We start from the raw sequence: 47,583 nt of genomic DNA, 5'->3' as shown, positions 1-47,583 counted from the left end.
CCTCTCGCAGATTACAGTGATGTCATTCGGCAGTTTTTCCTTGAAGATGCGCTTGCCATTTTCGTCGATGATTGCCAGATAGCTGTTGGTTGAATGCAGATCAATTCCCGAGTACAGTTTCATTGGGCACCTCCCGATGTTAGAGATTGGTCTCTTTAGCAGCATATCAGGAAGTCTTTGCCTTCTCGTTATGCCGGGAGGGGCCTTTTATATGATTATCAAGTTTGACGAAGATATTATTAAGCACATAAAAGAATCCACTTTGGTAGCGATAGGAAGTGACGCATATTCCTCAAGATATTGGTGCCAGAGAGAAATCCTTTGCGCTAAACAACATCAGCGACCAATCATAGCGGTTGACTGCCTTCAAGAATTTGAAGACAGGGTTTTTCCTGCAGGCTCTAATGTCCCCTGTGTGCATGTTTCGCCGGATACTCCGATTAGCGAGCCTGATATATTACGTATATTAATTGCTACCATTCTTGAAACGATACGCCACCTGCATGCGCAAAAATCACTCGAATACTATCAAAGCCATAATTGGATTGATAATGACTGTGCCCTCATTTCAAGGCCACCCGAAATCCGTCAGGTAATCGACTTAAAAAAAAGTGGGAAACAAAAAATTTGTTACCCTGAACCTTCGCTCTACTCCGAGGAAGCAGACTGGCTTTCTCATTTTGAAGTGGATGCTTTTACGCCCTTGTGGAGCAAGGCTGAAAATGAGACTTTGGGTTGTTGCAGAATAGGTATATCCATCTCTGATAACCCTGCCGGTAATTATTCAGCTCACCACCTACATGCCGATCATCTGAAGAGACTATCCCAAGATCTGGCACGCCACCTTCTTGCGAGAGCAGGAACAATTATTTATGGAGGAGACCTTCGCAAAGATGGATTCACACAATTTATACTTGATGAGGCGATAGCACTAAAGACTCGTCTCAATACCGATAGCATTCATGTTGAGAATCATCTAGCTTGGCCTCTGTATGTATCAGATCCAGAAATTGTTGCTTGGAGAGCTAAGTATAGCGGGATCATAAAAACTATTGAGCATGATATTCCAGATGATATTGCAGAAAACATCGATAAGAGTGTCTTCATAGCTCCCAGTGGAACAGATAACAAATATATCTGGTCCCGTTGCCTTACACGGATGCGAGAGAAATCTATTGAGTCATCTCATGCACGCATATGTGCCGGAGGAAAGCTTGCGGGCTATCACGGAAAGATGCCGGGAGTTCTCGAAGAGATAATTATTTCAATAGAAAAAAATAAACCGATCTTTTTGCTTGGTGCTTTCGGTGGTGTGGTTGGCGAGGTTTGTAAAACAATAACACATAAGGCTATTGCTGAACCGATAACCGAACACTGGCAGATTACAAATAACGCCGGGTATTTTGAGCTTCAGGAAAAAGCCAAAAAAGGAAATCAGGATGCCGGCTACACGAGAATTAAGACTGTTTTAGAAGGCATGTCAGTAGATGATTTGGCACGTTCTTCCGGCCTTAGTTCAGACGATTATCAGCGATTAATGGAGTCCCATTTTGTAGATGAGTGCGTGCATCTTGTTTTGAAAGGGCTAAAAACATTAGCTTCTGCCAGCATGAGCACACAATCGGAGGGGCATGATGAGTAGCTTTCATATAAATGAAAAGCAACTGTCTCAAATCCCGGCATTGCAGCTTTTGATTGGCTTGGGATTTGAATTTTTGACACCGGCTGAAGCCCTGCGCGAAAGGCAGGATCGCACATCAAATGTTTTGCTGGAAAGTATTCTTCGCAACCAGCTCAAAGAGATAAACCGCATTCGTTACAAGGGCAGCGAGTACCTCTTCAGCGAGGAAAATGTTCAATCCGCCATTCAGAAGCTGAAAAACATCAAATACGACGGACTGCTGAAGACCAACGAGGCGATTTACGACCTGATTACGCTTGGAACGGCCATGGAGCAGACCATTGAGGGCGATTCGAAAAGCTTTAACATGAACTATATCGACTGGCCCAAATCTGATAAAAGCCCCGGTCGTAACAAGTTTCATGTAACGGTCGAATACAGTGTTGAACGTTCACGATCAACCGAAACCGCTCGGCCTGATATTGTTCTTTTCGTCAATGGCATTCCGTTTTGTGTGATTGAGTGTAAAGCGCCGCAGGTTGAGGTGGAACAGGCGGTTTCGCAGTCGATCAGAAATCAGAATGACGACTATATCCCGAAGCTCTTTATCTACAGCCAGATGGTGCTGGCTCTGAATAAAAACAGCGCCATGTACGCCACAACGGGGACCGCTGCAAAATTCTGGGGGGTATGGAAAGAGCCTCAGATGGATAACGGTGAGCGCGAGTTTGAAAAATTGGCAGCAGTAGTCAACCAGCCACTTGCCGAGGATGTTGTCGCCAGAATTTCATCTGCCTTTGATGTTAAGCCGGAAGCATTGACCGGCACCAGACTGGTGACCGAACAGGACAAGTCTCTGTTCTCCCTCTGCCGACCGGAAAGGCTTCTGGAACTGGCGTGGAAGTTTACGGTCTTTGATGGGGGGATCAAGAAGATTGCCCGCTATCAGCAGTATTTCGTCATCAAGTCTACCCTGAATCGGGTGAAGCACTTTGACAGCCTCGACTCACGTAAAGGCGGTGTGATCTGGCACACGCAAGGGTCAGGAAAATCCCTGACCATGGTGATGCTCGCAAGAAACCTGGCCTTAGATCCGGAAATATTGAACCCGCGAATTGTTCTTGTGACAGACCGTGACGACTTGGATAAACAGCTGGGGAACACCTTTGCCGCCTGTGGCCTTGAGGCGAATCGGGCTACATCGGGCAGAAACCTGTTGGAGCTTGTCGCTGAAAAGAAATCGGGGATTATCACAACCCTCATTCATAAGTTCGACAAGGCGTATGCGGCAAAGAAATACCAGGATGAATCGCCCGACATTTTCATTCTGGTGGATGAGAGTCACCGTACCCAGTTCGGCTCCTTTTCAGCCAGAATGAGACAGATGTTCCCCCATGCCTGTTATTTGGGGTTTACCGGTACGCCGCTTTTAAAGAAGGAGAAGAACAACTTCACCAAATTCGGTGAACTGGTGGAGCCCCATTATTCCATCACGCAGGCCGTTGAAGACGGCGCGGTGGTTCCGCTTCTGTATGAGGGGCGGCATGTGGAGATGACGCAAAACAGAGAAGCTGTTGATCTGTGGTTTGAGCGGCACACGCAGGGTCTGACCAAGGAGCAGCAGGCGGACCTGAAACGAAAGTATGCGCGAGCGGAAATGCTGAACAAGGCCGATCAGGTCATCTACATGAGAGCCTTTGACATCAGCGAACACTTTCGCGCGGGCTGGCAGGGCACCGGATTCAAGGCCCAGCTGGTGGCCCCGAATAAGGCATCGGCGCTCAAGTACAACGCCCACCTGAACGAGATAGGCATTGTCAGCTCCGAGGTCGTTATCTCACCGCCGGATATGCGTGAAGGCTATGAAGAGACCGATGACGAGACAACGGATGAGGTCGTAAAATTCTGGCAAAAAATGATGAAGCGCTATGGCAGTGAAGAAGAATACACCAAGCAGCTCATCAACCAGTTTAAACACGGTAGTGAACCCGAAATCCTTATTGTCGTTGACAAGCTGCTCACGGGTTTTGACGCCCCGCGCAATGCGGTTCTTTATCTGTGCCGGGTGTTAAGAGAGCACACACTGCTTCAGGCCATTGCCCGGGTCAACCGTCTTCATGAGGGTAAGGAGTTCGGTTTTATCGTCGACTATGCAAGCGTCCTCGGTGAGCTGGACAAAGCGCTTACCATGTACAGCGCATTTGAAGGGTTCGATGAATCCGATCTGGTCGGCACTTTGACTTCCATTAATAGTGAAATCGAAAAACTGCCCACCCGGTATTCCGATCTTTGGGATCTATTCAAAACAGTTAAGCATTCCTACGATGAAGAGGCATATGAAGTGCTGCTTGCCGATGAGAGCTTAAGAGAAGAGTTTTACGGCCGCCTTTCGGAATTCGGGAAAACCCTCGGCATCGCACTCTCTTCCGAGAAATTCCTGACCGAAACCGATGAAAAAACGTTGATCAGATACAAGGCGGACCTCCGGAAGTTCCAGTCACTCAAGGCGTCTGTCAAGCTCCGGTATGCAGAAGCCATTGATTACCGGGATTATGAGCCCAAAATCAAAAAACTGCTGGATACACACATTCAGGCCAGTGAAGTTGTTCAGCTGAATGAGCCGGTCAATATCTTTGACGACAAAATGTTCAATCAGGTCAAAGAGGAACAAGGTGTCTATCAGACCAAGAAAACAACGGCTTCAAAGGCTGATACGATTGCACACGCCACAAAGAAAGTCATCACTGAAAAGATGGATGAAGACCCTGCGTTTTACGAGAAGTTCTCAAAGCTGATCCAGCAGGCGATTGAAGATTTCAGGGCTAAGAGGATATCCGATCTGGATTATTTGAACAAAGTCGTCGATATCCGCAACAAGGTTGTCGGCAAGGTACATGATGACATACCGGATAAGCTTTCCGGGAATGAAGATGCCATGGCCTATTTCGGTGTTTTAAAACCATTTTTGGAAACCGCGAAAGACGCGAAAATCACGAAAGAATTGGAACCACAGAATACACGGAACAACACGGAAGGAGCTCAAAACAATTCAGCACTCAGCACTCATAATTCAGCATTTGCCGAAGAGGCGGCAACCGATGCGGCAATTGCTATTCATGGCATATTGGAAAAACACAAGAAAGTTCACTTCTGGGATGATGAAGACGCTCAGAAACAGGCAGTCAACGAAATTGATGATTACCTCTATGATGAACTCAAGACGGCAAGAGGGATCGAACTGTCGCTTGATCAGATGGATGACATCATCGAGAAGGTGTTGCAGGTGGCAAAACACAGGAGTTACAAATAATGGAGGCGTCAATCCATAACAACCAACTCTCGGTTGTTTACGGCCGGAAGACCATCGATTTCAGTCTGTTGTACTGTGACAGAAAAACGATGGAAATTGCTGTGCATCCTGACAGCACGGTTATTGTCAAGGCACCCGCGCAGTCCGACATCACATTGATCGAAAAGAAAATAATAAAACGGGCTCGTTGGATTCTCAGGCAACTGAATTATTTCAAGCAGTTTAATCCAAAGACGCCTGATCGCTGTTACGTGAACGGCGAGACCCACTTGTACCTCGGCAAGCAATATCGCTTGAAGTTAGCCGAAGGATCGGAAAATTCAGTGAAATTGTCTCGCGGCTTTTTTCATATCACTTGCCGGAGCGAACCGACTCCAACTGCTGCCAGGAAACTTTTAAATCAATGGTATTCGGAAAAGGCACAGGTTCAATTTGTCGAAAGCATGGATCGCTGCTGGCAGAAATTCAAATGTCTGGGTATTGATCAGCCGAGACTATCCATTATGCGAATGCAAAAAAGATGGGGCAGCCTTTCAGATAAAGGCACAGTAACCCTCAATACAGACCTGATAAGAGCGCCTAAAGAGTGTATTGACTATGTTGTTACGCATGAGCTGTGTCACCTGAAATATCATGATCATAGCCCAGAATTTTATAAGCTTCTCGACTCTGTCATCCCGGGCTGGGAAAAGATAAAACACAAATTAGAACTCAGCATGGTTTAGGAGAATTTGGGAATGAGCGAACGATTTTATCTGCTGAAAATACAGCTGCTTGACATCGAGCCATCAATTTGGCGGCGTTTTGTCGTGCCCGCCAGCATCACGCTGGACCGGTTGCACGACGTCATCCAGATTGTCATGGGTTGGACCGACAGCCACCTGCACGAGTTCACCATCAGGAATAAACGCTACACGGAATATCCGGAATCAAAGGAAGACGGGCTGGCATGCGGCAGGTACCGTCTCGGAGATCTGATCAAACAGAAAGGGCGCACTTTCCGCTATCTGTATGATTTCGGAGACAGCTGGGAGCATGAGCTTGTTCTTGAGGAAAGCCGCTATTTCAATCCTGAACTAAGAACTGAATTGGCCTGCCTTGATGGTCAACGAGCCTGTCCACCAGAAGATGTGGGCGGCGTGCCCGGTTACTTTGAATTCTTAAATGCGCTGAAAGACCCGAACCACGAGGAACACGAAAGCTATACGGAATGGTCTGGCGGTAACTTTGACAGCGAGCGATTTGATCCCGAATCGATCAACTGGGAGCTGATGAAATACCTCCGCTGGTCCCGGGACAGGTATCAAAGCTGGGGAGGGATCGAATGAAAAGAATAAGGATAAAGAAATACGAAAGACTCATAAAAAAGAGACGGCCATTGTTCGCTCCTCTGCAGCTGAATATCTGACCTTTGTCGCGGCCAGCGGCTCGGGCGGCGTTGAGGCCGTTTATGCCGATGAGAGCATCTGGTTGACCCAGAAAATGATGGCCACGCTCTACGACGTGAACGTGCGCACGGTGAATGAACACCTGAAAAAATCTTTGCCGATAGCGAGTTGCAGGAAGATTCAGTTATCCGGAATTTCCGGATAACTGTCTCCGACGGCAAGAGCTACAACACCCTGCACTACAAGTTGCCCGCCATCATCGCCGTGGGCTACAAGGTTAACTCCGAACGGGCCGTGCAGTTCCGCAAATGGGCCACCAGTATCATTGAGGAGCACACCATCAAGGCCTACGTGATGGATGATGAGCGCATCAAAAGCGGCGGTTCCATCCTCACTGAACAGTATTTTTAAGAGCAGCTCCATCGCATCCGCGAGATCCGCCTCTCCGAGCGCAAGGTCCACCAGAAGATCACCGACATCAACGCCACGGCCATCGACTACGACGTTACCGCCCAGGCCACCAAGCGCTTTTTCGCCACAGTGCAAAACAAGCTGCACTGGGCCATCCACGGCCAGACGACGGCGGAGGTCGTTGTCAACCGTGCCGACGCCGACAAGCAGCACATGGGGTTGACCACCTGGAAGGACGTGCCACGCGGAAAAATCCAGAAGTTCGACGTCAGCGTGGCCAACAATTACCTGACCGAAGACGAAATGGCGCAGTTAAGCCGACTTGTTGCCGCCTATCTGGATGTCGCCGAGGATATGGCGCTGCGCAAGATTCCTCTGATCATGCAGGATTGGGAATCCCGCCTGAACCGCTTTATCGCGGCCACCGACCGTGAAATCCTGCAAGACGCGGGCAAGGTGACCGCCGAAATTGCCAAGGCCCATGCCGAAAGCGAATACGAAAAATACTGCATCGTGCAAGACCGGTTGTTTGAAAGCGATTTCGACCGGATGGTGAAGCAGATCGAATCAGCCGGAGAGGAAAAACCGAAGGAAGAATTAGCGCCAGGTCGGCGCACCCTCCACCATTAAAAAAAGAAAACCCGTCCACTAACCGCGTCCGGTTATTAGACGGTTTTTATTTTTCTACGTATTGTCAGAGTCTTACGTCGCCTTTAGGGTGTCGGAGTTACCGCCACGATCACTTCCTTTTCGGGAAACTTTTCATCCCCCGCTTCTTCGGCCGCTCAGGGGGCTGGTGGTTTCTTCCTCCTCCAGCTTCGTGAGCGCTTTGGGATAGGGGGCAGGCGAGGGTGAAGACCGTTTTGGGTCAGGTTGATGCACCCTTCCGTCTCCGGTTTCGGCCATTTTCAGAACGCACCGACAATCAGATAGGCGGTATAGCCGACATAGCAGGTCAAGAGGGCGGCGCCTTCGATTCGGTTGATACGTCCATGACCGCGCACTCCCCAGCCGATGACGAAGAGCGCCAGGGTCAGGCTGGCCATGACCAGCATGTCCCGGGAAAAGACCTCGGGGGGGACGCTCATCGGCCGGATTCCTCCGGCGATGCCCACCACCGCCAGGGTGTTGAAGAGGTTGGAACCGAGGATGTTGCCCAGGGCGATATCGTGCTCTCCCTTGCGTGCCGCGATGACCGAAGAGGCCAGCTCCGGCAGCGAGGTGCCGATGGCGACGATGGTCAGGCCGATGATCAGGTCGCTGACCCCGAAGCCATGGGCGATTTCCACCGCCCCCCAGACGAGGAGGCGGGAGCTGGCAATGAGCAGCAGTAGGCCGGCGACGATCCAGAAGAGCGCCCGGTTCATCGGCATCGTCTGTTCGGAGAGTTCCGCTTCCATCTCTTGCCCCAGGGGATCGGTCCTTTTTCGCAAGCCTTGGACAATCGTCCAGGCCATCAACCCGGCGAAGACCCCCAGCAGCACCAAGGCATCGATGCGGGTGAGGCCGCCGTCCCAGATCTGATAACCCGCCAGCAGGGTGACGGCGGTCAAAATCGGCAATTCCTTGCGCAGTACCTGCGAATGTACGGCGATGGGGCTGATCAAGGCGGTGACCCCGAGAATTAGGGCGATATTGGTAATATTTGAGCCATAGGCGTTGCCCAGGGCGATCCCCGGTGTGTTCTGCATCGCCGCAAGGGCGGATACCAGCATCTCCGGCGCCGAGGTGCCGAAACCGACGATCACCATGCCGATCAATAGCGGCGGCATGCCGAAATTCCGGGCGGCTGCGGCGGAACCTTCGACAAAGCGGTCGGCGCTCCAGACGAGCAAAGCCAATCCGAAAAGTACGGCCAGAAAAGCGACGAGCATCATGTTCCCTCCGTGAAGAATGTTTCGATGATTCTACAACGCCCTGTAATTTTCGTTCAGTAAAATTGCGTGAAGGAGGACCGGATCGGTTCGGTTGGACGGGTTTGGTCCTCTTCTATTCAGCCTAAGGCGCGGCTTTTCCCGGCAACAGGGCAGCGCACGGAGGTTGAATGGGACTTTAAAAAATCGATCATCGGGATAGACTGAGACTGTGGTGCCGGTATGGGAATCCGTCTTTTTACAACGGTTAAAGAAGAGGAGGCTTTATGCGCGGTCTGGGGATGGTTCTGGTTGGCGCGATGGTGGTGCTGGGCACGGTGACGTCGGTTTCGGCGCGGCCCTATGTTTCCGGAAGCGCCGGGGTGGTTCTGGCCGATGATGCCGAGTTGCGGGATAATTACGGTGACCGCGCCGATCTTTCCTTTGATGTCGGCGCGGGATTCGCCGGAGCGATCGGCGCCTCGAATGAAAAGGGGCTGCGCGGGGAGGTGGAGTTCGCCTATCGCTACAACGAAATGGACGAATTTAACGCTTCTTGGAGTGGCAGCTACCAGGTTGACGGGGAGGTTTCGACCTTTTCGGTCATGGGGAATCTTTATGTCGATTTCTTCCCCGGGGAAATGATCTGTCCTTTTATGGTCGGCGGCATCGGTTTCGCCAATATCGACGCCGACATCGACTATTACGGCAGCGACAATGACAGCGTTTTCGCCTACCAACTCGGCGGTGGAGTGGCATTTTCAGTGGGGCCGTACACCAAACTCGATCTGCAATACCGCTATTTCGCCACCGAAGATCCTGATTTTGCCGGGATCGAGGCCGACTACGACACCCACAATATCTTTTTCGGTATTCGTCAGAGTTTCTAACCGGCGCGGCACGACCACGAAAAAAGGGCCTGGCAACGAGTGTTGTCGGCCCTTTTTTCGTGCGCCCGGTTCCTGTGGTCTTTGTCGCCGAGCTTTCAGTATTGGACGATCCGCGGGAGCTGTTTGGCTTGGTCGATCCAGTTCTTGACCTGGTTGACCGAGGGAAGCTGGCGCACCCGCGGGCGTTTGTCGTTGGTATCGATGAGCATGCGATGAAGGTTTTTCGGGCTGCGCTGGGCCAGTTCAGGAACCGTATCGACTCCGGCCCCTTCGAGCAGATCGGCGTAATCCTCGCCGATACCGCGAATGCGGAAGAGATCGGCGTTGTTGAGCCAGCGCAGCAGCAACCCTTCGGCAATACCGCTGGCCTTAGCCAGTTCCCGGCGCCCTTCGGGGGTCGCGCCCCGGTCGAGGAGTGTCTGCACCGAATGGATGCCGATGGTCTTGAGCCGCGCGGCGAACTCCTCCCCGATCCCCTCGATTCCCTTGAGACGGGTCATACTTCACCTCCTTGCCGACATCTGGTGGATTATGACTAACATGGTCAGTGATTTTTCTAAACAATAGTTAATTTTTTTGAGAGTGCAAGGGGGGCGCAGATTTTTCCTGCGGACAGACGGGGGAGGGAGGGGCGCGCCGGGAATTTCCGGCGCGCTTTTGTGATCAGACGCCGAGCGTGATGGCGAGTTTGAGAATGACCGGATCGATGGGTCGGCGGCCGCCGGAAAGGACCTGCTCGATATCGGTGAGTTTGATGGCGGCATAGGAGAGGCCGACCATCTTGCCGCCGTCGCCGGCGAGCAGGGCTTCCACCGCCGCCACCCCGAAGCGAGCGGCGAGAGTGCGGTCGAAGGAGGTGGGAGAGCCGCCCCGCTGGTAATGACCGAGGATCATGACCCGGGTCTCGAAGCCGATTTTGTCCTTGATCTGGTCGGCGATCTCCTGGGCTTTTCCGGCGCCCTCGGCGACCATGATGATGGAATTGCTGCGTCCCTCTTCATAGCGCCGGTGCAGGTTTTTGCAGATGTCGTCGATATCATAGGGCGCTTCGGGAATTAGGGCGTATTCGGCGCCGCTGGCGATGGCCGACATGACCGCCAGATAGCCGCAGTTGCGTCCCATGGTTTCGACGACGAAGGTGCGGTCGTGGGAAGAGGCGGTGTCCTTGAGGCAGTCGACGGCGTGGATGATGTTGTTGAGGGCGGTGTCGGCCCCCAAGGACATGTCGGTGAAGGGGATGTCGTTATCGATGGAAGCGGGGATGCCGATGACCCGGATGCCCTGGCGTTGCAGGGCGTGGGCGCCGCGCAGACTGCCGTCGCCGCCGATCACCACCAGCCCGTCGACGCCCAGCCCCTTGAGGTTGTCGGCGGCCAAGTGTTGTCCGGCTTCTTCCATCATCTGTTTACAGCGGGCACTCTGCAGAAAGGTGCCGCCGCGCTGGAGGATGTTGCTTACCGAACGGGTCGTGAGAATTTCGTAGAGGCGATCGATCAGGCCGGTGTAGCCTTTCTGGAAGCCGACGATCTCCACGCCGGCGGCGAGACAGGCGCGGACCACGGCGCGCACGGTGGCGTTCATGCCGGGGCTGTCGCCGCCGCTGGTCAATACTCCGAGACGTTTTTTATTCATGGGTAACTCCGTTGCATCAGGGGGCGGGATGACCGCAACGCGGTAGGTGGAGAGTTTTTACGACGTCCACAAAATAATCTTCGCCGGGACGTTTGTCGACAGCTTTGTTGTCCTTCGGCGTTCTTGACAGGTCGGGTGGGACGAGTAGACTTGACAAGTAAAGCCGCCGATATCCGGTTAGGTGTGGCCGTCGGGTGAAATTTTCGGGACGGCCGGGAAGGTATGAAGATGAACGAAAACTTGCGGCAAAATCCCTTGCAAATCCCTGTTGCCGGAGCCCTCGCCGGTTCCGCTCCTTTGCTGCGGGAACTGGATGAGTTGCGTCGGGAAGTGGGACGGATGCGTCTGGAACTGACCGCCCTCAAGAACTTCATGAAAGTTGCCAATTCCTCTTTCAGCGAGCAATTCCCCCTGCTGATGGAAAAGGCCCAGCGTGACGACGGCGATTCCAACTGAAGGATCCCGTTTTTTTTCCCCATCCCCGGTTGTTCCCCCTCCCGTGCTATTCCTGTTTCTTCCACATTGATTTGGGGCTTTCGCAAATCGTGCCGCTCGGCTATCCTGTCGGCTGGCCGCTGGGAGATTCCCGGTGAATTTTCCCGATCACGAGAAACCGCGAAAGAGAAGGAGTCCCATGCGCTTGAAAGATTGTCTGATACGGGTTTCGGCGACTTTGTTGCTGCTGCTCTCCCTGACGACCCTGGCCGGGGCCGATACCCTGGCCGAAAAGGTTCGCGAGCACACCTTCGCCAACGGTCTCAAACTGCTTCTGGTCGAGCGTCCCGAAGCGCCGACCTTTACCGCCTACATCACGATCGGCGTCGGTTCGGTGTACGAAACGAGCGAAACTCGGGGCGTCGCCCATCTGCTCGAACATATGCTCTTCAAGGGAACGACCACCCTGGGGACGAGCGATTACGCCCAGGAAAAACCCCTACTGGAAGAGATCGAGGAGGTGGGGGCGCGGTTCGACGTCCTGAAGGGGCGTAAGGATGGCGATCCTCAAGAACTGGATACCCTGCGCCGCCGCCTGAACGAGTTGCAGGAGCGGCACAAGGCCTTCGTCGTCAAGGATGAATTTTCCCGCATCTACGCCGAGAACGGCGGCGTCGGCTACAACGCTTTCACCGGCAAGGATCTCACCACCTACCTGGTTTCACTACCTGCCAACAAACTGGAGCTCTGGGCTGCCATCGAGGCGGACCGCATGAAGAATTCGGTACTGCGTGAGTTCTTCACCGAACGCGAGGTCGTTCAGGAAGAGCGGCGGCGGTCCTACGACAGCGATCCCCAGGGCATGCTCTACGAGCATCTGCTCGCGACCGCCTTCACCGTCCATCCCTACCGCAACCCGATCATCGGTTGGCATTCGGACATCGAAAACCTCTCTCTGGCGGAGACCCGCGATTTTCTCCAGCGTTACTATGCGCCGGTGAACACCGTCATGGCCCTGGTCGGCGATCTCGATTTCGACGCGACGGTGGCCATGATCGAGCGCTATTTCGGCGACATTCCCCCGGGAACGCCGGTGCCGTCGGTGACGGCGGTGGAGCCACCGCAGCGGGGGGAAAAACGCGTCGAGGTGGTTTTTGACGCGGAGCCGTCGTTGCTGCTCGGCTACCACAAGCCGACCTTGCCGGAGCGGGAAGACTACGTCTTTGACCTCATCGACCTGATTCTCGGCCAGGGACGCACTTCGCGTCTTTATCAGAGCCTGGTGGTGGAAAAACAACTGGCCGCCGATATTTCCACCTCGGCCGCCCCCGGTTCCCGTTATCCCAATCTTTTCGTGATCTCCGCCACCCCCCGCCATCCCCACACGACGGCGGAAGTGGAAGCGGCAATCTACGCCGAACTCGACCGCCTGGCGAACGAGCCGGTGAGCACGGAGGAACTGATCCGCTCCCGCAATCGGCTGGCCACCGACCGCCTGCGCTATCTCAAGACCAACTCCGGGCTGGCCAGGATGCTGACCTACTACCAGACCGTTGCCGGAAACTGGCGTTATCTGGTCGATTACGACGAGCAGGTGGCGACCATCGGCGCCGACGAGATCATGGCGACGGCCAAGCGCTACCTCAGCCCGGCCAACCGCACCGTTGCCGTGCTGAACAAGGAAGGAGGCCGGCCATGATGTCATTCTTGCGGTGGTTGCTGCCGATCTTGTTGTTTCTCGCAGGCTGCACGCCTCAATCTCCGGTGCGGCCGGACCAGCTCAGCTTCGCCCCTTTAAAATTCGAGGTACCGCGCATCGAACCGGTGACCCTCGCCAACGGCATCCGCCTCTATCTCCACGAGGATCACGAGTTGCCCCTGGTGGAGATCAGCGTCACGACCGGGTCCGGGGGGATCGTCGATCCGCCGGAGAAGACCGGTCTCGCCGATCTGCTGGCGGTACTGCTGCGCACCGGCGGTGCGGGCGACTTCTCGCCGGAGGCGTTCGACCGGGAGTTGGAGCGCATGGCCGCCGACTTTACTGCGGCCGCCGATACCTATACCACGCAACTGGCCCTCTCCCTGCGCCGGGATGATCTGCGCGCCGGGCTGGAGATGCTGCACGATGTTCTCTCCCGGCCCAAATTCGACGCTGGTCGGCTGGAACTGGCGCGCCGCCAGGCCATCGAACTGGTCCGTCGCCAGGACGACGATCCCGGCGCGCTCGCCTCGCGGGAACTGATGCGCGCCCTCTACGGCGAGCATCCTCTGGGTCGTTCGCCGAGTGTCGCCGGTCTGGAATCGATCCGCCGCGAGGATCTGGTCGCGCGCCATCGCCGCGACCTGGCCGAAACCCCGCTCTGGATCGGCATCAGCGGCGACTTTGCGAGTGCCGAGGTCACGCGTTTGATGACGGAAATCTTCGCCGACCGGACCGGCGGGGCGGGGAGCCGGGCGCCGGTGCCGCCGCTGGTGGCGGCCGAGGCTCCGGCGCTGTGGCTGGCGGAGAAGGAGATTCCGCAAAGCACCATCCTCTTGGGCGAGGTCGCCATCGACAAGGACAACCCCGACGTGCCGGCGGTGCGGGTGATGAACTTCATCCTCGGCGGCGGCGGCTTCAATTCCCGGCTGATGCGCGAGGTCCGCTCCAACCGAGGGCTGGCCTATTCGGTCTATTCCTATTACGACATTGGTCGGCGCCTCCCCGGCCCCTTTGTCGCCGGCTGCGAAACCAGAAACGGCGCCACCGCCGAGGTGATCACCCTGATCCGGGGGATCATGACCGACCTGCGCGAAACCCCGGTTACCGACGAGGAGTTGCGGATCGCCAGAGAGAGCCTGATCAACTCTTTCGTCTTCGCCTTCAGCGACAGTCACCAAGTGGTGAACCAGCAGATGCGCCTCGATTATTACGACTACGCGCCGGATTATCTCCAGACCTATCGCGACCGGATTGCCGCCGTCACCGTCGCGGATGTGCAGCGCGTTGCCCGGCTCTATCTGCACCCCGACCGGCAGCAGCTGGTGCTGGTCGGTAATCCCGCCGAGTTCGACGCCGCGCCGGAAAGCCTGGGTCTGCCGGTGAAGAAGCTGGAACGCAAGACCCCTTAGGGAGGGGAGGCGGGGTATGGATTCATCCTTTGCGCTCTTCACGGCCTTTGCCCTGCAACTCTTCATCATCGTCGATCCCATCGCCGGGGTGCCGGTATTTCTCGCCATCACCCCGGACAATACCCGTGCCCAGCGGCGGGTCATGGCTGTTCGCGGCTGTCTTGCGGCCTATGCTATTCTCGTTTTTTTTCTGATCTGCGGACGACTGATGATGGGTTATTTCGCCATTGAAACGGCGGCGGTGCGGATCTGCGGCGGGCTTTTGCTCTTCGTAATCTCTTTGGAGATGCTTTACGGTCGCCCCACCGGGACCGGCACCAGCCGCCGGGAGGAGCGGCTGGCCGAGGCCAAGGCGGATATTTCCATCACGCCGCTGGCCTTCCCCCTGTTGGCGGGGCCGGGGGCCATCGCCACCGGGCTGATCTTCGTTGAGCATGTCCGCACGGCGGCCGATTATCTGGCCCTATTGGCGGCAAGCGCCTTGGTCTTCGTCGCGACCTGTCTGCTGCTGTTGCGCGCCGATGCCTTGCTAAAGCTGATCGGCGCCCTCGGGGCGGCCATCATCACCCGGCTGATGGGTCTGGTGCTGGCCTTTCTCGCCGTGCAGTACGTGCTCGACGGCGTTCGCGGGGCCTTTTAGTTGTTGAGGGTGAAAGACCGTTGTTCTTTTCATCCCCGGCTTTTATGTGGAGGAGGCTATGGAGCAAAACGTTGACGTGATTATCGTTGGTGCCGGTTCCGCCGGGCTGGCGGCGTTGCGTGAGGTGCGCAAACGCACCGATAATTTTCTGTTGATCAATGACGGCCCTTACGGCACCACTTGCGCCCGGGTCGGCTGCATGCCTTCGAAGGCCCTGATCGAAGCGGCCAACGCTTTTGCGCGGCGCAATGATTTCCCTGCTTTCGGCATCTCCGGCGGCGAGTCCCTAGCTGTCGACATCCCGGCGGTGCTGCGCCGGGTACGAAACCTGCGGGATAAATTCGTCGGTGGCGTGCTCAAGGCCACCGAGGATCTCGGCGAGCGCAATCTGCCCGGTCGCGCCCGGTTGCTCGATGGGCAGACCGTTGAGGTCGACGGTCGCCGCTTTCGCGCCAAGCGCATCGTTCTCGCCCCCGGCAGTCGCCCGGTCGTCCCTGAAGCTTGGTGCGCCTTGGGAGACGGGATTCTCACCACCGATAATCTCTTCGATCAGACTGATCTGCCGGGGCGCATGGCGGTCATCGGCCTCGGTGCCATCGGCGTGGAGATGGCCCAGGCCCTCGCCCGCCTCGGCATCACCATCAACGCCTTCGATCTGAGCCCGCGCCTGGCGGGCTTGAGCGACGAGGAAGTGAACGAGAACCTGGTCAAACTGCTGGGCCGGGAATTCGCCATCCATACCGGCGTAGGGGCTGAATTGCGCCGGGTCGAAGGCGGCATCGAAGTCGCCGCCGGCACCGCGCAGGTGGTGGTCGACCGGGTGCTGGTCGCAATGGGGCGGCGCCCCAATATCGACGGCCTCGGCCTGGAGAGCCTCGGTATTCCCTTGGACAAGCGTGGCCAGCCGCAAGTCAATCCTTCGACCCTGCAAGTCGCCGATCTCCCCATCTTCCTCGCCGGGGACGCCAACGGCCAGGCGGCTCTTCTGCACGAGGCGGCGGACGAGGGACATATCGCCGGGATCAACGCCGTGGCCGAATCCATCCACTGTTTCAAGCGCCGTACGCCGCTGGCCGTGGTCTTTTCCGATCCCGAGGTGGCGGCGGTGGGGAAGCGTCTGGCGGAACTCGATCCGGAGACGGTCATCTTCGGCAAGGTTTCCTTTGCCCGCCACGGGCGGGCGCGTACCGCCGAGAAGAACAAAGGCGTACTCCACATCTATGCCGATAAAAAGAGTGGCCGGCTGCTCGGGGCCGAGATGTGCGTTCCCGCCGCCGAGCACATGGCCCATCTGCTGGCCCTGGCCATCGAGCGGGGGCTCAAGGTCATGGATCTGCTGCGCATGCCCTTTTATCATCCGGTCTATGAAGAAGGGCTGCGCAGCGCCCTGCGCGAGCTGGCCGGACAACTGCCCGGTGCCGGCGAGTCCGATCTGGCGAGCTGCGGCGCTTATGCTGTTGAGGCGTTGGATTAAGGGTCAGGCTGAAGACTGAAGACTGAAGACTGAAGGCGGAAGGGATGGAGAGGCTGAGGAATTATCGGCAGCTGGTAGCGCGGGTGGATGAGCTTTGTGCCCGCATCGAAGCGGACTTTCGTGAGCAGATCGTCTGTCGCTTGGGGTGTGACGGCTGTTGTCGCCATCTCTCCCTCTTCCCGGTGGAAGCGGCGGCGCTGGCGGCGGCGCTGGCCGAAGCTCCGGCGGTGTTGGCCGCGGAGATCCGTGACCGGGCTCGCGCAGCGGCGGAGGACGGCCCCTGCCCGCTGCTCAAGGATGGCGCTTGTCGGCTCTATGAAGCGCGTCCCCTGATCTGCCGCACTCACGGCCTGCCCCTGCTCGGCCGCCGTGACGGCGAGCGTTTTATCGATTACTGCCCGTTGAATTTTCAGGGGATGGAGAGCCTTCCCGCTTCGGCGGTCATCAATATGGAAACGTTGAACGCGACCCTGGCGGCGGTCAACCGCCTCTTTATCAAGGAGTCGGGCGACGAGGAAACTCGTGCCGAGGAACGAATCAGTATCGCCCGGGCGTTGCGGAAAAATATCTGAATCATATTATTGTTCAGGTGTTTAAGTCATATTTATTGATGAAATGGATAAGCCTGAAAAAGGCTGTAGATCACTACAGAGCTCGCTGTCCTCTGTGGTGCGGCCTTTTCTGCTTTATTCCCCAGGCCGTTGCCACGGAGGTTGCATGTCGCTGATCGCTGAGGGTCGGAAAAGGCTCCGGACCTTTCTGGAAGAGGATCTCTGGCGTCTGGAGGCGGAGAGTCTTTCCCGCCCTCGCGCCTTGCTGCTGCGTCAGGCGCGGGTGGTGATCGCGGCTTTCCAGGGGTTTTTCGCCGATCGCTGCATGCTGCGTGCTTCGGCGTTGACCTTCACCACCCTCTTGTCCGTCGTTCCCCTGCTGGCCCTGATGTTCGCCCTGCTCAAGGGTTTCGGCGTGCAGAACACCCTTGAACCGCTGATTCTCAACAATCTGGCGCCGGGGACCGAGGATGTCGTTGCCCAGATCCTCCATTACATCGACAACACGAATGTTGCCCGGCTCGGGGTGGTGGGACTCGCCGCTCTGGTGTTGACGGTACTCACCCTCCTTTCCAATATCGAAAAGAGTTTCAATCACATTTGGGGCGTCAACGAAACCCGGCCGCTGCTGCGGCGTTTCTCTGACTATTTCTCCGTCGTTACCATCGGCCCGATTTTCGTGCTGGCAGCCATCTCAATGACCTCTTCGCTGGCCAGCAACGAGCTCATCGCCCATTTGCGGGAGAACAGCTATCTCGGGCCGCTGGTGCCGCTGCTGTTCAAATCGATCCCTTATGTCGGTATGTGGATCACCTTTACCGCCCTTTATATCTTCATGCCCAATACCCGGGTCAACACCACGGCGGCCCTGGTCGGAGGAATTCTCGGGGGGACTCTCTGGCAGTTGGCCCAATGGGGCTATGTTCATTTTCAGGTCGGGGTCGGACGCTACAACGCCATCTACGGTACCATGGCGGCGTTGCCGATCTTCATGGTCTGGCTCTACGTGAGCTGGTTGATCGTGCTGCTCGGGGTCGAAGTCAGTTACGCCTGGCAGAATCTGCGCCGGGCTTCCAGCGATATCCGCGGGCCCGAGGTCAATTTCGCCAGTCGCGAACTGGTTTCCCTGACGGCCATGCTGGTTATCGCAGAGAACTTCTATCGCGGTGAAAAACCCTGGGATCTGGTGCGGATTGCCGCCCATATCAACCTCCCCCCGCGTCTGGCCCAAGACGTTCTCGGACATCTGGAAGGCCTCGGTTTCCTCAGCGAAGTGCGCGACGGCAAGGCCGGTGTTCCGGCTTATCAGCCGGGACAGGCGCTGGATACCCTGACGGTACACGATCTGCTTCAGGGATTGAAGGCGGACGGCGCCCGTTATGCCCGCCTGCGTGCGACGCCGGAACGGGAACTGGTGCGGGAGATCGAAGAGACTCTCGCGGCGGCCGGACGGGAAGCTCTGAACGGCCTGACTCTGCGCGATCTGGTCGGCAGGTTGCAAATACGGCGGGAAGGGGGAGAGGTTCAGCCTTTCGGGGAGAAACGGGCGAGGGAAAGCTTGCCATCCGCGAAGACCGCATAAGAATACTGGTCGATCCAGTCGCCAAGGGCGATCATGACGTTGCCGTCAAAATCGCGACGCGCCGGGGCATGAAAATGACCGGTAACGACCGCTTGGCAGCCGGCGGCGAAATGCCGGCGGGCGTGCTCTTCGAGAAGATGCAGAGGGGGTTCGCGGTGTAAGGAGGGGGTGTGGGAACGGCGGCTCAGAGCTCCGGCCCTGCGGGCGATGGCCCAGGCCCAATCCGGCGGAAGGATGGTGGCGAGGGCGCGCAGGGGGCGGCTGCGTAAAATGCGGCGCAGCAAACGGTAGCCCCGATCGGCGGGGTCGATCAGGTCGCCGTGGCTGATATGGATTTTTTGGCCGTCGAGCTCGATGACGCCGCCGTCGGGGAGGATGTCGCAGCCTAAGGTTTCGGCGAAGTAGGGGCCGAGATGGAAGTCATGGTTGCCTTCCACGTAGACGATGCGGGTTCCCGCTTCCCGCAGCTCGCGCAGGGCTTCGAGCAGCGGCACATAGGCGGAAAAGACGCACCAGCGGTAGCCGATCCAGAATTCGAAGATGTCGCCGAGCAGTACCAGGGTGCGTGTTTCACCCCGCTGGGTGCGGAGAAAGTCCAGCAGCCGCCGGTAGTTGGCGTCTTCGGGAGCGAGCAGATGGGCGTCGGCGATGAACAGGTCTCTCATGGCGGGCACTATAGTGGGGCTCACCGGTAAAGTCAACTGACGGAAGGGGAAGGAGTTTTCATGAAGAGATGGGGGCTACTTCTGGGGTTGTTGCTGCTGGGGGGCTGTGCCTTCGTCAAGGTGCCTCTTTCCGAGCCGATGGGCTCGGCACGCGAGCAGGTGGTGGAAGGGAGTGGCCGGGCCAAGCTGGCGATGGTCGACATCAGCGGTCTGATCTCCCTGGCGCCGGTGGGGCTGGAGCGTTTCTCCAAGGAACCGCCCCTGATCCCCCGGCTCAAGGAAGAGTTGCGCCTGGCGTTGAAAGATCCCGCTGTGGTTGGGCTGCTGGTGCGCATCGACAGTGGTGGCGGCTCGGTGACGGCGAGCGATATCCTCTACCATGAACTGAAACGCTTCGGCGAGCAAAAGGGGGTGCCGGTTGTCGCCTGCGTCATGGACAAGGCCCTTTCCGGCGGCTACTACGCGGCCTTGGCCGCTGACGCCATCGTCGCTCATCCCACCGCCCTGGTCGGCGGTGTCGGTGTCATCACTTTCAAGTTTAATATCGCCGGCCTGCTTGATAAGTGGGGAGTTGAGGATGAGACGGTGAAGAGCGGTCCTCTCAAGGATTTCTGGTCGCCGCTACGTCCCAGTGAACCGGAGGAAATCGCCCTGATGCAGGGGATCACCGACCGCTTTCATCAGCGTTTTCTCAGTCTGATCGAGGAGAACCGCAAACTCAGTCCCTGCTCCCTCAAACAGCTGGGACGCGGGGGTGTTTTCGATGCAACCGGGGCCAAGGGTCTGCGTATCATCGACGAGGTCGGCTACCTGGAAGACGCCTTAGCGCTGTTACGCACCCTGGCTGGGGTCGATGAGGCGCGGGTAGTGATCTATCGTCGTCCCGGTGCCTATGCCGAAAACATCTACGCGGCGGTTGCTCCCTTTGCCCAAGCGGCGGCGCTTCTCGATGGGCTCGCCGGCGAAGCGCTTCTGCCCAGCTACCGTTACCAGTACGCTCCATGAACGAAGCTGTTCCCGACATACCCACCCGCATTCGCACCGGCTTGCGCGGAGGGGTTGCGACCGCCTTCAAGCTCTGCAAGTATGTGGTGCCCCTCTACGTGCTGGTGGACCTGCTCAAGCAGACCCCGGTCATCGCCTGGCTCGGTGCCTTTTTCGCGCCGCTGATGGGACTTTTCGACCTCCCCGGCGAGGCCGCTTTCGCCTTTGTCGCCGCTTTTTTGCTCAATCTCTACGCCGCCATCGCGGTCATGGCCCCTCTCGATTTGTCCCCCTGGCAAGTTACCCAGTGTGGGCTGATGATGGGCATCGCCCATAACCTGCTGGTCGAAGGGGCGGTGCTGCGCGGCACCGGCACCCGGGGGGGCGTGCTGACGTTGTGTCGGTTGCTCATCGCCGCCCTGGCCGGCTGGCTGCTCCTTGGCCTGCGGGCGCTGGGGGTGGGTTGATGGAAGTACTTTTTCCCGCCTTGTTGGGCGCTGGGAAGCTGGCTCTTAAACTGCTGCTGATTATCGTACCGCTGGTGACCCTCTTCGAGGTTTTCCGTTACCTGCCCATCTTCCGCCGCATCGGCGACGCCGTCGAGCCTCTGATGCGCGGCATGGGCCTGGGTCGGGAGGCGGCGGTGCCGCTGTTCACCGGCATTTTTCTCGGTATCGCCTACGGTGCCGGGATCATTATCCGCGTTGCCCAGCAGAAACGCCTGCCCCGCAGGGAACTTTTTCTCATGGGGCTATTTCTCGCCACGTGTCACGCGGTGGTGGAGGATACGCTGATTTTTGTCGTTATCGGCGGTGATGCCAGGCTGATTCTCGGTATCCGCATCGTGCTGGCGGTGCTGCTTACCGCAGTGCTGGCGGGGATTTGGAAACGGCGGAGGGATTAGGCGGGAAAAACTGGAGAATGGGTTTTTGTCCTGGCGGGCCGATGGTCGATAACGGCCCGCCAGGATTTTTGCGGAATTACTTTTGCTCGGCAGCGGGAGCGGCCTGCTCAGCGGCAGGAGCAGCCTGCTCGGCAGCGGGAGCGGCCTGCTCAGTGGCAGGAGCGGCTTGCTCAGTGGCAGGAGCGGCTTGCTCAACGGCCGGGGCGGCTTGCTCAACGGCCGGGGCGGCGGGAGCAGCAGCTTCTTCCTGTTTTTTGCAGGCGACCAGGGACATGGCCAACATCAGGCACAGGCTCAGGGCGATCTTTTTCATGAATTAACTTTTGCCTCCATTTTCGTGAAATATGTACCACAAGCGGCACAATGGCGCACGTTACGCCCTTTGATTGAAAAATCAAGAGAATTTTTTGGTGTTTTTTTATTTATTTAAATCAATAGATTGCAACCTTTCTCCGGCCCTTCCGCAAATATCGTGAAACGTCGACGTTTCACGACACCCGTCCATGAATCTTCCCCTGTCTCATTGCATTGTTGAACTGGCCCGCCATTTGCAAGAAATTTTGATACTTTTGCAAGTTTCTGCGACGCCATCAATTCTGCATTTCGCACCCATTCTAACCGCGGGAGCCGACATGATCTCTCTGCCGCTTATTCTGCTGCTGACGGCGCTTGCTTTCGCTCTGCTCACCCAGTTGCTGATTCCGTACCTAGAAAGGGGCGAACAGCGTCGTCGAGAAGAACTTCTCGCTGCGACCAAGGCTCTGCATTTCCTGAAAAATCGGATTAAGCCTGGGATCTACACCTTTCGCTGGGAGCGGGGGCGGATGCTTGAACCCCAGTACGAGAAGCAGGAAGGGCAGAAGGTGGTGGTGCGTTTCGCCGACGGTAAGCAGGTCACGGAAAGGCTGGAGGAGATGCCCGATGAGTTTCGCCGGCAGGTACTGCGTCTGATCCGCGCGGGGGTGCAGCCCAGGTAGGGCGGTATCCGGTTGCGTTCGCAGGAAGAGAGTGTCAGGCCCGGTGCTTTCTGTTATAGTGATATCCCCTGGAAGCTTCAGGGGATATTCGCGTATCTGGAGAGTCTATGGAAGAAGAGTTCGAAGATTTTATTGAGGAGGATCTGGCCGGCGATCTGGAGGCGGCGCAGCAGGCCCTTGATCGGGGTGAGGATCAAGTCGCCCTGGAATTGGCTGAGGAGTACCTGGAGACCAGTCCTCTCGATGTGGAAGCTCTCAATATCTGTGCCGTGGCCGCTTCCAACCTGGGGGATACCCTCAAGGCCATGGCTCTGTATCAAAAGGCCCTGCGCTTCGACCCCCAGAATGGGGCGCTGCACCACAACTACGGGGTGCTGCTGGAGCGACTGGGTGACTATCACGAGGCTTTGCGCCATTTTCAGCGCTGTCTCGACCTTCAGCCCGATTTCCCCGAAGCCTATATCAATATGGGCAACACCCTCGACGAGTTGGGACGTACCGAAGAGGCCTTGGCCATGTACGATCAGGCCCTGCGCCGGGCGCCGGACGCCCCCGATGTCTATTTCAATCGCGGCTATGCCTTCAACCGTCTCGGTCGCTTTAGCGAAGCGGTGGAGAGCTTCACTCATGCCCTGGCCTTTGATGCCGGCGATCCCGCCGCCCTGAACGGTCTCGGTTATGCCCTCTCCGGTCTGGGGCGCGAAGAAGAGGCGGTGGAAAAGTTCAGCGCCGCCATCGCCAAGGACAATTCCGTCGCCAACTATTTCTATAACCGGGCCATCTCCCTGGTCCGTCTGGGCAATTCGGCGGCTGCGGCGAGCGATCTGGACGCGGCCCTGGCGCTGGAACCGACCTTTTACGAGGCGCTCATCGAAAAAGCCAGTCTGCTTATCGAAATGGATTCCCTCGAAGAGGCGCTGCTGGTTCTCGACGATGCCCAGCGGGTCAATCCCTTAAGCCCTGAGCCCGCTTTCTACCGGGGGGTGATCCAAGAGCGCAAGGGGCATCTGCCCGAGGCTCTGGCCGCTCTCGATGAGAGCCTGCGTCTTGATCCCGCCTCCATCTATTCTCTCAACAACAAGGGCAATATCCTTATCGACCTGGGCCGTCTCGACGAGGCCATGGCCTGTTTCGACCAGATCCTTGCCCGGACCGATGACTATCCCCTGGCCCACTACAACCGTGCCTGTATCCATGCCCTGCGCGGTCAGGTCCGCGAGGCGGCCCAAGAACTGGGCAAGGCGGCGGAGCGCGAGGCGCATTTTCTCGACGACGCCCTGAAAGATCCCGATTTTGAGCGGGTACGGGAGAGCCGCATCTTCTGCAAGCTGGTTGAAACCCGCGGTGCCGAAGGCGGGGCATGAACCACGTCAGCCTCCCCGTGGACGGCATGAGGTGCGGCAACTGCGTGGCCAAGCTGACGGGCGTGCTCACCGAACTGCCGGGAGTCGCCAAAGCGGAGGTTTCCCTGGAGAAGCGCCGCGCCTGTATCGCTTTCGATTCGTCACGAATATCGCGGGAAGATCTGGTCGCGGCCATCGTCGCCGCGGGTTTTGCCGTACCGGAGGATGCCCCCGCCGGGCCGGATTCCGTTGAAAATGAACCTCAGGGGGATGCCGGCGGCTCCTCTTCTCCGGACAAGGCGGCACGCCTGACCCTGCATCTTGGTGGAATGACCTGCGCCAACTGTGCGGCAACCATCGAAAAAGGCATTGCCAAACTGCCGGGAGTCTTCTCCTCTCAGGTGAATTTCGCCACGGAAAAGCTCACCGTCACCTTTGATGGAACGCGTCTCGACGGAAACGCTCTGCGCCGGGCGGTGGAGGATCTCGGTTATCGCGCCTGGCTTCCCGAGACCGACGACAAAGAGGATAATGCCCGCGTCCAACTCGCCTGGCTGATCTTTTCGGCGCTTCTGACCGCGCCGATTATGCCGATCATGTGGTGGATGCCCTTCGGCGCCGCTTCCCACCTGATCAACGGTCTATTGGCGACGGTGGTGCAGTTTTCCGCCGGGCTGACCTTCTATCGCGGCGCCTACAAATCCCTGCGCAACAAGAACGCCAATATGGACGTGCTGGTGGCGCTGGGGATCAGCGCCGCCTACGGCTATTCGGTGCTGGCGGTTCTCCATCTCTTCGGGGTCGAAGGTCCGGATTTCTTCGAGACCAGCGCCATGCTCATCACCTTCGTGCGCTTCGGCAAGTACCTGGAAGCCCGGGCCCGAGGGCGGGCCGGGCAGGCCCTGAAAAAGCTCCTGCATCTGCGCGCCGACCGGGCGACCTTGATTATTGACGGTGCCGAGCGTGAGGTCCCGTCCAGTCGTCTGCAACCGGGGGATCTGGTTCGGGTGCGGCCGGGGGAAAAGATCCCCGTTGACGGCGAGGTGGTCGAAGGGCATTCGGCAGTGAACGAAGCGATGCTTACCGGTGAGTCGTTGCCGGTGAACAAGGAGCCGGGGCAGGAGGTGGCCGGAGCCACCATCAACCTGACCGGCCCGCTGTTGGTGCGGGCGACGCGGGTCGGCGAGGCGACCGCGCTGGCCCAGATCGTGCGCATGGTCGAGGAGGCTCAGGGCGAGAAGGCGCCGATTCAGCGCCTGGCTGACGCCGTCTCCCAGGTTTTTGTGCCGCTGGTGGTTGCCATCGCCCTGCTGACTTTCCTGATCTGGTATTTCTTGGCCGCCGCCGGTTTCCTTTTTGCCTTCAAGGCGGCCATTGCCGTCCTCGTCATCGCCTGCCCCTGCGCCTTGGGTTTGGCCACGCCGACGGCGATCATGGTCGGCAGTTCCGTTGGCCTTTCCGCCGGAATTCTCTTCAAGCGGGCGCCGGTTCTCGAAGGCGTCTCACGGTTGCAGGTCCTGCTGCTGGACAAGACCGGAACCCTGACGCGCGGGGAATTCTCCCTTACCGATCTGCATGTGCCGGACCCGGAGCATGAGACGGAATTGCTGGAGGTGGCGGCGGCGCTGGAGTCGGCGAGCCGCCACCCCTTGGCCCGGGCGGTGGTCAAGCGGGCGCAAGAAGAGGGGCGGGCTCTGCCCGAGGTGGCAAAAATCGAAGAGATTGGCGGTTACGGTCTGCGTGGGCGTCTTGGCGAAGAAATGGTGCTGGCCGGCAGCCGGCGGCTGATGACGGAGGAAGGGATTGCTGTCGAGGACTCGCGGACGATCTGGGATGGCTGGGTAGAGCAGGGCAAGTCCCTGATCTTCGTTGCCCGCGCCGGTCGGTTGCTTGGGGTTCTCGCCTTGGCTGATACCCTCAAGGATGGGGTCCCCGAGGCGGTGCAAAGACTGCGCGATCTGGGACTCAAGACGGTGATGGTTACCGGCGACCGTCGCGACGCGGCCCTGAGCATCGCCCGTCAGGCAGGAATCGACGAGGTCGAGGCGGAAGTCCTGCCCGGTGACAAACGCGAGGTGGTCCGCCGTTACCAGCGCCAGGGCTTGGTGGTCGGCATGGTCGGCGACGGTATCAATGACGCGCCCGCCCTGGCTCAGGCCGACATCGGGATCGCCATCGGCGGTGGCACCGATGTCGCCCAGGAGACCGGGGACATCGTCCTGGTACGGGGGGATATCGGCGACGTTGCCGGAAGTATCCGTCTCGGTCGGGCGACCCTGCGCAAGATCCGCCAGAATCTTTTCTGGGCTTTTTTTTACAACGTTGTCGGCATTCCCGTTGCCGCCGGGGTACTTTATCCCGCCTTCGGCCTGACTCTTAAGCCTGAATTCGCCGGGCTGGCCATGGCCCTTTCCAGCGTTTCGGTGGTGACGAATAGCTTGTTGTTGGGACGATTCAAGGTGAGGGAAGACTGAAGGCTGAAGAAAAAAGGAAAAGGGCACGGGGTAAGGGGATGAAGCTTGGGGCGGTGATTGGGGTCATTGGGGCGGGGCGGGCGAGCGATGTCGCCTATGCTGCGGCGTGGGAGGTTGGACGACTTCTGGCCGAGGCCGGGGCGACTTTGGTCTGCGGCGGCCTCGGTGGGGTCATGGAGGGCGCCTGCCGGGGCTGTACCGAGGCCGGCGGCCTGGCGGTGGGTATCCTTCCCGGTGCCGTGGCCGGTCAGGCCAATCCTTGGGTCGGCCTGCCGATCGTCACCAACCTCGGCCATGCCCGCAACATCGTCATCGCCCATACCGCTCAGGCGCTCATCGCCATCGAAGGGGAGTACGGCACCCTCTCCGAGATCGCCGTGGCCCTCAAACTCGGCAAGCCGGTGGTTTCCCTACGCAGTTGGCAGGACATCCCCGGCATGACTCGGGTCGACACCCCGGAAGAGGCGGTGCGCAGGGTTCTAGACCTGTTGGCGGGGCGTAACCCCCTAGGAGTCTGATCATGCCCCTGAACCTCGACCATTCCCGCGATTTCTCCGGTCGTTTCATCGAGTGGATGCGCGGCAAGGGGAATATCCTGATTGTCGCCCACGACAATCCCGATCCCGATTCCCTGGCGGCGGCCATGGCCCTGCAGCACCTGATTCTGGTGAAGACCGGGCAGCAGGCGACCCTGACTCACGGCGGCATCATCGGCCGGGGAGAAAACCGGATGATGGTGCAGAAGCTGGAAATCCCCATCGAACCCATCGAGAGCCTCGACCTCGACCATTTTCAAGTGGTCTGCATGGTCGATACCCAACCGGGGACCGGCAACAACTCCTTCCCTTTGACGCGGCCGGTACATCTCGTCATCGACCATCACCCTCCCTGGGGACAATGCGGGCAGAGCCGCTGGGTCGATATTCGTGACGGGTACGGGGCTTCGGCGACCATCCTCTTCGAATATCTGACGGCCCAGGGAGTCACTATCAACACCCGCTTGGCGACGATTCTCTTTTATGCGATCAAGTCCGAAACCCAGGATCTCGGTCGCGAATGGTCCCAGGCCGACCGCGAGGCCTATCTGCGGCTGCTGCCGCTGGCCAACAACCGGATTCTTTTCGACATCACCCATCCCGAAGTGCCCCGGGAGTACTTCGCCGCCTACAGCCGGGCAATCCGCAATGCCCGTACCTACGGTTCCCTCCTCGTTTTCAATCTCTTTGCCATCGACAACCCCGATATGGTGGCGGAAATGACGGATTTTCTGCTGCGCGTCGACGGCATCAAATACGCCTTCGGCATCGGCTATGCCCAAGGCATGGGGATCGTTTCCTTTCGCACCCTTCGCCAGGATCTCAAGTCGGGAGAACTGATGAAGCGGGTCATCGGCGAGTTGGGCAGTGGCGGTGGCCATGGCATGGTCGCGGGAGGGCAGATCCGCCCTCTGGAGGGGGATCCGGCATCCTTGAGGAGGTTGGAACGCACCTTGACCCGGCGCCTCCTCGATGCTCTCGGGTTGCCGTCGGGCCGGGGCGATCGGCTGGTGTGAGTCGACATTGACAGGGGGAAATGGGCGCGGTATAAACGGCGCTTTTGCTGCGAGGTGGATTTTATGTGGCGTTTTTTGCTTCTAGTGACAGCTCTTTTTCTGTTGGGGGAGGACTGGGCTTTAGCCAGGGTTGAACTGACCCTGGTCAACCGGACGCCGGTGATTATCGAAGAGGTCTATTATCACCAGGGATCGGTCTTTCTCGCTCTGGATGACGTGCTGCCGGCACTTGATCTAAAAGGCGAGTGGGATTCCGCCGCCCGGCTCTACCAGATCTCTACCCCCTACGGCAAGATTGCTGTGGTTCCGGGCAATTCCAGTATCCGCCTCGGTTCCCAGGTGATGACGTTGCCTCAGGCGCCGCGCTTCATCGACGGCCGGTTGCGGGTTGACGAGAGCTTTGTGCGGGAATATCTGCCGGCTCTGCTGGGATTGACCGTTACCTACCGCGATCTCGATCCCCAGGAACCGCCGCCCTCTTCTGAAGTCGACTCCCTCGACCAGTTTTTCGCCAGGCTCATGGAAAAGAAGGGAATTGCTCCGGCCGCTCCGGCAAACACGGTGGTCATTGATCCTGGGCATGGCGGCGACGATCCCGGCTCCGTCGGTCTGAACGGCGCCACGGAAAAGGATGTGGTCCTGGAAATCGCCCGACTACTGGAAAAACAGATCAAGATGAAACTCGGTCTCGATCGGGTGCGCCTGACCCGGGACAGCGATTATGCCCTGACTCTCGAACAGCGCCTGGCGCCGGTCGGTGAAGCCGGCGTCGCCGCCCTGCTGCAACTTCATGCCCAGGCCGCCGTCCACCCCGAAACCAACGGCATCTATCTTTTTGTTCGTCCTCGCGAGGAAAGCCGCGGCGGTTCCCAACCGGCGGCGGGGGGTGGAAGCATGCGTCTGGCCGAGGCTCTGCGCGACGCCCTGACCCATGCCGGTTTCAACGTCGCCGGGATTCTCCCGGCCCCTCTGCTCCCCCTGGGGCGCGGGGATCTGCCCACTGTCCTCCTCGAACTGGGCTACCTCACCAATGCCGGTGATCTCGCGCGCCTTACCCGCCCCGAAGACCAGGCCCGTCTCATTCAAGCCCTTTTTGAGGGGCTGAAAACCTTTGTCGAAAGCCGATAGGAGACTTTTTTGATGTCCGATGGAAGCCACGCCCGCCTTGACGGGCGCCGTTCCGACGCCCTGCGTTCAATCCAATTCACTCGCAATTTCACCCGTTACGCCGAAGGCTCGGTGCTGGTCTGCTTCGGCGAGACCCGGGTGTTGTGCAATGCCAGTGTCGAAGAGAAAGTACCTCCCTTCATGCGTGGCGAAGGGCGCGGCTGGGTCACCGCCGAGTACGCCATGCTCCCCCGCGCCACTCACAGCCGCAGCCCGCGGGAAGCGACCAAGGGCAAAATTGGCGGCCGCACCCACGAAATCCAGCGCCTCATCGGCCGTTCCCTGCGGGCGGTGGTCGATCTCGAAGCCCTTGGCGAGCGCACCATCCAGATCGACTGCGACGTTCTTCAGGCCGACGGCGGTACCCGCACCGCCTCCATTACCGGCGCCTACGTCGCTCTGGTCGACGCCGTCAACGGTCTGGTGGCCAAGGGGCTGCTGGCGGCCTCGCCGATCCGCGAAAGCGTGGCGGCGGTGAGCGTCGGCATCGTCGACGGCTTGCCGCTGCTCGATCTCAATTACGACGAAGATTTCCGTGCCGCCGTCGATATGAACTTCGTCATCACCGGTTCCGGCCTCTTCGTTGAGGTCCAGGGGACGGCCGAGGAAGCGCCTTTCTCCCTGGCCGAACTTGACGCTCTGCGCGATCTCGCCCTCTCCGGTTGTGGCGAACTGGCCCGTTTGCAGCAAACGGTCTTGGAGGGGTAGGAGATGGAACTGCTGGTCGCTACCCGCAATGGTGGGAAACTCAAGGAAATCCGCCGACTGCTTGGCGATCTCGGAATCGCGGTCAAAGGTCTCGACGCCTTCCCCGATCTTCCCGAGGTCGAGGAGGATGGCGCGACCTTCGCCGAAAATGCCGTGAAGAAAGCGGAAACGGTCTGCCGCCTGACTGGGGTGGCGACCCTGGCTGACGATTCCGGACTGGCGGTGGCAGCCCTGGACGGCGCCCCCGGAGTCTATTCGGCCCGCTACGCCGGGGCCGGGGCGACGGATGCCGACAACAACCGCAAACTGCTGGCGGCCCTAGCCGGTGTGCCGGACAAGGAACGCCAAGGGGCTTTTCACTGCGCCATGGCCCTGGCCCGCCCTGACACGGAAACGCACGTCTTTCACGGCCGGGTCGAGGGGCTGATTCTCGATGGTGCCCGAGGGGAGGGCGGTTTCGGTTACGATCCGCTCTTTCTTGTGCGGGAATACGGCAAGACCATGGCCGAGCTGCCGTTGGAAGTGAAAAACCGCATCAGCCATCGCGGCCAGGCGCTACGGCAGGTGGTGGAGTTTCTGAAAGGCGGTGAGGAGTGAGGAGTGAACCATGAAAATTGTCGCCCTTTTCGGCAGTCCCCGCAAGGATGGTAACAGTATCGCCGTCGCCGAATCGTTTCTGTGCCGGGCGCGGCAACTTGGGGCTGAAATCGAGCGGGTTTATCTGAACGATCTCCATTTCCGGGGCTGCCAGGCCTGCGACGGCTGCAAGACTTTGACCGAGATCTGCGTGCTGCATGACGATCTGGCGCCGGTGCTTGATGCCGTCTTCGCCGCCGATCTGCTGGTGCTGGCCTCGCCCGTCTACTACGGGGACGTTTCGGCTCAGCTCAAGGCCTTTATCGACCGTACCTACGCTTTTCTTGTCCCCGGCTACATTGCCGCCGATCATCCCAGCCGTTTTCCCCGGCGCAAGCCGCTGGTCTTCATCCTCACCCAGGGGCACCGTGATCCCGAGTGGTTTGCCGACATTCTTCCCCGTTATCGCGATCTTTTTTACTGGACCGGTTTCGCCGAAACCTACCCGCTACGCATCGTTGATGTCTATCATCGCGGCGATGTGGCGAAACGTCCGGAGGTGACGGCCGAGGCGGAGCATCTGGCGGAGCGATTGCTGGGAAAATCCTAAATTTATAGTAACTGTTTAACTGCTATGGGGGACTGCCGGTGAAATAACCCCTCCCGACCTCCCCTTAGCCTAAGGGGAGGAGTTTTCATTCCCCCTCTTAAGCTAAGAGGGGGTTAGGGGGAGTTATGGGGTTCAATTAGCTGATTGATTACGAATTACTCACTGGGGGATGCCCCGGAGAAGGAGGAGAGATGGCTGCCGATGAACTGCTGACCTTTCTGCAACTGCGACTGGGGGAGGAAATTCACGTCGGACCCTGGCTGACCATTACCCAGGAACGGATCGACCGGTTCGCCGAGGTGACCGGCGACATCCAATGGATCCACACCGACCCCGAGCGCGCCGCCAAGGAATCTCCCTATGGTACGACTATTGCTCACGGCTATCTGACCCTCTCGCTCCTCCCGTACCTTACCGAGAGCAATCATCCCGATTTCTTTCAGAAGAACTATCCCGGGATGCGCATGCGCGTCAATTACGGCACCAACAAAGTCCGTTTTCCCGCGCCGGTGCGGGTGAATGCCCGCATTCGCGCCCGCACGGTGCTTGCCGCCATCGAGCCGATCGGCGAGGCGGTGCAGATCACCTACCGGATTACCGTCGAGATCGAAGAAGAGGAGAAACCGGCCTGCGTTGCCGAATTTCTCGCCCGGGTCTACCCCTGATCCCGACCGCAGCTTAACGAAAAAGCCGAAGTTTTCGCTTCGGCTTTTTCGTATCGAACCATCGGATTTTGGTTTTATTTGCTGACGTGCGATACCACGTCGGTGCCCGTCACGCCCTGGACGATACCGACCAGCAGCATTAGAGCCGGGACCAGTTGGGTGGCGACGATCAGGCCGAGAAAGCCGAGGAACAACCAGATCAGCAAGCCTCCGCCGGAAGCGGCGCCGGAAGCGGCGAAAGCGGAAGTGGCGACGGATGACAGGATAGCGGTGGCGACGGCGATGCGGGCGATGGCTTTCATGATGTCCTCCTCTATGAAGAATCGTTGGGTGCGTAGAGTCTAAGATCGATGCGGATTACTTGTGGGTCTGTTCAGCGGTTTCCTCGCGGGGAGCCATGACCCCCTTGACGATGCCGAACATCACCAGCAGGGCCGGGATCAGTTGGGCGGCGATAATGACACCACAGAAGCCGAGGAAAACCCAGATCAGGATGCCGCTGCCGTTGGCGTTGCCGGAGGCGGCGAGGGCGGAAGTGGCGACGGATGACAGGACGGCGGTGGCTGCGGCGATGCGGGCGATGGCTTTCATGATGTCCTCCTCTTAGGTTCTATGGTTATCGGGATACCGTTTGTTTTGCTTTTGTCTTTCATATGTAGCGAGGAGCATGCCAGTCTTGGAAATTTTTCCATAAAAATACATAACACAATGATATCATTGAGGAAAAATTTTTGAAAGCAATATATTGGCGGAGCAGGGGAGGGGTAGAGTGTATTGAATAAATATACGTTCTTTTTTTATTTTACTTTAATTAAATCACGGCAAAAATAATATAAACACTCGGAAACGTTATGAAGTTGTTTTGAAATTGGTTGTATATAATTATTATGCATAGCGTATGGGCAAAGAGGAAATGTCATGAAAAAATATACAGCACGGCTGGAGTTTCAAGTCCGGGACTATGAATGCGACATGCAGGGGGTGGTGAACAACGCGATCTATCAGCATTACCTCGAACATGCCCGGCACGAATTCCTCAAGACCCTGGGCATTGACTTCGCCGAACTGACCCGGCGCGGCATCAATCTGGTGGTGGTTCGCGCTGAACTCGACTACAAAGCCTCGCTCACCAGCGGCGACCGTTTCTGGGTCGGTACCCGTCTGGAACGCATCTCGCCGGTGCGTTTCGCCTTTATGCAGGACATCTACCGCGAACCGGATCTCAAACTTGTCCTTTCGGGAAAAGTCATCGGCACCGCTCTCAACGAACGGGGCCGCCCGAAAATGCCCGAGGAAATCGCCCGGCTGTTGGCGGCGGGGGAGGGATTAGAAAAGGTTGGCGGAAATTGAAGTCGCTCGTTTGATTGCTATCGGATCTTTTATGGTCTATATTTGGTCTTGTCGAAAGGAGGCGCGCCATGAAGTTGTCCAGCCGGATTAAGCCGATCAGTTATTTGAAAGCCAACGCCGCTGAAATCGTTCGCAACCTCGGCGAACGGCGGGAGCCGCTGGTCATCACCCAGAACGGTGAGGCCAAGGTCGTCATCCAGGATATTGAAAGTTATGAACAGACCCAGGAAACGATGGCCATGCTGAAAATCCTGGCGCTTGGCAACCGCCAGATCGAGGGGGGGCGGGTGCGGCCCTTAGCCGAAGTCGTCGCCCGCCTGCGCGAACGGCCTGAGTCGCCCTGATGGCTTTCGCGGTGTTGTTGACCGATGACGCGGCGGGAGACCTCGGTGACCTCTACGACTATATCGCCCGGCACGATCTTCCGGAAAAAGCGAATTATGTTTTGGCTCGGATCGAAGTCGCCCTCGCCGGCCTGAGCGAATCCCCGGAACGCGGCGCCTATCCGAAAGAACTGCTGGCCTTAGGCATTCGCGAGTACCGCGAAATCTTCTTCAAGCCCTATCGCATCATTTACCGTATTGTCGAAAACAACGTCTATATTCTCCTGATTGTCGACGGACGCCGGGACATGCAGGCCCTTCTGCAACGGCGTCTGCTCGGAGCCTGACGGAAGCTTGCCCCTCGCCGGACCTTGCCGGGGATTTTATCCGGGTCCGTCTAGATAGTGTTAGTCATAAAAGGAAGATTCGAAATGCGTGCTCATTACTTACAGCATGTACCGTTTGAAGGCTTAGGCAGTATCGAACTCTGGCTTCAAAACGCAGGTTATGAAATATCAAACACACAATTCTTTCGTTCTAATGCTCTCCCTGAAATAGAAGACATTGATTTCCTTGTTGTTATGGGGGGCCCGATGAGCGTCAACGATGAACAAGAATACCCTTGGTTAGTAAATGAAAATGAATTTATCAGAAACACTGTTGAATCAGGAAAGCCCGTTCTTGGTATTTGTTTAGGTGCCCAACTCATTGCTAAGTCAATGGGAGGTAAAGTCTTTCCAAATTCAGTGAAAGAAATTGGTTGGTTCCAAATTGAAGGAGTTGAATCTGAAATCTCCGTATTTCAGTTCCCACAAGAAACTGAAGTGTTTCACTGGCATGGTGAAACTTTCAGCCTGCCAAAGGGCGCTGTTCAAATAGCAAAAAGTAAAGGTTGTGAAAATCAAGCTTTCCAAATTGGCAGAAATGTAATCGGGTTGCAGTTCCACTTGGAAACTACACCATTATCCGCACAAGCAATTGTCGAGAATTGCAGAGATGAACTCGTTGATGGTGAATACATCCAATCAGAGGCAGAGATTTTGTCGACCCCTCAAGAGCGCTATTCATCAATAAATAGCTTAATGGGTAGAGTTCTTGAGTACTTACGAGTAAATAATGTCTGGCGTTAGGTTTTGGAGAAAGATGTTTCCACCTGAAAACTCGCTTAAATCTTCACTTTAATCTGGTTTCTTACCTGACCGCCTTGGAAAATGTCATACTGCCGCTGGCGGTGAAGAAGCTGACCACAGGGGAGAAACGGGAGCGGGTTCTGCAGGTGCTGGAACTGATCGGCCTGAAGGCCCGTGCCGGCCTTTTCTCCGGGGAACTCTCCAGCGGCGAGCAGGAGCGGGTGGCCATCGCCCGCATCCTGGTCAACCGGCCGCCGCTGATTCTGGCGGATGAGCCGACGGGTAGTCTCGACACGGCTCCCGCCGCGTCGATCATGGCGCTCTTCTCCGTTGAGTTCGGCGAAGAGCGTACCGCTTTCGCAAGCTAGGCACAACCGAGCTTTCGTGAAAACCCCTGCCCACGGCCTCTTAGCCGGGGATAAACGTCCTCCATCGTCCTCCCCGATAAACTTGCCCGATTCGCAGGACGCTCTGATCCCTCTGTGGTTTCCTCTCCTTGAAATCCCCCCTCGGCTGTGATAACAAGGCCGCAAGAACATGTGATTCTCTGGTTGCGACAGGAGGGAAGGGACGATGACCAGATATTTAATTGTTGTAACGATTGTTTTGGCGGTGCTCTCCGGTTGCGCCGTTAATCCGGTGACCGGCAAGAAAGAATTGCGGCTGGTTCCCGAATCGACCGAAATCAACCTCGGCGCTGAACAGTACGCTCCGAGCCGGCAGATGCAGGGGGGGGATTACACCGTTGATCCGGCTCTTTCCGCCTATGTCGCTGGTGTCGGCAAGCGCCTGGCGGCGGTGAGCGATCGGGGTTTGCCCTACGAGTTCACGGTCATCAACGATTCAACTCCCAACGCCTGGGCGTTGCCGGGAGGGAAAATCGCCATCAATCGCGGGCTCTTGGTCGAACTGAAAAGCGAGGCGGAGCTGGCGGCAGTGCTCGGGCATGAGATCGTTCACGCGGCGGCCCGCCATAGCACCCAAGGGATGGAGCGTGGCATGCTGCTTCAGGGGGTGATGCTTGCCACCCAGATCGCCTCGGCCAACAGCGAGTTCGCCAATCTCGCGGTGGGGGGCGCGGCGGCGGCGAGTCAGCTGATCACTCAGAAGTACAGTCGCGACGCCGAGCGGGAAGCCGACTATTACGGCATGAAATATATGTATAAAGCCGGTTACGACACCCAGGCCGCGGTCGAGTTGCAGGAAACCTTCGTGCGGCTTTCCGAGGGGCGCAACCCGGATTGGCTCTCCGGTCTTTTCTCCAGTCATCCGCCGTCGATGGAGCGGGTGCGGGCCAACCGTGAAGCCTTGAAGGAGTTTCCCCCCGGCGGCGATCGCGGCACGGAGCGTTACCGGCAAAAGATCGCCGGCCTGCTTAAAAGCCGCGAGGCCTACTCCGCTCATGACCAGGGCCGCGAGGCCCTGAAAAAAAAGCAGCCGGCCCAAGCGCTGGCCCTGGCCGAGAAGGCCCTGGCGATCGAGCCCCGGGAAGGGCTGTTTCATGCTCTGCGCGGTGATGCCCAGTATGCCCAGGGGCGCTATCGGGAAGCGGAGGCCAGTTATAATGACGCTCTGGCACGTAACAGTGACTATTTTCATTTTTACGCCAAGCGTGGCTTGGCGCGGGAGAAGCTGGGTCGGCCGGATGCCGCCCGGGCCGACCTGGAAAAGAGCGTGAAACTGCTGCCGACGGCGACGGCCCTCAATTTCCTGGGAGAAATGACCCTGGCCCAAGGGGATCGGAACAAGGCCAAACAATATTTCGCTGCCGCCGCCGGCTCCAACTCCCCCGAAGGAAAATCCGCCGCCGGTTCCCTGGCGCGCCTTGATCTGGCGGACAACCCCCAAAAATATCTGAAACTGCGTCTGGGGCGCGACGCCGCGGGTTATCTGATTGCGGAGATCTCCAATCCCACCGGCCTGCCGGTGACCGCCATTCGCTATCAGGTACAGTATGCCGATGCCGGGGGGAGACGACGCCAGGCGACCTTCGATCTTTCCGGAACCCTGGCTCCGGGTCGGGGGGTACGAGTGAAGACCGGGATTGGTCCGTTGAGCGATCGAGCCGTTCAACAGGGTGTGCGCGGGGCTGTTATCCGGGCAAAAATTATCGAATGAACAGGATGAGCCTCTTGCAAAAGTGTTGGCCTGGCGACAACAAGCTTCCGCCAAGGGTTGATTCCACCTTATTTTTGTAAAAGCAACCAACAGAGGGCATCCTGCGAAGGCATTTTCCCCGACTTCGGGCGGACTGCTCCCTTATTGACCCTTTTCTTGGTTTTTGGCAATCAGCAACCAGTGACTTTGAGTAACTGATCGGCAAACAGGGCAATGATGCCGAACATCAGATGCATCATCACCTTGTCGGCTCCGCGAACCTGAACACAGCGGCCACCGAATTCGTCCTTGAAACGGCCATTGCACCGCTCGGCTACCGTCCGTTCATTGTAACGAACCGCTTCATGCGGGGCCATCGGAACGATCTCGTGGCCGCGAGGGTTTCGATCGATAATCGGAACATGCCCAAGCTCTCTGCTCTGTTCCCAGATCTGAGCTGCGTCGTAGGCTGCATCCATCAAGTCGTAACAGGAGGTGACCTTGCTGCTGGTCAGTTTCATCAACGGAATCGCCACTTGGCTGTCATGCACCGAAGCGGACGTCAATACCGCACTTAAGGGGAGGCCACAGTCGCTTACATCCAAATGCAGCTTGAATCCGTTCCAGGTCTCCGTATACCCCTTGGCGTTTTTCTTGACGCCACGATCGCAGACCTTGGGCAGTTTGGCGATGGCCTCCTGCGCCGTTTGGGTGCGTTGAACATCAAGCCGCTTCGGCTCGGCAGGCGGCCGGTTCTCTCCTTTTGTCGGCCGTCCCTTTTTCTTGGCAACCTTGGGAGCCTTGATCTTCTTCGTGGGTTTCTCCCGTCCGGTGATGGCCGTCGAGTCCCGGCTGACGTGGCCAATCAGTTCCGTGCTGAGATGTTCCCTCACCAAAGCATCGTGAATCACGGTCCCCAAGCTGGCCTTAGCATATTCGGCAAAGGCCCGGGAAAAGGTCGCTTCCGAAGGAACATCCTGTCTCTTGCTGAACCCGCAGATCATCCGCAGATTCGGGGTGCTCAGCAGGGCGTGGCGCAAAGAACTGGTGTGCTGATAGCGCAGAGCGGACTTAGCAATAAACGCTCTGGCAAGAGCTTCCCGCTCTTTCAACCGCCGTCCTAGCCATTGTCGCTTGGCACTGACCGGCACATACTTTTCAATTTGGACCAGCTCAAGGATCTTGACCAAATGCTTCTCCGGTTCTGTCATTGGACCGGGCAAGCATTCATCAAGATAAGGGAACAAACTTTGCTGTACTGTTCCCATCAACCATGATATTTTTTCCTTGAGCTTCATGGGCATCTCCTGATTATTATTTGGCGTCGTAACCTAATAATATCAGACTGTTGCCCCTGAAGCTCAACTTTTTTGTCGTCTAGTTATCTGTATTCAAAAAACTGCATAAGCTTTTGCAAGAGGCTCGGATGTTAAGAATTACTCTTCAAGTGAGGTGACAATGCTTCTCGACCTGTTGCGGCAACGCCGCAGTATCCGCAAGTTTCAAACGACACCGGTGCCTCCGGAAGCGACCGTGCAATTAGTGGAGGCGATGCTCCGTTCTCCTTCCTCCCGGGGGTTCGATCCCTGGCATTTCGTCGTCGTCGATGATCCGGCGCTGCTGAAACAGTTGGCCGCCGCCAAGGAGCACGGTTCCGCCTTTCTTGCCGAAGCTCCCTTGGCCATCGTCGTCTGCGCCGACCCCTCCCTCTCCGATGTCTGGATCGAAGACTGCTCCATCGCCTCGGTCATCCTTCATCTGACCGCCGCCTCCCTGGGGCTGGGAAGCTGCTGGGTGCAGATTCGCCAACGTCGTCACGATGCCGCTCTTGGCGCCAACGACTATCTGCTGAAACTTCTTGATCTGCCCGAATCCTTCCAGGTCGAGGCGATTATCGGGATCGGCTACCCCGCCGAGGAGCAGGCTGCCCATCCCCGTGAGTCCCTGCATTTCGACCGTGTGGCCCGGAATCGCTACGGCCGTCCCTGGAACGAGCAGGGGTAGATGCCCGCTTTTTGCCGATCCGCGCCGCTCTCTGTTTGAAAAAACTAACGGGGAAAGGTATGCTGTCCCGGCCGTTTCGCCGGCATATCATATTTTTCTGGGAGGGCAACATGACGGATTCGCACGAAATCATCAGATTTATCGACGACTATCTGCGCGAGCATGACCTGGAGGGATTGGCGGTCGCGGAAGCCGCCCGGCTTCTGAATGACGCCGGTTTTTTACTGGACGACGGGCAGAATCCCGGTGAACCTTTGCGCAAACTGCTGCGTGAGGGGGGAATTCCCCACGCCCGCAAGGAGCAGGGGCGCTGGTTCATCCCGGCCTCCAGCGCGATTGCGAGCGAGGAACCCGAGGCCGTTGCGGCGGTCGCCGGCGTGGGACGCCTGAAAATTCTGTTGCGTCTGCTTTACGCTTTTCTCTTTCTTCTCGTCTTCGAGATCCTGCGGCTCATCGTGCAGGTGACGGTTCTGGGGCAGTACCTCTATCTGCTGGTGGTCGGCACTTCCTGCGAGCCGCTACGTACATTCGGATCTCGGGTAGCGGACTATTCCTATCGGGTTATCCGCTACTTGACACTCAATGAAAATGAGCGCCCCTATCCCTTCACGCAATTCCCTGGGGAGATCGAGCCGCCGGAGCCGAAACTCCGGTTCTGAGAAAACACAGACAGCCTGTTCGGGAAAATCCGGACAGGCTGGTTTTTCAGTAAAAAAAGAGGTCAGGCGTAGAGACGGATAGAGCGGGTGGCGGTGGACGGCGGATTCTGTTCGGAAGACTCCTGGAGGGTAGAGGGTTGCTCGTTCCCTTACTCCCGGCTTCGGATGCTCTTCGGCTTCTGGGAGACCTCTTCCCGTCGCAGGGCCTGTAACTCGGATTGAGCTTTCATTTCCATGCGTGTGGCGGCGGCCGCTACCTGTCGATCCTGGGGAGAGGGGTCGGCGGGGGCGAGGGCGGCGGCGCGTACCACCCGTGCCTTCTGGATGCTCGCTTCCGGATCGCCGGAGACCGGCGAAACATCGATGGGGACTTCCCCGGCTACCGCGTAGCGTTTGCCGTCCGGACCCTGTTTGTAGCTGTAACTCGGGGCCCCGGCGTATTGTCCGCCGGCGGCGGAGTGGGCCGCTTCATGGGCACGTACCTGCCGGTCGATGCGGGCCAGTTGCAGAATTTGTTGCGCTTCGCGGCTGATGGTGACCTTGTCTTTGGCCGAAGAGGGGGAATTCTCGGAGGATTCGCTTCCGTCCTCCCGGCGGGAAGCCGCATATGAATCCTGTGGTTCTTCGGTCGCGGAATTTCGGGGATATCCCGCCAAGGGATTGATCGAATAGGTTGTCGCTTCGCTGATTTCCGCCATGGGCGAGCCTGCCGTTTCGGTGAGCGTTTTCTTACACAATACCCTCGTTTACGGGTTGAGATCAAGGGGCGACAGAGAGATTTTTGTTTTTCGACAAGATCAATCGTGCAGATGGGAGCAAAGTTTGCATGGCAGCTTTATTGCATCATCAGATGCCATGTGATGATAATTTTCGAGGGAGGATCCCGTGACCGATAAACTCTGCGAAATCGTCGAGGCGATGTACAATCTGCCGCCCATGCCGGCAGTCGCCGCCCGTGTTCTCGAGATGTTGCAATCTCCCGATTCCTCTGCGGAATCCCTGGCCGGACTGATCGCTTGCGATCCCATTCTGGCCGGGCGGTTGCTCAGTATGGCCAACTCCGCTTTCTATGGCGTGCGCAACGAAGTCTCTACGCTCTCGCGGGCGGTGGTGATTCTCGGGGAAGAAGCTTTGCGCAGCCTGGTTTTAACCGTTAGCCTGAAATCCCTTGGCAGCGATCCCAGCCCGATTCATAAACGTCTTTGGGAGGATGCTGTCGGTTGCGCTCTGGGGGGCCAGCTGGTTGCGCGGACCTTTTCCTCCAGTAATGCCGAAGAGGCTTTTCTTGCCGGGCTGTTTCGGCATATCGGCAAGTTGGTGATGAACGATTTCGATCCCTCTAAGTATGAGCGACTGCTGGCGTTGGTCGATGCCGGTGAGGCGGATGCGGAGTCCCTTGAGAAGGAATGGTTTCATTTCCCGCATGCCATGATCAGCGCCGCCGTTCTGGAAAAATGGCAGTTCAACCCCACCTACATTCAGGCGATCCTGCATCATGATCACCTCGATTTTTCTCCGGGCGTCTACCCGGCGGCCTATCGCCTGGCGGCGACGGTGAATGTTGCCGACAGTCTCTGCCGTGCTCTCGGCATCGGGCAGGTCCAAGCCGATACCGAACTTCGCCTCTCCCAAGTTCCCGGAGCCTTGAGCCTCGGTATTCCCTATGGGCAGATGAAGAAAATGTTGTCTGAGCTGGAGGTGATTTTTCGGGAGAACACCTCGGTATTTTTCGACTGATGGAGATCCCCATGCCGCCGATCTATTATCTGTTTCTCGGTTTCGCCTTCGTCTTCGGCGCGGTGGTCGGTTCGTTTCTCAATGTCTGCATCTATCGCATTCCCGCCGGTGAATCCGTGGTTTCTCCGCGTTCCCGGTGCCCCCGATGCGGTTCCCTGATTCGCTGGTATCAGAATATCCCCATCCTCAGCTGGCTTTTTCTGCGCGGGCGTTGCGCTAATTGTCGGACGAGGATTTCCCCCCGCTATGTCTTGGTCGAAGCCCTGACCGGCCTCCTTTTTGTGCTGGTTCTCCGTGATTTCGGCATTCACTGGGCGACTCCCGTCTTCTGGGTTTTCATCGCGCTGCTCGTTACCATCACCTTTATCGATCTCGACCATCAGATCATCCCCGACGTCATCAGTCTGCCGGGAATCGTGATCGGTTTCGGTGCTTCTTTTCTTCTTCCCTGGGTCAGCTGGAGTGATTCTCTGCTCGGAATTCTGTTGGGCGGGGGCAGCCTCTTCCTGGTCGCCGTTGGTTACGAATTCCTGACCAAGAAAGAGGGGATGGGGGGAGGAGACATCAAGCTCCTGGCCATGCTTGGGGCATTTCTCGGCTGGAAAGCGGTACTGCCGATTATTTTTGTTTCTTCCCTTCTCGGAACCCTGGTCGGAGTGCCGTTGATGCTGGCCAAGGGATCCGACGGCAAGCTGGCGATTCCCTTTGGCCCTTTTTTGGCGGCGGCCGCCGTTATCTGGCTGTTTTGGGGAGAATTCCTGGCCGACTGGTACTTGCAGCGATTTCTCTGAGTCGTCGCCGACAGCGTCCCAAGGTAGGGTGAGGGGAAATTTTTTAACCAGATCTGGTGCCGTATTCGCCGGACTTCCTCATTATCTTGTGGAGTGAGGGAAAAATGGTGAGAATCCGAAAGATTTTCGATATTTATTGAAGTTGAATTGTATTGACTGTGGAGCGTAGTTACCTATACATTACAGATAATTTACCTTAATTCACTTACCATTGGGATGGCTAGGGTTCATGTCCAATCGTGTCAAGGAAATCCGTGAAAGTCTGCTGATGAGCAAGGCTGAACTGGCTCGCAAGGCCGGTGTTTCACCCTTGACCGTTGATCGTATCGAACGGGGGGAATCTTGCCGGATGGCGACGATGCGCAAGATCATCTACGCCCTCGGCTTCGATCTCGTTGACCGGGAACGTATATTTCCTGAAGAATGATGAAAATTGGTACATGTTTTGCTGAAAACTTGGCGCAAGGCATGTGATCGGTTGTTCGTCACCTAACTGGGTCAGGGTCTTTAGATGCTATTCAGGGCCAAAAAAGATGTCGTCGGCATCGATATCGGATCGAGTTCCGTCAAGCTGGTTCATCTACACCAGCTCAAAGGGGGATATGAGTTGCAGACCCTCGGGGTTGCCCCTTTGCCGCCGGAGGCGATCGTCGATAATGCCATCATGGACTCCGGCGCGGTGGTCGGAGTGGTTCGCAACCTGGTGGAGAGTCTCAAGGTCAAGACAAAAAACGTCGCGACTTCGGTCTCCGGGCATTCCGTCATTATCCGCAAGATTCAGGTGCCGGTGATGACCGAAGAGGAGATGGAAGCTTCGATCCAGTGGGAGGCCGAGCAGTACATCCCCTTTGAAATTTCCGAGGTCAACCTGGATTTCCAGATCCTCGGGCCGGACCCGCGGGATCCGGCGTTGATGAACGTGATTCTGGTCGCGGCTAAAAAAGAGTTTGTCAACGACCATGTCGCGGTCTTCAAGGAGTGCGGCCTCAACCCGGTGGTGATGGACATCGACTGTTTTGCCATCGAAAACGCTTTCGAGGTCAACTACGGTTTCGAGGACGACGAAATCGTCGCCTTGGTGAACATGGGCGCTTCGGCCATGAACGTCAATGTGCTTAAGGCCGGCAAGTCGGTCTTTACCCGCGACATCCAGGTCGGCGGTAACATGTATAACGAAGAGATTCAGAAGCGTCTGGGTTTGAACGGAGAGGAGGCCGAGGAGGTAAAGCTCGGCGGAGTACACGAAGAGGTCGATCCCGGTGCCGTTCTGGAAGTTCTCAACGATGCCACCGAGAGCCTTGCCCAAGAGGTGCAGCGTTCTTTCGACTTTTTCTCGGCGACCTCTTCCGATGAAAAAGTACAGAAGCTTTATATTACCGGCGGCGTTTCAAAAACGCCGAACATTCAGGAATACCTTCGCTCGCAACTGGGGATTCCCGTCGAGTTGCTCGATCCCTTCCGCATGATCAAGGTCAGCGACAAGGATTTTGACCCGGAATACATCCAAGCGATCGGACCGTTGTTTTCCGTCGCCATGGGGCTTGCCATGAGGAGGTTGGGCGACAAATGATTCATATCAATCTTTTGCCCAGTCGGGCCTCCCAGAAAAAAGACAAGATGCGTGGCCAGTTGTTGGCCTTACTGCTCGCACTCATTTTCACCGCCGGTGCTTGCGGCGTGGTTTACTCCTCTCTTCAGAACCAGGTCGACGATATGAAGGCGGAGATTGCCCGTAAGGAACAGCGGTTGCAGTCGCTGAAGAAGACTCTGGGTGAAGTGGCCGAGTTCAAGAAGAAAAAAGATGAACTGGTGGGGAAACTCAATGTTCTCGATCAGCTTAAGCAGGCCAAGAGTGGACCGGTCCACCTGCTTGATCAACTGAGTCTTTCTCTCAGTGAAAAGCTCTGGCTCACCTCTTTCAAGGAAGCAGGCGGAGCGATTACCCTCAGTGGTCTGGCATTCAACGAAGAGATGGTGGCGCAGTTTCTGAAAAATCTCGAAGCTTCGCCCAATTACAAAAATGTCGAGCTTCAGGTGATTGAGCAGGCGAACCAGTCGGGTGTTCGAGTCAACAAGTTCAATGTTGTCGCCAAGGTTGAAGCCTCGGCCGCCAAGCCTGTCCAGCGATGAAAGGGTAAGCTATGGATCCGCGGCTCGAAAAAATATTCAAACTTCCCCTCTATCAGCGGATTTTGATTCTTGTGGGGTTGATGTTGGTGTTCGCCGGACTCTTCGTCTATCTCTTGTATCTGCCGTTGTGTGAAGAATTGTCCGGGCTTCGGCAGAAGGACGCATCGCTGCAGAACAAGATTCAGGAAGATCAGCGCATTGCCGACAATCTACCTAAATTCAAGGCGGAATACGAAAAGATGAAGGTTCTGCTCGACGACGCTTTGACGGAACTTCCCAATGAAAAAGAAATCCCAAATCTGTTGACGAGCATTACCGCCCTCGCCAAGGAAAACGGCCTGAATGTCACCATGTTTAAGCCCGGTGCGGAGCGGCCCAAGGGGTTTTATGCCGAGGTTCCGGTGGAACTGAAGATGGTCGGCTCCTATCACGAGGTTGCCTTGTTTTCCGATGCGGTAGCCAAACTGCCCCGCATCGTCAATATCAACAACCTTACCCTGGCGAGCCCCAAGGACGAGGGGGGGCGGATCCTCCTGGCCGTCAATTGCCTGGCCACGACCTTCCGCTTTATTGAGGGGACACCGGCCGAGGCGGGTAAGAATACCGGGAAAGGCGGCAAGAAATGAAGTTCGCCACTGGACTGGTCGGCATGATCGCGCTGGCACTGCTGGCGTCCGGCTGTGGGCAGGAGACTCCCCCCGCGCCTCCGCAGAAGGCGGCGCCCGGCAAGAAGGTCGAGGCCCCCATGCCCAAAGCAGACGCGAAGCCGGTTTCTGAAGAAGAAGAGTTAAAAGCTGCCGAGCCGGTCTTTACTTACGATCCCGCCGGACGGCGTGATCCGTTTGTTCCCCTGATCGAACCGAAAAAACCGATAGCTACCTCGAACGAGCCTCTTACCCCCTTGCAGCAGATCGAACTGGGGGAATTGCGTTTGATGGGGGTGATCGTCGGCAAGGGTGAGCCGATGGCCATGGTTACCGCGCCCGGCGGCAAGTCCTACATTCTCAAAAAAGGGGTCAAGGTCGGCAGAAATAACGGTGTGGTGATTGGTGTTGATAGCGAGGGGATTTCGGTGCGGGAGAAATATTACGATTTCGTCGGGGAAGTTCGGGAAAATCTTCAGAAGATTCAACTTCCTAAGCGGGAAGGAGCGAACTGATATGAAGGATGTCAAGGTCATGATGCAGGCGAACGGACGACGGATCCTGTGGTCCTTTATATTGGTTCTGATCATTTCCGCCTGGGGGGTCGGTTCCCGGGTGGCTGCCGAGCCCGTGCAGGCGGAGAGTTCGGCACTAACCGCGGCAGAAACGCCCGAGCCGGTTACCACTCCCTCGGCGACGGCCTGGCTGGTGAGCGGTGTGGATATGCAACCCGGTCGTGCCGTGTTCGTTACGGAAGGACGGGTAGAGAAATTTCTTCATTTCACCCTGGCCGACCCGGCGCGCCTGGTGGTCGATCTTTACGGCGTACGCCCTTCCTTCAGCGAGCGAGCTTTCGCCGCCCAGAATGGTTTCAGCCAGGTTCGGGTCGGCACTTACCAGGATCGCACCCGATTTGTCTTTGATGCCGCATCTTCCGGCATGCCGAATTATCATCTTGCCCGTCAGGCCGACCAGATCGTCCTGACCTGGGATGGAGGAACCGCCCCTTCCACCGTCCCCACACCATTGGTGGCCTCTCGTGCCGGGGGGCGGGTGGATGTCACCGCCATCAATTTCGCCAAAGATGCGGGCAAGTCTCAACTGGTCATCGATCTTTCCGGCCCTGCCGATATTGAACCGGCGGTCAAGGAAGGGAACCTGATCCGTTTTGATGTCAAGAACGCCCATATCAGCCGCGCGCTGCGTCGGACTTTTGACTCCCATTCTTTTCCCAGTGCCATGTTGCGGGCCACCCCCTATACCGTGATGAACGGTAAGCGACAGGATGTGCGTTTTGCCGTGGAACTCAAAGGGGATGTTTCTTACCAGTTACTTCAACAGCCGAACAAACTGGTTCTGGTGCTGGATGACGGCGGTTTTGCCGCGCCCGCGACACCGGCGCAGGTTCCTTTGCCGGTTCCGGTTGACCTTTCCGCTTCGTCGAATCAAGCGGTTGCCGCGCCCGTCGGGTTTGACGAAGAGCAAGAGCAACCCGTTCTTCCCTTGGAAAAAGAACACGTCTATACCGGAGAGCGGATTCAGTTGGTCTTTGATGATGCGGATTTGCGCGACATTTTTCAGCTGATCGCCGAGGTGAGTGATCTGAACATCATCGTGTCCGACGATGTCAAGGGTTCCGTTACCCTGCGTCTTGTCGATGTCCCTTGGGACCAGGCCCTTGATCTGATTCTGGAAACCAAGAATCTCGGCATGCTCAAAAAAGGGAACGTGGTGCGGGTTCTGCCCAAGGATCAGATCCGGTCCATGGAAGAGGCCAAGTTCACCGCCGCCCGTAACAAAGAAAAGCTCGAAGATCTGATCACTGAAGTTGTTCCCGTCAGTTATACCGATTTGAAAAATGTTGAAGCTCCCTGCAAGGAATTGATGACCGAACGTGGGAAAATCACGATTGATAACCGTAATAAACAGTTAATTGTCACCGATATCCCCAGCGTTATTGATTTGGTGAAAAAACTTATCGTCATTCTCGACACCCCCGAACGCCAAGTGATGATCGAAGCCAGAATCGTTGAGGCGTCGGCCAATCTTGGAAGGGATTTGGGGGTTGCCTGGGGTCTTGTACATAAAGACGAGGAGGCTTATGACGGTCTGACCGATTTTAGCATCGCCGGCGGGGGGGGGTTTCTTATTCCCCCCGATGTCAGTTCCACTGCCGGCGTGGGTGGGTTGGGGTCAGCGCTGACTTTTGGTCGGACCTCTTTGGACAGTACCGTGCTGGATATCAAATTGGCGGCGTCGGAGTTGGACGGTAAGGCTAAAATCATTTCTCGGCCGAGGGTGACCACTTTGAATGGAGAAGTCGCCAAGATTTCTCAAGGTTCTCAGGTTCCTTATTCAACCGTCAGTGATCAGGGTACCAATATCGAATGGAAGGAAGCCGCCCTGTCACTTGAGGTGACGCCTGTCATCAACCCCGACAATTCCATCATTCTGGAAATCAAAGCGACCAATGATACTCCGGATTTCCAGATAGCGTCTGATAACCCCCCTATTAATACAAAATCCGCTGAGACCAAAGTATTGGTGAAAGACGGAGAAACGACAGTCATTGGTGGGGCTTATATCGAGAGTGAAAGTGACGGTGAAAAGGGTATTCCTTATCTAAAAGATATACCCTTTATCGGAAATCTCTTCAAAAGTACAACTTTGGATAAATCTCGCTCAGAGCTGCTTATTTTTGTTACCCCGAGAATCGTAAGATAGTTGTTCGAAATTTTTTTGCTCGAAAGGAACTCGCTGTGACTAATTTGTTCAGGTATGCGCTTATCATTTTTGCTCTTGGGTTTTTTGGTTGTGGTAGTGGCGGGGGAGGGGGCGGTAGCGCCACTCCAGTGACAACGGAAACTGTATCGGCGATTGAGTTGTTGGCGGTCGCTCCAGTTGTAGGTACAAATGAAGCGACCGAAATTACTGTTCGATTGTACAATGCGAGTGGCCAATTGTTTAGTGGTCAGAAAACAGTAATATTTGCCGTTGATAATCCGGCACTTGGTTCTATTCAATCTAGCGTTTCAACAGCAACTGGTTTGGCAACTGCTATATTCACCTCAACCTGAATCCGTGAGCTCTTCCCCCGTACCTCGGGTTTCCCCTTTCTGAGGGGCGAATTCGGGGGCATGAATTGTGGCGTGAACTAAAAACGGCCTCCTGGGTTCCGCTACATGCGACGATCTT

51 protein-coding genes and 1 pseudogene are annotated in these 47,583 nt (G+C 57.1%); 44 read left to right on the top strand and 8 right to left on the bottom strand.

Features of this window, described 5'->3' with window-relative positions; genetic code table 11:
* Positions 1-211 precede the first annotated feature (211 nt).
* The 5 genes and pseudogenes from RBR25_RS11240 to RBR25_RS11220 all read left to right on the top strand — a co-directional run bounded on the left by RBR25_RS11240 (position 212) and on the right by RBR25_RS11220 (position 7,360).
* Complete coding sequence (locus RBR25_RS11240; protein WP_432819643.1) at positions 212-1,642, top strand: hypothetical protein; 1,431 nt, start codon at positions 212-214, stop codon at positions 1,640-1,642.
* Positions 1,635-4,931 carry a type I restriction endonuclease subunit R gene (locus tag RBR25_RS11235; RefSeq protein WP_432819646.1) on the top strand — a complete coding sequence of 1,099 codons (3,297 nt, stop codon included), beginning with the start codon at positions 1,635-1,637 and terminating at the stop codon, positions 4,929-4,931. Before RBR25_RS11240 ends, RBR25_RS11235 begins: the two co-directional genes overlap by 8 nt.
* Positions 4,931-5,656 (top strand): M48 family metallopeptidase, encoded by a 726-nt coding sequence (locus RBR25_RS11230; protein ID WP_432819642.1) that lies wholly within the window; start codon positions 4,931-4,933, stop codon positions 5,654-5,656. The genes RBR25_RS11235 and RBR25_RS11230 overlap by 1 nt, the downstream gene beginning before the upstream one ends.
* Before the next feature lie 12 nt (positions 5,657-5,668).
* Positions 5,669-6,259, top strand: a complete 591-nt coding sequence (locus RBR25_RS11225) for a plasmid pRiA4b ORF-3 family protein (protein WP_432819641.1) — start codon at positions 5,669-5,671, stop codon at positions 6,257-6,259.
* Positions 6,260-6,278: 19 nt separating this feature from the next.
* Positions 6,279-7,360: pseudogene (locus RBR25_RS11220) on the top strand (virulence RhuM family protein).
* 278 nt (positions 7,361-7,638) lie between these two features.
* Here RBR25_RS11220 and RBR25_RS11215 read toward each other — a convergent pair.
* Positions 7,639-8,604 carry a calcium/sodium antiporter gene (locus RBR25_RS11215; protein WP_432819645.1) on the bottom strand — a complete coding sequence of 322 codons (966 nt, stop codon included), beginning with the start codon at positions 8,602-8,604 and terminating at the stop codon, positions 7,639-7,641.
* Positions 8,605-8,870: 266 nt separating this feature from the next.
* On the opposite strand from RBR25_RS11215, the gene RBR25_RS11210 reads away from it, so the two are divergent.
* A complete protein-coding gene (locus RBR25_RS11210) occupies positions 8,871-9,473 on the top strand; it encodes an outer membrane protein (RefSeq protein WP_432819640.1) in 603 nt (200 codons plus the stop codon).
* 95 nt (positions 9,474-9,568) lie between these two features.
* Here RBR25_RS11210 and RBR25_RS11205 read toward each other — a convergent pair whose 3' ends face one another.
* Positions 9,569-9,973 (bottom strand): DUF4332 domain-containing protein, encoded by a 405-nt coding sequence (locus RBR25_RS11205; protein ID WP_432819639.1) that lies wholly within the window; start codon positions 9,971-9,973, stop codon positions 9,569-9,571.
* 163 nt (positions 9,974-10,136) lie between these two features.
* A complete protein-coding gene (pfkA, locus tag RBR25_RS11200) occupies positions 10,137-11,105 on the bottom strand; it encodes a 6-phosphofructokinase (RefSeq protein WP_432819638.1) in 969 nt (322 codons plus the stop codon).
* Positions 11,106-11,333: 228 nt separating this feature from the next.
* Between pfkA and RBR25_RS11195 the strand changes: the two genes are divergently transcribed.
* The 7 genes from RBR25_RS11195 to RBR25_RS11165 all read left to right on the top strand — a co-directional run bounded on the left by RBR25_RS11195 (position 11,334) and on the right by RBR25_RS11165 (position 18,898).
* A complete protein-coding gene (locus tag RBR25_RS11195) occupies positions 11,334-11,561 on the top strand; it encodes a hypothetical protein (RefSeq protein ID WP_432819637.1) in 228 nt (75 codons plus the stop codon).
* Positions 11,562-11,739: 178 nt separating this feature from the next.
* Complete coding sequence (locus RBR25_RS11190) at positions 11,740-13,239, top strand: M16 family metallopeptidase (RefSeq protein ID WP_432819636.1); 1,500 nt, start codon at positions 11,740-11,742, stop codon at positions 13,237-13,239.
* Positions 13,236-14,651, top strand: coding sequence for a M16 family metallopeptidase (locus RBR25_RS11185; RefSeq protein WP_432819635.1), 1,416 nt, complete (start codon positions 13,236-13,238; stop codon positions 14,649-14,651). The genes RBR25_RS11190 and RBR25_RS11185 overlap by 4 nt, the downstream gene beginning before the upstream one ends.
* Before the next feature lie 16 nt (positions 14,652-14,667).
* Positions 14,668-15,291, top strand: coding sequence for a MarC family protein (locus RBR25_RS11180; RefSeq protein WP_432819634.1), 624 nt, complete (start codon positions 14,668-14,670; stop codon positions 15,289-15,291).
* Between the two features lie 58 nt (positions 15,292-15,349).
* Positions 15,350-16,765: a dihydrolipoyl dehydrogenase gene (locus RBR25_RS11175; protein ID WP_432819633.1), complete on the top strand. Its 1,416-nt coding sequence runs from the start codon at positions 15,350-15,352 to the stop codon at positions 16,763-16,765.
* 44 nt (positions 16,766-16,809) lie between these two features.
* Positions 16,810-17,337 carry a YkgJ family cysteine cluster protein gene (locus tag RBR25_RS11170; RefSeq protein WP_432819632.1) on the top strand — a complete coding sequence of 176 codons (528 nt, stop codon included), beginning with the start codon at positions 16,810-16,812 and terminating at the stop codon, positions 17,335-17,337.
* A 145-nt stretch (positions 17,338-17,482) separates the two neighbouring features.
* On the top strand, positions 17,483-18,898 hold the full coding sequence (locus RBR25_RS11165) for a YihY/virulence factor BrkB family protein (protein WP_432819631.1): 1,416 nt from the start codon (positions 17,483-17,485) through the stop codon (positions 18,896-18,898).
* Here RBR25_RS11165 and RBR25_RS11160 read toward each other — a convergent pair.
* Entirely contained in the window at positions 18,841-19,563 is a 723-nt protein-coding gene (locus RBR25_RS11160) for a UDP-2,3-diacylglucosamine diphosphatase (protein WP_432819630.1), read from the bottom strand. The genes RBR25_RS11165 and RBR25_RS11160 overlap by 58 nt on opposite strands.
* A gap of 60 nt (positions 19,564-19,623) precedes the next feature.
* On the opposite strand from RBR25_RS11160, the gene sppA reads away from it, so the two are divergent.
* The 14 genes from sppA to RBR25_RS11090 all read left to right on the top strand — a co-directional run bounded on the left by sppA (position 19,624) and on the right by RBR25_RS11090 (position 31,523).
* Positions 19,624-20,568 (top strand): signal peptide peptidase SppA, encoded by a 945-nt coding sequence (sppA, locus tag RBR25_RS11155; RefSeq protein WP_432819629.1) that lies wholly within the window; start codon positions 19,624-19,626, stop codon positions 20,566-20,568.
* Positions 20,565-21,014 carry a nucleoside recognition domain-containing protein gene (locus RBR25_RS11150; protein ID WP_432819628.1) on the top strand — a complete coding sequence of 150 codons (450 nt, stop codon included), beginning with the start codon at positions 20,565-20,567 and terminating at the stop codon, positions 21,012-21,014. The genes sppA and RBR25_RS11150 overlap by 4 nt, the downstream gene beginning before the upstream one ends.
* Entirely contained in the window at positions 21,014-21,451 is a 438-nt protein-coding gene (locus RBR25_RS11145; RefSeq protein WP_432819627.1) for a nucleoside recognition domain-containing protein, read from the top strand. The genes RBR25_RS11150 and RBR25_RS11145 overlap by 1 nt, the downstream gene beginning before the upstream one ends.
* An 82-nt stretch (positions 21,452-21,533) precedes the next feature.
* A complete protein-coding gene (locus tag RBR25_RS11140; protein ID WP_432819626.1) occupies positions 21,534-21,881 on the top strand; it encodes a hypothetical protein in 348 nt (115 codons plus the stop codon).
* A gap of 202 nt (positions 21,882-22,083) precedes the next feature.
* Positions 22,084-22,428: a hypothetical protein gene (locus RBR25_RS11135; RefSeq protein ID WP_432819625.1), complete on the top strand. Its 345-nt coding sequence runs from the start codon at positions 22,084-22,086 to the stop codon at positions 22,426-22,428.
* Positions 22,429-22,535: 107 nt separating this feature from the next.
* Positions 22,536-23,792 carry a tetratricopeptide repeat protein gene (locus RBR25_RS11130; protein WP_432819624.1) on the top strand — a complete coding sequence of 419 codons (1,257 nt, stop codon included), beginning with the start codon at positions 22,536-22,538 and terminating at the stop codon, positions 23,790-23,792.
* Entirely contained in the window at positions 23,789-26,245 is a 2,457-nt protein-coding gene (locus tag RBR25_RS11125; protein ID WP_432819623.1) for a heavy metal translocating P-type ATPase, read from the top strand. The genes RBR25_RS11130 and RBR25_RS11125 overlap by 4 nt, the downstream gene beginning before the upstream one ends.
* Positions 26,246-26,298: 53 nt before the next feature.
* Positions 26,299-26,763, top strand: coding sequence for a TIGR00725 family protein (locus tag RBR25_RS11120; RefSeq protein WP_432819622.1), 465 nt, complete (start codon positions 26,299-26,301; stop codon positions 26,761-26,763).
* Positions 26,764-26,765: 2 nt separating this feature from the next.
* Complete coding sequence (locus tag RBR25_RS11115; RefSeq protein ID WP_432819621.1) at positions 26,766-27,797, top strand: DHH family phosphoesterase; 1,032 nt, start codon at positions 26,766-26,768, stop codon at positions 27,795-27,797.
* Positions 27,798-27,860: 63 nt separating this feature from the next.
* Positions 27,861-28,925, top strand: a complete 1,065-nt coding sequence (locus RBR25_RS11110; RefSeq protein WP_432819620.1) for an N-acetylmuramoyl-L-alanine amidase — start codon at positions 27,861-27,863, stop codon at positions 28,923-28,925.
* Between the two features lie 12 nt (positions 28,926-28,937).
* Complete coding sequence (rph, locus tag RBR25_RS11105; RefSeq protein ID WP_432819619.1) at positions 28,938-29,672, top strand: ribonuclease PH; 735 nt, start codon at positions 28,938-28,940, stop codon at positions 29,670-29,672.
* A 3-nt stretch (positions 29,673-29,675) separates the two neighbouring features.
* On the top strand, positions 29,676-30,269 hold the full coding sequence (locus RBR25_RS11100) for an XTP/dITP diphosphatase (protein WP_432819618.1): 594 nt from the start codon (positions 29,676-29,678) through the stop codon (positions 30,267-30,269).
* A 10-nt stretch (positions 30,270-30,279) separates the two neighbouring features.
* On the top strand, positions 30,280-30,858 hold the full coding sequence (locus RBR25_RS11095) for a flavodoxin family protein (protein ID WP_432819617.1): 579 nt from the start codon (positions 30,280-30,282) through the stop codon (positions 30,856-30,858).
* Positions 30,859-31,049: 191 nt separating this feature from the next.
* A complete protein-coding gene (locus RBR25_RS11090; RefSeq protein WP_432819616.1) occupies positions 31,050-31,523 on the top strand; it encodes a MaoC family dehydratase in 474 nt (157 codons plus the stop codon).
* 74 nt (positions 31,524-31,597) lie between these two features.
* On the opposite strand, the gene RBR25_RS11085 is transcribed toward RBR25_RS11090, so the two are convergent.
* Together RBR25_RS11085 and RBR25_RS11080 are read right to left on the bottom strand one after the other, a co-directional pair.
* Entirely contained in the window at positions 31,598-31,825 is a 228-nt protein-coding gene (locus RBR25_RS11085; protein ID WP_432819615.1) for a hypothetical protein, read from the bottom strand.
* A gap of 55 nt (positions 31,826-31,880) precedes the next feature.
* Complete coding sequence (locus tag RBR25_RS11080) at positions 31,881-32,114, bottom strand: hypothetical protein (RefSeq protein WP_432819614.1); 234 nt, start codon at positions 32,112-32,114, stop codon at positions 31,881-31,883.
* Between the two features lie 327 nt (positions 32,115-32,441).
* Here RBR25_RS11080 and RBR25_RS11075 point away from each other — a divergent pair, with 327 nt between their 5' ends.
* The 6 genes from RBR25_RS11075 to RBR25_RS11050 all read left to right on the top strand — a co-directional run bounded on the left by RBR25_RS11075 (position 32,442) and on the right by RBR25_RS11050 (position 36,444).
* Positions 32,442-32,873, top strand: a complete 432-nt coding sequence (locus RBR25_RS11075) for an acyl-CoA thioesterase (protein WP_432819613.1) — start codon at positions 32,442-32,444, stop codon at positions 32,871-32,873.
* Between the two features lie 68 nt (positions 32,874-32,941).
* The gene (locus RBR25_RS11070) at positions 32,942-33,217 is read left to right on the top strand and encodes a type II toxin-antitoxin system Phd/YefM family antitoxin (RefSeq protein ID WP_432819612.1); all 276 of its coding nucleotides are present in this window, start codon (positions 32,942-32,944) and stop codon (positions 33,215-33,217) included.
* Entirely contained in the window at positions 33,217-33,543 is a 327-nt protein-coding gene (locus RBR25_RS11065; protein ID WP_432819611.1) for a type II toxin-antitoxin system RelE/ParE family toxin, read from the top strand. Before RBR25_RS11070 ends, RBR25_RS11065 begins: the two co-directional genes overlap by 1 nt.
* A gap of 84 nt (positions 33,544-33,627) precedes the next feature.
* Positions 33,628-34,326 (top strand): type 1 glutamine amidotransferase, encoded by a 699-nt coding sequence (locus RBR25_RS11060; RefSeq protein ID WP_432819610.1) that lies wholly within the window; start codon positions 33,628-33,630, stop codon positions 34,324-34,326.
* On the top strand, positions 34,317-34,694 hold the full coding sequence (locus tag RBR25_RS11055; RefSeq protein WP_432819644.1) for an ATP-binding cassette domain-containing protein: 378 nt from the start codon (positions 34,317-34,319) through the stop codon (positions 34,692-34,694). The genes RBR25_RS11060 and RBR25_RS11055 overlap by 10 nt, the downstream gene beginning before the upstream one ends.
* A 205-nt stretch (positions 34,695-34,899) precedes the next feature.
* Entirely contained in the window at positions 34,900-36,444 is a 1,545-nt protein-coding gene (locus RBR25_RS11050; RefSeq protein ID WP_432819609.1) for a M48 family metalloprotease, read from the top strand.
* A gap of 170 nt (positions 36,445-36,614) precedes the next feature.
* Here the strand turns inward: RBR25_RS11050 and RBR25_RS11045 are convergent, their stop codons facing one another.
* The gene (locus RBR25_RS11045) at positions 36,615-37,721 is read right to left on the bottom strand and encodes a transposase (RefSeq protein WP_432818877.1); all 1,107 of its coding nucleotides are present in this window, start codon (positions 37,719-37,721) and stop codon (positions 36,615-36,617) included.
* Positions 37,722-37,881: 160 nt separating this feature from the next.
* Here RBR25_RS11045 and RBR25_RS11040 point away from each other — a divergent pair, with 160 nt between their 5' ends.
* Positions 37,882-38,427 carry a nitroreductase family protein gene (locus RBR25_RS11040; RefSeq protein ID WP_432819608.1) on the top strand — a complete coding sequence of 182 codons (546 nt, stop codon included), beginning with the start codon at positions 37,882-37,884 and terminating at the stop codon, positions 38,425-38,427.
* Positions 38,428-38,537: 110 nt separating this feature from the next.
* The gene (locus tag RBR25_RS11035; protein WP_432819607.1) at positions 38,538-39,086 is read left to right on the top strand and encodes a DUF4389 domain-containing protein; all 549 of its coding nucleotides are present in this window, start codon (positions 38,538-38,540) and stop codon (positions 39,084-39,086) included.
* A 149-nt stretch (positions 39,087-39,235) separates the two neighbouring features.
* On the opposite strand, the gene RBR25_RS11030 is transcribed toward RBR25_RS11035, so the two are convergent.
* Complete coding sequence (locus tag RBR25_RS11030; protein WP_432819606.1) at positions 39,236-39,784, bottom strand: putative metalloprotease CJM1_0395 family protein; 549 nt, start codon at positions 39,782-39,784, stop codon at positions 39,236-39,238.
* Between the two features lie 187 nt (positions 39,785-39,971).
* Here RBR25_RS11030 and RBR25_RS11025 point away from each other — a divergent pair, with 187 nt between their 5' ends.
* The 9 genes from RBR25_RS11025 to RBR25_RS10985 all read left to right on the top strand — a co-directional run bounded on the left by RBR25_RS11025 (position 39,972) and on the right by RBR25_RS10985 (position 47,465).
* Entirely contained in the window at positions 39,972-40,823 is an 852-nt protein-coding gene (locus RBR25_RS11025; protein WP_432819605.1) for an HDOD domain-containing protein, read from the top strand.
* 11 nt (positions 40,824-40,834) lie between these two features.
* On the top strand, positions 40,835-41,614 hold the full coding sequence (locus RBR25_RS11020) for a prepilin peptidase (RefSeq protein WP_432819604.1): 780 nt from the start codon (positions 40,835-40,837) through the stop codon (positions 41,612-41,614).
* A gap of 229 nt (positions 41,615-41,843) precedes the next feature.
* Positions 41,844-42,041, top strand: a complete 198-nt coding sequence (locus tag RBR25_RS11015) for a helix-turn-helix transcriptional regulator (RefSeq protein WP_432819603.1) — start codon at positions 41,844-41,846, stop codon at positions 42,039-42,041.
* Between the two features lie 84 nt (positions 42,042-42,125).
* Positions 42,126-43,184 (top strand): type IV pilus biogenesis protein PilM, encoded by a 1,059-nt coding sequence (gene pilM / locus RBR25_RS11010; protein ID WP_432819602.1) that lies wholly within the window; start codon positions 42,126-42,128, stop codon positions 43,182-43,184.
* Entirely contained in the window at positions 43,181-43,744 is a 564-nt protein-coding gene (locus RBR25_RS11005; protein WP_432819601.1) for a PilN domain-containing protein, read from the top strand. The genes pilM and RBR25_RS11005 overlap by 4 nt, the downstream gene beginning before the upstream one ends.
* Before the next feature lie 11 nt (positions 43,745-43,755).
* A complete protein-coding gene (locus tag RBR25_RS11000) occupies positions 43,756-44,370 on the top strand; it encodes a type 4a pilus biogenesis protein PilO (RefSeq protein WP_432819600.1) in 615 nt (204 codons plus the stop codon).
* Entirely contained in the window at positions 44,367-44,903 is a 537-nt protein-coding gene (locus RBR25_RS10995; protein ID WP_432819599.1) for a pilus assembly protein PilP, read from the top strand. The genes RBR25_RS11000 and RBR25_RS10995 overlap by 4 nt, the downstream gene beginning before the upstream one ends.
* 1 nt (position 44,904) lies before the next feature.
* Positions 44,905-47,112: a type IV pilus secretin PilQ gene (gene pilQ / locus RBR25_RS10990; protein ID WP_432819598.1), complete on the top strand. Its 2,208-nt coding sequence runs from the start codon at positions 44,905-44,907 to the stop codon at positions 47,110-47,112.
* Between the two features lie 35 nt (positions 47,113-47,147).
* The gene (locus RBR25_RS10985) at positions 47,148-47,465 is read left to right on the top strand and encodes a hypothetical protein (protein WP_432819597.1); all 318 of its coding nucleotides are present in this window, start codon (positions 47,148-47,150) and stop codon (positions 47,463-47,465) included.
* Positions 47,466-47,583 lie beyond the last annotated feature (118 nt).

Source organism: Trichloromonas sp. (assembly GCF_034006665.1).
Lineage (GTDB): Bacteria > Desulfobacterota > Desulfuromonadia > Desulfuromonadales > Trichloromonadaceae > Trichloromonas.
This window is presented reverse-complemented; position numbering and strand designations above follow the sequence as displayed.

Bases quoted from the DNA above. Each gene is read 5' to 3' on its own strand.
- RBR25_RS11060 (WP_432819610.1), top strand. From the start codon at position 33,628: ATGCGTGCTCATTACTTACAGCATGTACCGTTTGAAGGCTTAGGCAGT.
- RBR25_RS11015 (WP_432819603.1), top strand. From the start codon at position 41,844: ATGTCCAATCGTGTCAAGGAAATCCGTGAAAGTCTGCTGATGAGCAAG.
- RBR25_RS11150 (WP_432819628.1), top strand. From the start codon at position 20,565: ATGAACGAAGCTGTTCCCGACATACCCACCCGCATTCGCACCGGCTTG.
- RBR25_RS11145 (WP_432819627.1), top strand. From the start codon at position 21,014: ATGGAAGTACTTTTTCCCGCCTTGTTGGGCGCTGGGAAGCTGGCTCTT.
- RBR25_RS11205 (WP_432819639.1), bottom strand. From the start codon at position 9,973: ATGACCCGTCTCAAGGGAATCGAGGGGATCGGGGAGGAGTTCGCCGCG.
- RBR25_RS11040 (WP_432819608.1), top strand. From the start codon at position 37,882: ATGCTTCTCGACCTGTTGCGGCAACGCCGCAGTATCCGCAAGTTTCAA.
- RBR25_RS11180 (WP_432819634.1), top strand. From the start codon at position 14,668: ATGGATTCATCCTTTGCGCTCTTCACGGCCTTTGCCCTGCAACTCTTC.
- RBR25_RS11020 (WP_432819604.1), top strand. From the start codon at position 40,835: ATGCCGCCGATCTATTATCTGTTTCTCGGTTTCGCCTTCGTCTTCGGC.
- RBR25_RS11225 (WP_432819641.1), top strand. From the start codon at position 5,669: ATGAGCGAACGATTTTATCTGCTGAAAATACAGCTGCTTGACATCGAG.
- RBR25_RS11070 (WP_432819612.1), top strand. From the start codon at position 32,942: ATGAAGTTGTCCAGCCGGATTAAGCCGATCAGTTATTTGAAAGCCAAC.
- RBR25_RS11050 (WP_432819609.1), top strand. From the start codon at position 34,900: ATGACCAGATATTTAATTGTTGTAACGATTGTTTTGGCGGTGCTCTCC.
- RBR25_RS11135 (WP_432819625.1), top strand. From the start codon at position 22,084: ATGATCTCTCTGCCGCTTATTCTGCTGCTGACGGCGCTTGCTTTCGCT.
- RBR25_RS11235 (WP_432819646.1), top strand. From the start codon at position 1,635: ATGAGTAGCTTTCATATAAATGAAAAGCAACTGTCTCAAATCCCGGCA.
- RBR25_RS11000 (WP_432819600.1), top strand. From the start codon at position 43,756: ATGGATCCGCGGCTCGAAAAAATATTCAAACTTCCCCTCTATCAGCGG.
- RBR25_RS11080 (WP_432819614.1), bottom strand. From the start codon at position 32,114: ATGAAAGCCATCGCCCGCATCGCCGCAGCCACCGCCGTCCTGTCATCC.
- RBR25_RS11125 (WP_432819623.1), top strand. From the start codon at position 23,789: ATGAACCACGTCAGCCTCCCCGTGGACGGCATGAGGTGCGGCAACTGC.
- pfkA (WP_432819638.1), bottom strand. From the start codon at position 11,105: ATGAATAAAAAACGTCTCGGAGTATTGACCAGCGGCGGCGACAGCCCC.
- rph (WP_432819619.1), top strand. From the start codon at position 28,938: ATGTCCGATGGAAGCCACGCCCGCCTTGACGGGCGCCGTTCCGACGCC.
- RBR25_RS10995 (WP_432819599.1), top strand. From the start codon at position 44,367: ATGAAGTTCGCCACTGGACTGGTCGGCATGATCGCGCTGGCACTGCTG.
- sppA (WP_432819629.1), top strand. From the start codon at position 19,624: ATGAAGAGATGGGGGCTACTTCTGGGGTTGTTGCTGCTGGGGGGCTGT.
- RBR25_RS11215 (WP_432819645.1), bottom strand. From the start codon at position 8,604: ATGCTCGTCGCTTTTCTGGCCGTACTTTTCGGATTGGCTTTGCTCGTC.
- pilQ (WP_432819598.1), top strand. From the start codon at position 44,905: ATGAAGGATGTCAAGGTCATGATGCAGGCGAACGGACGACGGATCCTG.
- RBR25_RS11170 (WP_432819632.1), top strand. From the start codon at position 16,810: ATGGAGAGGCTGAGGAATTATCGGCAGCTGGTAGCGCGGGTGGATGAG.
- RBR25_RS11110 (WP_432819620.1), top strand. From the start codon at position 27,861: ATGTGGCGTTTTTTGCTTCTAGTGACAGCTCTTTTTCTGTTGGGGGAG.
- RBR25_RS11045 (WP_432818877.1), bottom strand. From the start codon at position 37,721: ATGAAGCTCAAGGAAAAAATATCATGGTTGATGGGAACAGTACAGCAA.
- RBR25_RS11190 (WP_432819636.1), top strand. From the start codon at position 11,740: ATGCGCTTGAAAGATTGTCTGATACGGGTTTCGGCGACTTTGTTGCTG.
- RBR25_RS11075 (WP_432819613.1), top strand. From the start codon at position 32,442: ATGAAAAAATATACAGCACGGCTGGAGTTTCAAGTCCGGGACTATGAA.
- RBR25_RS11035 (WP_432819607.1), top strand. From the start codon at position 38,538: ATGACGGATTCGCACGAAATCATCAGATTTATCGACGACTATCTGCGC.
- RBR25_RS11175 (WP_432819633.1), top strand. From the start codon at position 15,350: ATGGAGCAAAACGTTGACGTGATTATCGTTGGTGCCGGTTCCGCCGGG.
- RBR25_RS11210 (WP_432819640.1), top strand. From the start codon at position 8,871: ATGCGCGGTCTGGGGATGGTTCTGGTTGGCGCGATGGTGGTGCTGGGC.
- RBR25_RS11195 (WP_432819637.1), top strand. From the start codon at position 11,334: ATGAACGAAAACTTGCGGCAAAATCCCTTGCAAATCCCTGTTGCCGGA.
- RBR25_RS11240 (WP_432819643.1), top strand. From the start codon at position 212: ATGATTATCAAGTTTGACGAAGATATTATTAAGCACATAAAAGAATCC.
- RBR25_RS11185 (WP_432819635.1), top strand. From the start codon at position 13,236: ATGATGTCATTCTTGCGGTGGTTGCTGCCGATCTTGTTGTTTCTCGCA.
- RBR25_RS11115 (WP_432819621.1), top strand. From the start codon at position 26,766: ATGCCCCTGAACCTCGACCATTCCCGCGATTTCTCCGGTCGTTTCATC.
- RBR25_RS11095 (WP_432819617.1), top strand. From the start codon at position 30,280: ATGAAAATTGTCGCCCTTTTCGGCAGTCCCCGCAAGGATGGTAACAGT.
- RBR25_RS11130 (WP_432819624.1), top strand. From the start codon at position 22,536: ATGGAAGAAGAGTTCGAAGATTTTATTGAGGAGGATCTGGCCGGCGAT.
- RBR25_RS11085 (WP_432819615.1), bottom strand. From the start codon at position 31,825: ATGAAAGCCATCGCCCGCATCGCCGTCGCCACCGCTATCCTGTCATCC.
- RBR25_RS11030 (WP_432819606.1), bottom strand. From the start codon at position 39,784: ATGGCGGAAATCAGCGAAGCGACAACCTATTCGATCAATCCCTTGGCG.
- RBR25_RS11065 (WP_432819611.1), top strand. From the start codon at position 33,217: ATGGCTTTCGCGGTGTTGTTGACCGATGACGCGGCGGGAGACCTCGGT.
- RBR25_RS11230 (WP_432819642.1), top strand. From the start codon at position 4,931: ATGGAGGCGTCAATCCATAACAACCAACTCTCGGTTGTTTACGGCCGG.
- RBR25_RS11090 (WP_432819616.1), top strand. From the start codon at position 31,050: ATGGCTGCCGATGAACTGCTGACCTTTCTGCAACTGCGACTGGGGGAG.
- pilM (WP_432819602.1), top strand. From the start codon at position 42,126: ATGCTATTCAGGGCCAAAAAAGATGTCGTCGGCATCGATATCGGATCG.
- RBR25_RS11100 (WP_432819618.1), top strand. From the start codon at position 29,676: ATGGAACTGCTGGTCGCTACCCGCAATGGTGGGAAACTCAAGGAAATC.
- RBR25_RS11160 (WP_432819630.1), bottom strand. From the start codon at position 19,563: ATGAGAGACCTGTTCATCGCCGACGCCCATCTGCTCGCTCCCGAAGAC.
- RBR25_RS11165 (WP_432819631.1), top strand. From the start codon at position 17,483: ATGTCGCTGATCGCTGAGGGTCGGAAAAGGCTCCGGACCTTTCTGGAA.
- RBR25_RS11005 (WP_432819601.1), top strand. From the start codon at position 43,181: ATGATTCATATCAATCTTTTGCCCAGTCGGGCCTCCCAGAAAAAAGAC.